Annotated in this window: 29 protein-coding genes; 6 read left to right on the forward strand and 23 right to left on the reverse strand. The window is 44.9% G+C overall.

All coding sequences use genetic code 11. The annotated features are described in order from the left end of the window. Positions 1-30: 30 nt before the first annotated feature. From feoB to HMPREF0373_RS14475, 4 genes are all read right to left on the reverse strand, one after another. Positions 31-2,376: a ferrous iron transport protein B gene (gene feoB / locus HMPREF0373_RS14460; protein WP_021740519.1), complete on the reverse strand. Its 2,346-nt coding sequence runs from the start codon at positions 2,374-2,376 to the stop codon at positions 31-33. A 147-nt stretch (positions 2,377-2,523) separates the two neighbouring features. After that, positions 2,524-3,063, reverse strand: coding sequence for a glycosyl-4,4'-diaponeurosporenoate acyltransferase CrtO family protein (locus HMPREF0373_RS14465; protein ID WP_242831221.1), 540 nt, complete (start codon positions 3,061-3,063; stop codon positions 2,524-2,526). 338 nt (positions 3,064-3,401) lie between these two features. Beyond that, entirely contained in the window at positions 3,402-5,420 is a 2,019-nt protein-coding gene (locus HMPREF0373_RS14470) for an oxidoreductase (protein ID WP_044964749.1), read from the reverse strand. Between the two features lie 31 nt (positions 5,421-5,451). Beyond that, entirely contained in the window at positions 5,452-6,399 is a 948-nt protein-coding gene (locus HMPREF0373_RS14475; RefSeq protein WP_021740523.1) for a flavodoxin family protein, read from the reverse strand. A gap of 223 nt (positions 6,400-6,622) precedes the next feature. On the opposite strand from HMPREF0373_RS14475, the gene HMPREF0373_RS14480 reads away from it, so the two are divergent. The 3 genes from HMPREF0373_RS14480 (at position 6,623) to HMPREF0373_RS14490 (ending at position 9,670) form a co-directional block, all read left to right on the forward strand. Continuing rightward, positions 6,623-7,528: a LysR family transcriptional regulator gene (locus tag HMPREF0373_RS14480; RefSeq protein WP_044964752.1), complete on the forward strand. Its 906-nt coding sequence runs from the start codon at positions 6,623-6,625 to the stop codon at positions 7,526-7,528. 166 nt (positions 7,529-7,694) lie between these two features. Further along, positions 7,695-8,813 carry a Gfo/Idh/MocA family protein gene (locus HMPREF0373_RS16575; RefSeq protein ID WP_021740526.1) on the forward strand — a complete coding sequence of 373 codons (1,119 nt, stop codon included), beginning with the start codon at positions 7,695-7,697 and terminating at the stop codon, positions 8,811-8,813. Next, positions 8,810-9,670: a YitT family protein gene (locus tag HMPREF0373_RS14490; RefSeq protein ID WP_021740527.1), complete on the forward strand. Its 861-nt coding sequence runs from the start codon at positions 8,810-8,812 to the stop codon at positions 9,668-9,670. Before HMPREF0373_RS16575 ends, HMPREF0373_RS14490 begins: the two co-directional genes overlap by 4 nt. Positions 9,671-9,778: 108 nt before the next feature. On the opposite strand, the gene HMPREF0373_RS14495 is transcribed toward HMPREF0373_RS14490, so the two are convergent. The 17 genes from HMPREF0373_RS14495 to HMPREF0373_RS14575 form a co-directional block, all read right to left on the reverse strand. After that, positions 9,779-10,531 carry a Spy0128 family protein gene (locus HMPREF0373_RS14495; RefSeq protein ID WP_167618711.1) on the reverse strand — a complete coding sequence of 251 codons (753 nt, stop codon included), beginning with the start codon at positions 10,529-10,531 and terminating at the stop codon, positions 9,779-9,781. Positions 10,532-10,573: 42 nt separating this feature from the next. Continuing rightward, positions 10,574-11,320, reverse strand: coding sequence for a class B sortase (srtB, locus tag HMPREF0373_RS14500; RefSeq protein WP_021740529.1), 747 nt, complete (start codon positions 11,318-11,320; stop codon positions 10,574-10,576). Between the two features lie 35 nt (positions 11,321-11,355). Next, the gene (locus HMPREF0373_RS14505; RefSeq protein ID WP_021740530.1) at positions 11,356-12,453 is read right to left on the reverse strand and encodes a DUF7601 domain-containing protein; all 1,098 of its coding nucleotides are present in this window, start codon (positions 12,451-12,453) and stop codon (positions 11,356-11,358) included. A 16-nt stretch (positions 12,454-12,469) separates the two neighbouring features. After that, on the reverse strand, positions 12,470-12,994 hold the full coding sequence (lepB, locus tag HMPREF0373_RS14510; RefSeq protein WP_022035475.1) for a signal peptidase I: 525 nt from the start codon (positions 12,992-12,994) through the stop codon (positions 12,470-12,472). A 129-nt stretch (positions 12,995-13,123) separates the two neighbouring features. Then, positions 13,124-14,986, reverse strand: coding sequence for a hypothetical protein (locus HMPREF0373_RS14515; RefSeq protein WP_021740532.1), 1,863 nt, complete (start codon positions 14,984-14,986; stop codon positions 13,124-13,126). Between the two features lie 144 nt (positions 14,987-15,130). Then, a complete protein-coding gene (locus HMPREF0373_RS14520) occupies positions 15,131-16,000 on the reverse strand; it encodes a radical SAM protein (RefSeq protein WP_021740533.1) in 870 nt (289 codons plus the stop codon). Then, complete coding sequence (locus HMPREF0373_RS14525) at positions 15,997-17,316, reverse strand: Na+/H+ antiporter NhaC family protein (RefSeq protein ID WP_021740534.1); 1,320 nt, start codon at positions 17,314-17,316, stop codon at positions 15,997-15,999. The genes HMPREF0373_RS14520 and HMPREF0373_RS14525 overlap by 4 nt, the downstream gene beginning before the upstream one ends. A gap of 197 nt (positions 17,317-17,513) precedes the next feature. Beyond that, on the reverse strand, positions 17,514-19,097 hold the full coding sequence (locus HMPREF0373_RS14530) for a glucose-6-phosphate isomerase (RefSeq protein ID WP_021740535.1): 1,584 nt from the start codon (positions 19,095-19,097) through the stop codon (positions 17,514-17,516). 220 nt (positions 19,098-19,317) lie between these two features. After that, positions 19,318-21,330, reverse strand: a complete 2,013-nt coding sequence (locus HMPREF0373_RS14535; RefSeq protein WP_021740536.1) for an ABC transporter permease — start codon at positions 21,328-21,330, stop codon at positions 19,318-19,320. Beyond that, positions 21,323-22,090, reverse strand: coding sequence for an ABC transporter ATP-binding protein (locus HMPREF0373_RS14540; protein WP_044964755.1), 768 nt, complete (start codon positions 22,088-22,090; stop codon positions 21,323-21,325). The genes HMPREF0373_RS14535 and HMPREF0373_RS14540 overlap by 8 nt, the downstream gene beginning before the upstream one ends. Positions 22,091-22,383: 293 nt before the next feature. Next, complete coding sequence (locus tag HMPREF0373_RS14545) at positions 22,384-23,976, reverse strand: ATP-binding cassette domain-containing protein (RefSeq protein ID WP_021740538.1); 1,593 nt, start codon at positions 23,974-23,976, stop codon at positions 22,384-22,386. Positions 23,977-24,313: 337 nt separating this feature from the next. Next, the gene (locus tag HMPREF0373_RS14550) at positions 24,314-28,183 is read right to left on the reverse strand and encodes an alpha/beta hydrolase-fold protein (protein ID WP_021740539.1); all 3,870 of its coding nucleotides are present in this window, start codon (positions 28,181-28,183) and stop codon (positions 24,314-24,316) included. Between the two features lie 82 nt (positions 28,184-28,265). Beyond that, on the reverse strand, positions 28,266-29,339 hold the full coding sequence (locus tag HMPREF0373_RS14555; protein WP_147597905.1) for an AraC family transcriptional regulator: 1,074 nt from the start codon (positions 29,337-29,339) through the stop codon (positions 28,266-28,268). Positions 29,340-29,439: 100 nt separating this feature from the next. Continuing rightward, a complete protein-coding gene (locus HMPREF0373_RS16170) occupies positions 29,440-30,315 on the reverse strand; it encodes a LysR family transcriptional regulator (protein WP_021740541.1) in 876 nt (291 codons plus the stop codon). 196 nt (positions 30,316-30,511) lie between these two features. Continuing rightward, positions 30,512-33,088, reverse strand: a complete 2,577-nt coding sequence (locus HMPREF0373_RS14565) for an aryl-sulfate sulfotransferase (protein WP_021740542.1) — start codon at positions 33,086-33,088, stop codon at positions 30,512-30,514. A 129-nt stretch (positions 33,089-33,217) separates the two neighbouring features. Further along, on the reverse strand, positions 33,218-34,279 hold the full coding sequence (locus tag HMPREF0373_RS14570; RefSeq protein ID WP_021740543.1) for a sensor histidine kinase: 1,062 nt from the start codon (positions 34,277-34,279) through the stop codon (positions 33,218-33,220). Next, complete coding sequence (locus tag HMPREF0373_RS14575; protein WP_021740544.1) at positions 34,276-34,947, reverse strand: response regulator transcription factor; 672 nt, start codon at positions 34,945-34,947, stop codon at positions 34,276-34,278. Before HMPREF0373_RS14575 ends, HMPREF0373_RS14570 begins: the two co-directional genes overlap by 4 nt. Positions 34,948-35,100: 153 nt before the next feature. Here HMPREF0373_RS14575 and cls point away from each other — a divergent pair, with 153 nt between their 5' ends. Both cls and HMPREF0373_RS14585 read left to right on the forward strand, forming a co-directional pair. Further along, entirely contained in the window at positions 35,101-36,669 is a 1,569-nt protein-coding gene (gene cls / locus HMPREF0373_RS14580; RefSeq protein WP_021740545.1) for a cardiolipin synthase, read from the forward strand. A 131-nt stretch (positions 36,670-36,800) separates the two neighbouring features. Continuing rightward, positions 36,801-37,754 (forward strand): cation diffusion facilitator family transporter, encoded by a 954-nt coding sequence (locus HMPREF0373_RS14585; protein WP_021740546.1) that lies wholly within the window; start codon positions 36,801-36,803, stop codon positions 37,752-37,754. Between the two features lies 1 nt (position 37,755). Here HMPREF0373_RS14585 and HMPREF0373_RS14590 read toward each other — a convergent pair whose 3' ends face one another. Continuing rightward, positions 37,756-40,302, reverse strand: coding sequence for a glycoside hydrolase family 3 protein (locus HMPREF0373_RS14590; protein WP_021740547.1), 2,547 nt, complete (start codon positions 40,300-40,302; stop codon positions 37,756-37,758). Between the two features lie 139 nt (positions 40,303-40,441). Continuing rightward, positions 40,442-41,071, reverse strand: a complete 630-nt coding sequence (gene upp, locus HMPREF0373_RS14595) for a uracil phosphoribosyltransferase (protein WP_044964789.1) — start codon at positions 41,069-41,071, stop codon at positions 40,442-40,444. A 288-nt stretch (positions 41,072-41,359) separates the two neighbouring features. Between upp and HMPREF0373_RS14600 the strand changes: the two genes are divergently transcribed. After that, complete coding sequence (locus tag HMPREF0373_RS14600) at positions 41,360-42,700, forward strand: uracil-xanthine permease family protein (RefSeq protein ID WP_021740549.1); 1,341 nt, start codon at positions 41,360-41,362, stop codon at positions 42,698-42,700. Positions 42,701-42,812 lie beyond the last annotated feature (112 nt).

Here is a 42,812-nt window from a genome sequence, read left to right on the forward strand (position 1 = left end):
ATTCTGGTCAGCGAAAGCTGACATATTCTTCTAAACCAGCCCGATCATCAAACCGATAAGGTGTACCACCAGTGCTGCCAGCCATGCAATCACACACTGCCAGATCACCACACCGATGGCCCATTTTGTTCCAAGTTCCCGCTTGATTGATGCAATGGCTGCCACACATGGTGTATACAAGAGGCTGAATACCAGTATTGAGGCTGCTGTCAGGGATGTGATTACCGTACCAATACTTCCAGCAAACAGCACTTCCAGCGTAGATACCACACTCTCTTTTGCAATAAAACCGCTGATCAGGGAAGTACAGATCCTCCAGTCGCCCATACCGAGCGGGCGGAAAACCGGCACCAGCACACCGGCCACTGCTGCCAGGATACTGTCTGCGGAATCCGTTACCATATTCATATGCAGATCAAAACTCTGCAGGAACCAAACCACGATCGTTGCAATAAAAATAACCGAAAATGCACGCTGCAGGAAGTCTTTTGCTTTTTCCCACAGAAGCTGTGTCACATTTTTTGCCCCCGGCAGGCGGTAATTCGGCAGCTCCATAACAAACGGAACCGGCTCGCCTTTAAATAATGTTCCTTTATAAAGGAATGAGATCAAAATTCCGACACCGATGCCAAGCAAATACAATCCTGCCATGATAAAGCCACCGCGTTTCGGGAAAAATGCACTGACAAAGAACGAGTAAATCGGCAGCTTTGCTGTACAACTCATAAATGGAGTCAACAGAATCGTCATCTTCCGATCCCGCTCACTGGTCAGGGTTCGTGTTGCCATAACCGCTGGAACGGTACAACCAAATCCGATCAGCATTGGTACAATACTTCGACCCGAAAGTCCGATCTTGCGCAGCAATTTGTCCATGACAAAGGCCACTCTGGCAATATAACCACTGTCTTCCATCAGAGACAGGAAGAAAAACAGTGTCACGATGATCGGTAAAAAGCTCAGCACACTTCCAACACCGTTAAAAATACCGTCAATAACAAGACTGTGCATAGCTCCATTTACATGGGTTGCTGTCATCGCCGCATCCACGATATCAGCCAGCTTATCGATTCCCATCTCCAGCAGGGTCTGCAAACCTGCCCCGATCACATTGAAGGTCAGATAAAACACCAGTACCATGATTCCAACAAAACACGGGATCGCCGTGTATTTTCCTGTCAGAATCCGGTCAATCTTCTCACTCCGGATACGTTCCTTACTCTCTTTTGGTTTTACCACAGTCTGTTCACACAGACGTTCAATAAAATCAAACCGCATATCAGCAATCGCTGCACTCCGGTCAACTTCACGTTCTGTCTCCATCTGCTGTACGATATGCTCCAGCATCTCCCGCTCGTTCTGATCCAGCTTTAACTGCTCCAGGATCAGGTGATCTCCCTCAATCGCTTTGGTTGCCGCAAACCGCACCGGAATCTGTGCTGCCTGTGCATGATCTTCAATCAGATGAATCACTGCATGAATGCAACGGTGCACAGATCCGTTATGATCATTTTTATCACAGAAATCCTGACGAAGCGGTCGCTCCTGATATTTTGCAATATGTAATGCATGACGGACAAGCTCGTCCACACCCTGATTTTTAGCTGCCGATATCGGAATCACCGGAACACCAAGCAGTGCTTCCATGCCGTTGACATCTATGGAGCCCTGATTTCCAATCACTTCATCCATCATATTCAGGGCAACTACCATCGGGATATCCATCTCCAGAAGCTGCATCGTCAGATACAGATTTCGCTCAATATTCGTCGCATCCAGAATATTAATGATTGCTTTTGGCTTTTCATCCAGCACAAAATTCCTGGATACGATTTCTTCACTGCTGTACGGAGACATGGAATAAATACCCGGCAGATCCGTCACATCTGTCTCCGGATGTCCTTTGATCGAACCATCCTTTCTGTCAACCGTAACACCTGGAAAATTTCCTACATGCTGATTCGATCCGGTCAGCTGATTAAACAAAGTCGTTTTTCCGCAGTTCTGATTGCCCACCAGCGCATAGGTCAGTTTTGTGCCTTCCGGCAATGGATTTTCATCTTTTTTCGAATGAAACTTTCCGGTCTCACCGATGCCCGGATGCTTTGAGCCAAGTTCCTTCACCGTTCTTTGGTGCTCATTGCTTCGTTTTCCGATCGGATCGATCTCAATCTGATCTGCTTCCTCCAGACGCAGAGTTAGTTCATATCCATGAATCTGAAGTTCCATCGGATCCCCCATTGGGGCAAGCTTTACTACCGTCACTTCTGCTCCCGGAATCATTCCCATATCTAAAAAATGCTGACGCAGGGCACCTTCTCCACCTACGGTTTTAATTACTGCACTTTTTCCAATTTTCAGTTCTCGTAATGTCATAATGTCTTGTACTTCCTCTTATGTATTTTCTATGTGTGTTTTTGAGAAACTTTTTTCATTATAACACTGTTTTTGATATTTTTTCATCAATTATTTGCAAAAAAAGAAGGAGATCCAACAATCCCACTGATACTTTTTCCTATCGTGCTAGTTTTTCTTCCTTCTTTTACATAATTTCATAATTCTCGGTCTGTTATACCGCTGCATGATAGCAAAGGACAAATCTATCATGGCTGACAGCACAGATGTGATCAGAAATACCCAGAAAGCGCCAAATGCAGGAACTGTAAGCAATGGAAGAAAACTGAATATCACAATTACTTCATGGCTTAGTTCCGCCTGACACATCGCTCCTGCAATTTCTTCCGGTGTATGTATCCTCAGATCAAAATTTTCCGGTTCATAAGTTGGCATCTTACTTTTCCACTTCTTTACATGCAGCTTCTTGTACAATTTTTCTTCCCATGTTCTCTGCTGATACCATGTTTTTGACAAATCTGCCCGATTCTGCATCACACTACTGAAAATACCTGCCACCACATAACGTATAACAAAATGATAACTGATGGTTCCCGCTGTAATAGCCAGTGACAGCATCACACTATTTTCTGTTGACCTATATAATATTGTAAATATGATCGTCGCCAGAACGGCAACTACCATCGTGGATTTCATTGCTTTTTTCACAGTGGTAATTCCTTCAAATTTCTAGTATTTTCTGTATTCTCTTTGTAATCATCCTATCACGCTAACCGTTTCCCTGCAAGTTTTACATACCTTCCATCATCTTTTAACTCGCAGAAGTGGCGTTTAGCTGTCACGCAGCGCCGTCGTGGATGAAAAAGCCCTATACTTCACTGTGTAAATGGGGAGGATGCAGGTAAAATGGAGCATATCCTCAGTTGAAAAATCCATATACTTCACCGTATAAATAGAGAAATCCGGCAATTTTTTCTCAGGAAGCGATTGCTAGCGACCGAGACAAAATTGCCGGATTTCTCTTTTTTCAACTACACAGGCAAGATCTACTCCTGGATATAAGCCACAGATTCCTCACTTGCACCAACTTTCAGAGCTGCAATATAGCCGGTTCTCGTACACTGGTCTACTTTTCCCGGATGGATTGCATCACCAATAACAAATACCTCTGCCTCTCCGGCAGCTTCTTTCAAGGCACTGTAATCTACAGATTTCATACCAAGTGCATACAATACAGTATCTGCCGGAAGTTCCTGTACACCATCTGCATTTTCAATCTTTACACTGTTTGGTGTAATCTCCAGACACTTTGTTTTTGGAAGCATGGTCATATCATTTTTCTCCATCTCCCATACCAGAGCCTCGCGGTACATACCAAAAGACTCATTTGCCACACGGTCAAGCATCTCTACTACAGTTACCTCATGTCCTGTTTTCTGCAGATAAAGTCCTGTCTCGCATCCAACCAGACCTCCACCGATCATGACTACTTTTTTGCCCGGTTCACAGGTTCCGTCATATACAGCCATCGCCTGATGTGCATGTTCTATACCCTTGATCGGCGGGCATGCCGGAACAGAACCTGTTGCAAGGATTACTGCATCCGGTGCAAACTCTTTTACAAATTCCGGTGTCACTTCTGTATTCATAAGAATTTCCACATCATGACGTTTTACTTCGCGGATCATCATATCTTTGAAATTGCGAAGATCCGGTTTGTCGATATCCACATCTGTAAAATACAGCAATCCGCCAAGTTTATCAGATTTTTCTGCCAAAGTTACTTTATGTCCGCGTTCTGCCGCGGTGATGGCCGCCTGGATACCTGCAATACCGCCACCTACGATCAGAACCTTCTGAGAACCTTTTTCTGCTGCCGGAAGCTGCTCAATGTCAAATGGCAGATGTGCCATCGGGTTAATGGTACAGTGACCTACATATACAGCCAGCTGTTCACTGGTAAATGGCAGATCATCATAGCCTTCCTCCGGGGAACCCGGGAAACATTTATAACATCTTAAACAACGTCGGATCTGTGCTTCATCACCATTCATGCATTTCTGTGCAAAATCCGGGTCTGCCAGCATCTGACGTCCGAAAATTGCGAAATCAATCTTGCCATCTGCAATCGCCTGATCTACCTGCTCCGGGGAGTTGATACCACCGACTGCTCCTACCGGCAGAGATGTATATTTCTTAATAATAGAAGCCGGTCCGATATTCAGTCCGTGTTCATGGAACATACTGGACTCTGTACCGGATTTTACAGATTCCTCATAAATACCACAGGTAACATGTACAGATGTAATGTACTGTTCTACCATCCGGATGAATTCTCCGGTTTCTTCCGGTGTGATTCCGCCCGGCTGGTGATCGGTTCCGTCGATACGAAGTTCAAACAGGAAATCCGGGCCAACCGCTTCACGGATTGCTTTGCAGATCTGAATTGGGAATTTTGCACGGTTTTCCAGAGATCCACCGTACTCATCGGTACGTGTATTCATTAATGGGGAAAGGTACTGTGTAAAGATAAATCCATGTCCGCCATGAACGAGGATTCCGTCAAATCCGGCTTTCTGCATATAAACAGCTGCCACTGCGAAATCATTTGCAATACGATCCATATCATCCTTCGTCATTGCACGAACCGGAACACCTGCGGAGTTTACACAGTCAACCGGTCCGATCGCTTCCTGCTGATCGTTGAACGGAACTTTTTCTTTTCCACAATGAACCAGCTCAGCCAGTGCAATACAATCATGTTTTTTTATACGGTCAGCATACGTTTTTACCGCTTTGAATGTCGCCATATCTTCTTCCGGTTTTGCAAAATCAAATGGTTTGAAGCCCGGGATACGCACTGCGTCACGGAAGTTGACATCTGTCTCACCAAGAATAACACAGGCATTGCCTCCTTTTGCCGGTCCCTCCAATTTACGATAGGAAACTTCTGCTGCCATTGGATTCTGAGCTACCAGACTGAACGCCATCGGTGCGCTTACGATACGGTTTTTGTATACTTTGTTGCCGACTTTCATCGGGCTTAATAAATGTGTAAATGCCATAATTTCTCCTCTTCTTAAAAATAATATCGAATTAATCCAGTTCCGGGAATTTCAGTTCTTTATATTTTGGTAATTTTGCCGCAACTTCTTCCCGTTTCTTCGGATCCATGAAAAATCCTCCCTGTGTCTCGGCGATTTCATCACAATGGACACCACGGCCTTCCTCTGTGGTACGGTCACGCTCCAGTCCGTTAGCCGCGATGACAAATTTCCATTTACCATCCGGGGTTCGCTCCAGATCTCCGCCTGCGCCACATACGGTACACTCGATCGGATATTGCAGACCTTTCCACTGCGGCTCGCCCAGACACAGTGAATTGCTGTGGCAGTTCGGACACCATCCGTAATCCGGATCTCCCAGCCATTTCCGCTCTTCCGGTTTTGTATTCAGTGCTTCCATAACATTTTTTCCAATTTCTCTTGCGCGTGCAATTTTTTCATCATACAGAAGAACCTGTCCCGGTGCCGGAACCTGCGTAGCCATATACATATCCACGATTTTAAAGCTGTTTGTAAATGTAGTTGCCTGCATGCACTCCAGTGCCATGGACTGCCAGGAACGGGTAGAACCACCCACTGCGATCAGCGCGCCCACACGGTCTCTCGGCTCAATCGCTCCGATTTTTGTTAAAAATGCTGATTCGTATGCCAGATTTCTGTGCATGAATTTCAAAAATAAGGATGACGGCATAAGATCATACGTCGGTGCCGAAAAAATAACTGCGTCCTGATTCAACATCACATCCATAATCTTCTTTTTATCATCTGCATCATCCAGGGAACATCCGGTATATTTTCCCATAGACATTCCCATGGTGCAGGATGTACATCCGTTACAGTCAATGATATTGTAATCCTTTAAATTGATCATTCTGACCTCTGCTCCCATCTCCTGACAGACAAGCAGTGCCTCTTTTAATAAAATTTCTGAATTACTGTTTTTTCTTCCTGCAGTAACTCCCATAACCTGAAACGCCATATTGAATTTACCTCCTCTGCTTTTCTACGAAAACCAATCACTTCGGTGGGGAAACACCTGATATTTTTCGTGCATAATTTTCGTTTACACCTAACCTCTTTTGTGTTACATTGATTGTAACATGAAGATTTTCTTTTGTGAAATTCATATATTTTTGCATTATTGATAAATATTTTTTATAAATATTTTTAAATATAATCACATAACCAGACCGGAGGTACTTATGGATCAGAAACAACTGACCTATTTTATCGCAGTAGCTAAATATCGCAATTTTTCCCGGGCTGCCCAGGATTTTTATCTGACCCAGCCTGCCATCAGCCATCAGATCAAAATGTTGGAAAAGGAATTGGATACAGAACTTTTTGTCCGAAGCACAAAAAAAGTCACTCTGACAGACAGCGGGGAATTATTTCTCGAAGATGCAAAATCCATTCTCGATGCAATGGGACAGGCAAAACAAAAACTGGATCTGGCAAAAGAACAGCCTTCCGTACTGCGTATCAGCCATCTTTCTGCTCCCACCCACCAGTTTCTTCCGGAGGTAGTAAATCAGTTTCACATCCGCTATCCTCATATAAAAATCAAACTGATGCGCCAGGATGCTTTACAGATATCCGAGACAGCTGCCCGACAAGATGCGGATATCTATTATTCCATGATGCCGGATCTGCAGCAGATTTCTACTCTGGATGTCAAAAAAATCCAATCCGACGCTTTTTGTCTGGTTACTCGGAAAGATCATCCTGCGTTACAGAAAATGGTTCTGGATTATGACAAACTCTCCACGGAACCATTCCTCGTTTTTCATCCGGAGCATGCCAGATACATGAATCAGCGCATCATGGAGCTGTGTGCACAGATCGGTTTCCATCCTCGTATCACAGAACAGTTTGATCTGTATGAAAATCTGCTGCAGGCAGTGGAAGCAGGCACCGGCATTTCCATTCTGCCTTATCGCAGCCGCAGCTATATGCATGCGAACAATCTGGCCTTTACTTTGCTGGATAGCAGCAATGATACACTGGATCTGGCCATTGCCTGGGAACACGAAATAAGCAATCCGGCAGTACCGCTGTTTTTAGAAGTTTTTCGGGAATATATGCGGGAGCACCCGGAACATTTTTAAACATTATATTGTGGATTCACTTATACCCACACATAGATTTACAAATGCAACTATTTTCAAGAATGCCCTCGGCATTCTTGCTGTGAGATGCACGTCATGCAATGCATGACATATTCTTCTGTGCATCTCTGCAAGTCTACACACTTTTTACCGGGAGGTTTCTGACATGAATACAACACAGCAAATCTTGAATACAGCTGTTGTCGGCTGTGGAGCCATCAGCGATATTTATCTGGAAAATATGATCCATCATTTTGATAATTTAAATGTAACTGCCTGCTGTGCAAACCACTTAGAACACGCGAAAACAAAGGCAGATGCGTATGGGATCAAAGGCTGCACCTACGAAGAGATTTTAAAAGATCCTTCTATTGATATGGTCGTCATCCTGACTCCGGCACCGACACACGAAATATTGATCCGTCAGGCACTGGAAGCCGGGAAGCATGTGTATACAGAAAAAACTATGACCTTATCCGCACAGAGTGCCATGAATCTGCAATGCCTTGCAAAAAGCAAAGGGCTGTACCTTGGTTCTGCACCGGATACCTTTCTGGGAGCTGCCTTACAGACTGCACGGAAAGCCATTGATGACGGTCTGATCGGTGAAGTCACATCCTTTGACATCTGTGCCAACCGGGATCTTGATTATCTCTCCGGCGTATCACCGTTTCTATGTATGCCCGGCGGCGGTATCTGCTATGATTACAGCGTGTATCATCTGACGGCCCTGGTCAGTCTGCTGGGACCGGTGGAATCAGTATCCGCTCTGGTCCGGAATCTTGCCCCACAGCGCACAAATACCTTTCCGGACAGTCCGACCTTCGGTCAGAAGATTTCCTATCCAAATGAAAGCCAGGTATTTTCGATATTAAAAATGGAACATGAAATCACCGGAACCCTGTCCATTAATGGTGACAGTGTGATTCATGATCTGGCACATTTTATGATCTACGGAAAAAAGGGTATCCTGAAGCTGACCGATCCGAATGCCTTCGGAGGCAATGTGATCTTTCTTCCTGCACAGAAAAATTTTGAAGATCATCCCGCACCTGAGATACTGAATTATGGTTTTTCTTACGAAGAAAACAGCCGTGGACTCGGACCTTCCGAAATGGCAGACGCAATTTTCACCAAACGTGAAAGCCGTACAAACGCTTCCCTGGCTATACATGTGCTGGATGTCATCGACCATATGGTGCAAAGCAGCGAAAAGGGTGCTTTTGTGCAGATTCCAACTACATGCAGGCGGCCGGAACCACTAGTAAGGAGGAATTTATTTTGAAATTTGATTTAAAAAAAGATTTGAAGCGACTGCTGGTCGTATGCCTTGCCTCTGTACTGATGGCGTTAAATATCAAATCCTTTGTACGCACCGGAGGTCTGTATCCGGGCGGTGCCACAGGACTTTCCCTGTTGATCCAGCGCGGGGCACAGATGTATCTGGGACTTGCTCTGCCCTACACGGTGATCAATGTGATCTTGAATGCCATTCCTATCTACATCGGTTTCCGCTTTATCGGGAAAAAATTTACCCTGTACTCCTGTCTGTGTATTGTACTGACCAGTGTACTTACGGACCTGATTCCAGGCATTGCTATTACTTCTGATGTCCTGCTGATCAGTATTTTCGGAGGCATTATCAATGGTTTTGCTATCAGTCTCTGTCTGCTGACGGGTTCTACCACCGGAGGAACGGATTTTATCTCCATCTATCTGTCTGAGAAAAAAGGAATGGATGCCTTTAATATCATTCTCGGATTAAATGCAGTCATTCTGGTTGCCGCAGGATTTATGTTTGGATGGGACAAGGCACTCTACTCCATCCTTTTCCAGTTTGCATCTACACAGGTGCTGCACACTCTGTACAAAAAATACCAGCAGGAGACATTTTTCATTGTCACCAATCATGGAGAACAGGTATATCAGGCTATCTCAAAAGCTACCAATCACGGTGCCACCATTCTGGATGGCGAAGGACCTTATGAGCATACAGAACGACAGGTAGTATACTCTGTCGTCTCCAGTGCAGAGAGTAAAAAAGTCCGGAAAGTAGTGAAAGAAGCTGATCCGAATGCCTTTATCAATGTAGTGAAAACAGAGCGTCTGTTTGGACATTTTTACTATAAACCAAATGATTGAGCATGTGCTCTCTCCATATCCCGGAAAGTTTTGTAAATTGAAAAAGGAAGCACCTGCCCTGTCAGCCAGTAATCGCCTGTCAGGGAAAGTGCTTCCTTTTCTTTGCATTTACAGTTCTTCTTTTTTTCTGTACTTACGGTATAAACTGACACCAATCGCAATCCCGGCTGCGGCAATGATCATCACAACATATACTGCCGGCCGCTGAATGTCATCTGTTTTGGGTGTCCGCATCATTGTCGTCGTTTTAACCCCAGTCTGTGCCGGCTCCGTCACAGTTCCCGGAGTTGTCTCTGTTTTCCATTTATTATGGAAAACAATCCGGCTCTGTTTGTCGGGCTGACCGGATTTTAATGCCCACACTTCAGCTTCCAGCCCACCGCCTTCCACATTCAGGACACGTACTGTCACATCATACTCCGTGACATCATACTCAATATTCTGATCCGTACCGGCAAGCTGGCGGATATGATACTGATAATCTCCCGGTGTTGTATACAGAATGGCATCGAATGTTCCGCTCCCATCCGCTCCCATCTGTATCTGGTTCTGCTCTGGCAACGGAAGCTCGTTCCGCTCGTTTTGAGCTTCCATTACCACGGTAAAAACCGGTGTATTCTCTGTCTGTCCACCGACTGCAGTTCCTGTCAGCTGCACCGACACCGGAACGGATACCAGACAGGTTTTCTCCGCTGCCATGGCTGGCACTACTGCCAGCAGAACAAACCAGAATAGCACAACCAGCAACAGCAACAGGACACCTCGTTTTCTATTTTCACTGATTTTTTCATTCATCCTGGCATCTTTTTTCCCAAAATCACACTGCACAATCTTAGACCGGCTCATCGTCTTCTGTTTCATGTGTTTTTCACGCACCTCCTTTCCGGTCATTCGTCTTTTTGTCTATTCAGAAACCTTCTCCAATTTTCCGAATAACACCACCCTTCCGTTTGTGGCAGACTCCGCACAAGTGGACAGGGCAACAACGGAATCTTCCCCTGTCACCCGGATATCCCGATACTGCACAGCATGTTCCTTCACATAGGACAAAAGTTCCTGCATCTGCCCGGTTGTGTCCGGTTCTGCGATATAGCCATAGATTCGTCTGTCTGTGGCTTCCGCCTCCACGCAGGCAAAGATTGTAATCGACCTGGTTTCCTCCGGCAGATACAATGTGCCGGTCTCATGTGCCGTAAAGTACGCCTCGTCCGTAAATTCCACCACATCGCCAAACATGGCACCATTGCTCATATGATGTCCGTAAATCAGGTTATAAGGATCTGTAAAATCCGGTTGATTGGCACTGCTCAGGAAAATAGATCCTGACAGGGCAAAGTTTCCATAAACATCTTTGTTGATATATTCCATATCATCTTTTCCCCGGACTACCGGATAATCAATGCCAGTATCGTCAATCGTCAGCCAGGCACAGACATCTGCATTGATGTTCTGCAGATCCTGTAAGGACGGATTCGCATCCTCCCCCTTTACCGGCTTCAGTTCCATCAGTTCATCATCCACGAAAGCGCCGTGGTAAATGCGCCAGGTATCCCATAGCGAATAGCCACCATATAGAAACAATACCGCCATAAGACAGCCTGTAAAAATGCTTACTACACCATTCGCTGCCCTTACCGTTTTTTCTGACATTTTCGCCCACCGGCTGCATGATATTGTTTCTTTTTTCAAGATAATTTTTTTCTGCGGAAAAACAGTGCTCCCAGGAGAGAAGCCAGACCTGCCGATAATGCATATGGTGTTATACTCAGCATTACACCGGTCGGAGAGGCAGCCACACGGCGATTGGTTACCGTTACTGCATTATCGGCTTTCGTCATGGTCTGCTGCTGCGCCGTTACTTTTGCGGCATCACTTGCTGCCTCATCTTTTGCCACTGCCTGGGAAGTACCGGTTCCTTTCGATACTGCAAAATCGGTATCATAACCTTCGGAACTGTTCAGATTCTCTGTTACCGTATAAGTAACTGTGGACGGAATACCTGTAATCTCTGCTGCTGCATCTGCATGTGACAACTGAAGGTTCACAGAACCAGATCCATTACTATCCAGCGTAATAAGTTCATTACCAAAGGTGAAGGATGTATTTGCCGGACCACTAAAATTGATCGTAAAATTAAATTTACGGTTCTTGTCACCCATATTACCTTCCACAACCTTATCCAGGCTCAGCTCATAGGTCTGATACGCATCTGTGATCTCACTATTTTTCTCTCCGTACTGTGCCTGCTTATCACCGGAAAAAGTCGGAGACACGGCCGCCTCGGTAAATACAGAAGCATCGATTTTGCAGCCGCCATTCACATTATCATTTACTACATAAACATCCAGATAACGTACATTGCCGTCTACATCCGTGATATCGGTATTTGAATTTGCACTTTCGGTCAGTACATAACGATAAATACCAGGTGCGCGGAAAGTTCCCTCCGGAAATGTAATAGCTGCTGTTTTTACTACTTCCTGCTGTGTGATCGTATCTGTATTTGTGTAAGATACATCCGAAACAATCGGTGTACCGACACCCGGCTTGACCTCCGGCGATGTGGCTGTCGCTCCAATCCCGTTCCCGGGAACAATCGTATAAGTATAGGTCACATCCGGTACACTGGCGCCTGCTGCCTTTTGCATCTCCAGCACCTTCTGGAAGCGGACAACACCATCATTGCCTCCGGTGGCTGCCATTGCCGGAACCTGAAATCCGCCAAACGCCATTACTCCTGCCATTGTCATTGCAGATACACATCCAATCATTTTATTGTTCATATTCTCTTACCTTCCTTTATAACTGATTCCGTCGTATCACGGTAATGATTTTTCCTCTTATCTCCTGTGTATCCACCGCTCCAAAATAGCGGCTGTCCGTTGCTCCTTCCCGGTGATCTCCCAGAACAAAACATTCCCCTTCCTGCAGTTGCAGCGGGTATTTCACCTCACTCTCATACTGCGGTGTTTCATAAAAAATATTTTGCTCCAGCACAATACTTCCATTCACTTTTACCGTTCCTTCCTCTGTAATTTCTACCGAATCGCCTCCTTTCGCAATGACGCGATCTACATACTGCTTCCCATTCTTGTTGCAGATTATGATATCCCCCGCCAACGGTTGTTTATCCAGACGATAATACAATACCAGATCTCCGGCGCTGATCCGCGGCGCCATATCCTCGCTTTTGACTGTGGTAATTCCAAATATACAGCCAAACAACAGATATAAAATACCGATGAGGATCAACAAACGGATCAGAAACCACCGCCACTGCGCACACAGGCTTTCTGAATCCGGGCGCATGGATCGCCTGCCCATTCTGTTTCCCTTCCTTTCATTTCCTCTAATTTTCAAAATCTCTTCCACATCATGATACTTCTTCCATTTTTCAACTTTTCTGTCATTATCCCTACAAAATGCTATCTGTATCCTTGATCCGCATTCTTTTCAGTGCAACGATTTTCTCTGCCTGAAAAAAATCAGATATCCCGTACCTGCTCCACACAGTATCACAAACACAGCAGCCACCGGAGCTGCTGTCCCCTGAATTCCGGTTGGCGGCAGCACAATATCGTAGGTGTATGTGTTTACGATCTCAGCCGTGGCTGTTTTCTGATCCTGCACCGTGACAGTTCCTTTCGTTGCCTCTTCGCCGTTAAACGTGGAATCTACCCGATAATCCGGCAAACCGGAAGGCAGGATTTCTTCAATACGATACGTTCCTGCTGCCACATTTGTCTCTGTGTATGTGCAGGAATAGGAACCATCCTCATTACGGCTGAACTGATTTAATGCTACCAGATTCTCCTTCTGATCCGGTGCAGTGATTTTTAACTGCAGACTGTAATCCGCTGCATTGTCCTCCGGCAGACCACGTATTGTTTTTGTAATCTGCAGATGACCGGTATCCGGATTCGGATCCGGCAGCGTCTCACTGAACGATACATGATCCAGATGATTACCAACCGTTCCTGCTTTTGCATCACTGCGTCCACTTTTGTCATAGGCTGTTTCGCCTGCCACAAAGAAAAACCGGGTCAGATACTGATTTTCGCTGACATCATAGTCCCCGGTGTGACGATACCACTTTACATTATCATCCGTAATTGTTGCTACGGATGCTCCCGGATATTTCCCGGTGTTGCTCCGTACATTTGCTATGACATCCTGTACGGCACTCTGAGTATCCACATGGTACTGTTTTGCCAGTTTTGTAGACATGATCAACACATACATCGTATCTGTCTGACTGCTGTCATAGGCTGTTGTTCCACGCCCCCGATGATGCAGCTGCCAGTACAGCTTCGCCCCCGGTGTGGTCAATACATCCTGATACAGCGCACCTGGTTCGTTTGCATTCAATTCTGCAAACTGTGTTTCACTGGCTGCTGCCTCTACGTTATGCCAATCCAGGGACTGCCGTGCATGTGTCTTTCCTGTATTTTTGTCATACTTATCTGTGGCAGCACTGACATATTCGATCTGCGCATCCGAGGCGGTAGTTTTCCATATCAGCCCCGGAGTTCCATTGGAATAATACGGCTGATAACCGGTGCTTCGTGTCGCAGCCGGTGTCTCGAAATCTCCGTTTTCCAATTGGTTGTAGTAGCTGACCTGAAGTGCCGCAGATTCCGACAGCAACTGACCGGAAGCATCCTTTCCCTGAACCTTATAGTAACAGCGGGCACCTTTATCCAACGCCACATTCAGTGCGGTTCCATCTTCCGATATATTATAGGAATTTCCGGTTACTTTATGGCGCTCCACCCTTGTCCAGGTATTGCTCCCTTCCGCATGTTTGTACCATTCCAGTGTGATACCATTCGATACATTACCGGACAGCTGTGCTGTCAATGTGCCGGTATTCTCAATGTCATCCTGAATGGCGACTGTGATGCTGCCTGCTGCATTCTGTGCATCTTTTTCTTCATCTGAATCATTCACAGTTTCACCTGTTTGATTCTCGGAAGATATTTTTTCCTGCAAAGCATCGTTTCCCTCTGTCTTATCACTCTCTCCTTTCCGGGATTCTTCCTGTTGCAGCTCATTCGAACTTATCTCTGGTATCTCCTGTTGCAGTACCTCCGAACTTATCTCTGGTATCTCCTGTTGCACATTTTCTTCCGTGGATGCAGCCGCTCCCACATCATCTTCTTTCTGCGTACTGTCCTCCTGTATCACAACCGTCTGTGCCTTATCAGAACTACCTGCTTTCGTAGATTCTTCTGCCTGCACAGATGCCCCGGTCAGTGAAAAAAAAAGCAGCAACGCCAGTAAAAATGTGAGAGGTCTTTTGCATTTTTTTCGCATTTCACCATCTCCATTCCCGAAATAAAGCCGGATCCCCTGTAACCCAAAGTTCCACTTTTATTTCTAGGTAATTTATATGCAGAAGGGCAAAAAAATATGACAGGAAATTTGAAAAATTTTCCTGCCATACAATATTTTATTCATTTATAATCTACGCATAGACTCGTTTTTAAATGCATCCCGCTCCCTGCTTTTCTGAATTTTTTCCAGCATCGCCGGAATGTCCCTGTTCAGATTGCCTGCCAGGGAAATATAATTGGAAGCGTGATTGGAACGAAATACAGTTCCTTCCGAATCCACATGTGTTAAAAACAGCTCCATCTCTTCCAGCACCTGTGCCGGTGTCAGAAGCTGCATCATTCCTGCTTTTACTTCCTGCAGCATCGGTGCTCCCGGCTCCAGAAGCAACGTCAGAAATCCCAGATAGTCCGGTTTCATGGCTGTAATTAATTTTGCCGAGGCAACCGCATGTTCTTCCAACATTTTCTGCCCGCCAAGACCGGAGATCAGTGTCACACTGAGGCGGATCCCGGTTCCGCGCAGACGCTCCGCTGCCCGCACATATTCCTCCACTGTCACACCTTTGTGGATATGTTCCAGAATCTCCGGGCTTCCGGATTCTGCCCCCAGATAGATCATATCCAGACCAAGTTCATGTAACTCCTGAAGTTCCTCTTTTGATTTTCGCAAAATATCCTGTGCGGTTCCATAAGAAGTAATGCGCTCTGTCTTCGGAAAATACTGTCTGCACAGACGTAAGATCGTACACAGTTTTTCCTGTGACAGCACAAGTGCATCACCGTCTGCCAAAAAGATCCGCAGACTGCGGTTTCCGTAATAGCTTCGTGCTTCTTTTAAATCCTCTTCCACTTCACGCAAAGGCTTTACATGAAAGCTTTTTTCTTTGTACATTGTACAAAATGTGCAGTGATTATGTGCACATCCCACCGTCACCTGCAAGATCAGGCTGTATGCCTCGCTTGGTGGACGGTAAATCATTCCATCGTAATTCATATGTCTCTTCTTTCCTTCTGCGGCACCAGGAAGATAAATATCAGTGAACTAACCAGCAGCAGAATCGGATAAAACAGCTTCGGCATGATCTGAAATGCCGACAGATCGTATCCCAGTTCATGCGCCGCTGAAATCGCTACCAGCATCTGTGCACCATACGGAATAATCCCCTGGGAAACAGCAGAAAATGTATCCAGGATCGACGCTGTCTTTCGCGGTGTAATCCCATACTCTTCCGCCATCTCTTTTGCAATCGGATTTGCCATAACGATGGCCACGGTATTATTTGCGGTCGCCACATCCATGGCTCCAACCAGCAGTCCCATTCCAAGCTGACCGCCTTTTTTTCCCTTAAACACTTTATGGATGCCCGCCAGTAATGCATCAAATCCGCCATATTCCCGGATCAATGCACAAAGTGCTGCCACAAGAATCGCCACCATACTGGTCTCGAACATCCCGGAAGCACCGTTTCCGACATTTGCCAACAGATCTGCCGGACTGATATGGCCCGCCGCCAGCATAATGATCGCACCAGACACAATTCCGATCAGTAACACGACAAACACATTGACACCGATGATTCCACCCACCAGTACCAGAATATACGGCACGATCTGAAGCAGATGATAACTCTCTGTCACGGCTCCGGAAATGTCCGTCCGGAAAGACAGAATTAAAATCAGAAGTAATGTCGCAACCGCTGCTGGAAGTGCAATCCAGAAATTTTCCCGGAACTTGTCCTTCATCGCACATCCCTGACCGTTACAGGCTGCAATCGTCGTATCCGAAATAAAAGACAGATTATCGCCAAACATGGATCCGCCAATGACCGACGCCACACAAAGTGGAAGTCCAAAGCCGGAAGCAGCTGATACCGCTACCGCAATTGGTGTCAGCAAGGTGATCGTTCCTACGGATGTTCCCATGGCAAGTGAAACAAAACATGCCACTCCAAATAAAACGGCCACAGAAAACCTCGTCGGAATGATCGACAACATAAAATATGCGACACTTTCCGCACTACTGCGACCAACCACACCGACAAACACGCCTGCAGTCAGGAAGATCAGCAGCATCGTAATAATATTTTTGTCTGCCAGTCCCTGTGCCATAATGCCAAGCTTTTCTTCAAAACTGACCTTTTGATTTTGCAGACATGCCACCAGAATTGCCACCAAAAAAGCAAACACAATCGGTACATTATAAAATCCCATTGGAATCTTCATAATATATTCAAATAAAATACCCAGTCCCAAATACAGAACTAAAAACACCGCAATTGGCAATAACGCAATTGCTCTCCCTTTTTTCACTTATATATTCCCTTCCTCTCTTTATTTTTCATGAAAAAACTCAATTTCTTCGCCAACCGGTCCGCAGCAGAACGCAATACGTGCCGGGAACGGAATCTCAGATGCGATTTCGATATCCTTCGGCTTTACAAATAGAATGCTACCGCATAAATTTCATGCGATAGCATTCTTCTCATCTTTTACAAAAATGAATTTTTTTAAATATTCAACAGATCACTGTACACTTTCAGTGCTCCGTCAGTCTCATGTGCAAGTACACGTTTTGCCAGTACTTTACCAAGCTGTACACCTTCCTGATCAAAACTATTTACATTCCATACAAATCCCTGGAACATTACTTTATTCTCGAAGTGCGCCAGTAATGCACCCAGTGTCTTCGGTGTCAGCTGCTCACCGATGATGATGCTGGAAGGACGTCCGCCCTCGAAGTTTTTATTGCGATTTTCATCTTCTTTACCGCAGGCAAATGCAACGATCTGAGCAGCCACATTTGCACACAGTTTCTGCTGGCTTGTGCTGTCCTGAATTACGACATCTGTACCGATCTGGTTGTTTTTGAATCCGATAAACTGAAGCGGTACGATGTCTGTTCCCTGATGCAGTAACTGATAGAAGGAATGCTGTCCGTTTGTACCAGGCTCACCAAAGATCACCGGTCCGGTTACATAATCAACCGGCTCTCCGAAACGGTTGACAGATTTTCCGTTGGACTCCATATCAAGCTGCTGTAAATGTGCCGGGAAACGGCTCAGTGCCTGAGAATACGGAAGAACTGCTGTGGACGGATAACCAAGTACGTTACGCTCGTATACACCGATCAGTGCATCCAGCATTTCCGGGTTCTTTAACAAATCTTTGTTTTTAGCTGCTTTATCTATTTCTGCTGCACCGGCAAGGAACTCTGCAAATACATCCGGTCCGAATGCCAGAGATAATACAGCACCGCCAACTGCGGATGTAGAAGAATAACGACCGCCGATGTAATCATCCATAAAGAATGCTGCCAGATAATCATCGCTCTTAGCCAGCGGAGATGTCTCACTTGTTACAGCGATCATATGCTTGGAAGCATCCAGACCTGCTTTTGCAAGAGCATCTTTTACAAAGGATTCGTTTGTAAGTGTCTCTAAGGTTGTACCTGATTTGGAAACCAGAATGAAGATGGAGTGTGCCACATCAATGGAATTTAATACGGCTGCTGCATCATCCGGATCCACATTGCTGATGAATTTTGCTTCCATTTTGAATTTGTTATTTACTTTTGCCCAGTTCTCTAATGCAAGATACATGGCACGCGGACCTAAATCACTTCCGCCGATACCGATCTGAACAACGGTTGTAAATTTCTCGCCTGCTGCATTTGTGATCTCGCCTGCATGTACTTTGTTTGCAAAATCAGCGATCTTCTGCTGCTGTGCTACATAAAACTCACGTTTGTTTACGCCTTCAGCCACTACGTCATCGCCTAACTGGCCACGGGTAAGCTGGTGAAGTACCAGACGGTTCTCTCCTGTATTGATCACTGCTCCGTTGTACAGAGACTCATATTTTTCAATCAACTGTGCTTCCCCGGCAAGTTTTGCCAGCGCTGCAAGCACTTTATCATCAACTGCTTTTGCAGCATAATTATAAGTAAGACCATCCATCATCGGAATGCTGTAATTTTTTACACGTTCTGCGCCGTTTTCTCCGGACATTGCCTCTGCCACATTGACAGGCTCTACTTTTTTCAGCTCCTCGTAGGAAGCAAGGGTATCTAAATTTTTCCAGTTAAGCATCATAGATTCCTCCTCATATCTGTTTTCCAGTTTCTTTGTTATAATTCTAACAATCTACGGAAATTATACTATTAAATTCGCTGAAATTCAACTAAGCAAAGGTATTTTTTTACGCAAAATCGCCTGAAATTTTATCATTACAGTTCACTCAGCATATTTCTCCATATATCGATCATGCTGACATGCAGTAATACCAAAACTTCAGGCGATAAATTTTCTATTTTTATCTGGATACAATCTTATAATATGCTCTGGATGTAATCCGGAAAACCAGATAGTAAATCGCGGTAAACACCAGAATTGTAACAAGCAGGCAGGTCACAAACAATGGCACATTCGTCAGGTTCAGCATTGCCAGCAGCCGTCGGATCATCGGAAACGCTGCTGCCACATGCACAGCTGCCATCACCAACGGCAGGAAAAATACGATTCGGATCTGTGACTGGATCGATGCCTTTACTTCTGCATTGCTCATACCTACTTTTTCCATAATAATATAACGCTCTCTGTCATCATACCCTTCGGAAATCTGTTTGTAAAAAATGATCATAACCGTAACCATCAGAAACATAATGCCAAGGAACACCCCTAAGAAAAACAGTCCTCCATATAAAACATAAAAACTTTTTTCATTTTCGGTTCTGCTGGACAGATAACCGGAATCATCCAGACCATGAGTGGAAATTGCCTTACTGACTGCATCTTCACACGCCAGTTTTTCTTCTTTTGTTCCATCATATTCAAAATTCATTTCTGTCCGATATAACGAATACATACCGGAACCATCTGCATTTGCTCCTGCCGCTATTTGTAATTCATACATCCGGCTCAGGGTAGCTTCATCCGCAACCACATAAAGACTATCCTTCCCCGAAAGATAAGCATCCGCTTCTGATTCATATCTGAAACTGTGATCTATTGCAAAATCCTGTCCGAGATAGCAAAATACACTTTCATCGTACCCGTTTTTACTGTAAATGTCGATTTTGCCAGCTTCCGGTTCCGGAACATCTGCTGGTTTCAGGGAACTGTCATAGGCAAGCAGATTTTCTCTCGTCAGGAAAGTTACCTCCGATAATTCCGCAAAGTCCGTCTCATGATCAATGAACTCAAACATGGAACCTTCTCTCTTCATAAATAACTGAAAGTAACTGAACATCGAAGAATCCGTGATTTCTCTGCCCTGCTTTGCGATTGTATCAGTAATCGTCTGATAAATCTCCTGACAGTCTGTATTTTCCTCTATTTTATCTGCATCTACGCTATAGGATAACTCATACGGATACCGCTCTTTCAGTTCATCATCCACACCGGCAAACATACTGACCGTCATGGAGATCATCACCAGCACCATGGTAGACAACACACAGATGCTTGCCAGTCCGGCCGCATTCTGTTTCATACGATATAACATACCGGATACCGCTGTAAAATGCTTTTTATTATAGTAAAACTTTTTGTTTTTGCGCAGCATTTTCAAAATAGCAATGCTTCCTGCAGTAAACAGAAAATAAGTTCCAATAATTACAAGAACAACTGCAAGAAAAAATTTCATCAACACTTCCATTGGATTCTCTGTGGTAATTGCAATATAATAAGCCACAGCCAGACATGCGGCTCCTGCAACTGCTATCACACCTTTGGTCTTTGGCTCTTTTTCTCCCACATTTCCTCCGTGCAGTAATTCGATTGGATTTGCCAGACGGATCTGCAGCAGATTGTAAAGCAACGTAAGCACATATAATACACCAAAAACGATGACTGCCCACGCAATTCCTGCTTTGGTAATATAAAATGATACACTCTCCTGAAATCCCAGCATACGGTAAAGCAGCATCAGGATCAATTTGGAAAATATAATACCTGATAAAATACCACCTGCGATGGCAAGCATTGCCACAAACACAGTTTCCAACCCAAGAACTCTCGCAATGTGTCGTTTTTCCATACCTAATATATTGTACACACCGATTTCTTTTTTTCGGCGTTTGATAATAAAACTATTGGTATAAAAAATGAAAATATAAGCAAAAATAGTAATAATACCAACACCAAGCGCCATAATTGTTATCAGGTTTACAGATCCCGGAATACTTTTCAGTCCTGGATTATTGTTGATAAACATCATCAGATAAAACATCATCACCGTAACGATGCCTGAAATAATGTATGGCAGATACAGCTGCCGGTTATTCTGAATATTTGTCTTTGCCAGACGTACATAAATATTATTCATGCTCTTCACCACCTGTCGTCAATACGGTCAACGCATCGGAAATCTTCACATATAACTGCTCATTTGTCGCATTTCCCCGATAAATCTGATGGAACACTTCACCGTCTTTTATAAATAGAATGCGGTTTGCGTGGCTTGCCGCCTTTGTACTGTGCGTTACCATTACAACGGTCTGTCCTTCTGCATTGATCTGTGAAAAAAGCTTCAGCAGTCCGCCCGTTGCCCTGGAATCCAGCGCGCCCGTCGGTTCATCCGCAAGAACCAGTTCCGGGTTGGTGATCAGTGCACGGGCTACTGCTGCACGCTGTTTCTGCCCGCCGGACACTTCATATGGATATTTTTCCAGAAGTTCGGTAATCCCAAGCTTCTGCGCAATCGGACGGATGCGTTTTTCCATCTCCTTGTAATCCACACCGGAAAGTACCAGTGGGAGAAAGATATTATCTTTTAGGGAAAAATTATCCAAAAGATTAAAATCCTGAAATACAAATCCCAGATGATCCCGGCGGAACGCAGAAATCTCTTTTTCCTTTACAGATACCAGATTTTTCCCGTTCAGCAGAACCTCTCCTGAGGTCGGTTTATCCAGCGCTGCCAGAATGTTCAGCAAGGTTGTTTTTCCGGAACCGGATTCACCCATGATCGCCACATACTCTCCTTTTTCTACGGAAAAGTTGATGTTACTCAACGCCTGCACCTGATTGCCGCCAAATCGTGTCGTATATATTTTTTTCACATTATTTACTTCCAAAATTGCCATGATGGTCACTCCTTTGCTGTGTTCTGTCCGACATTTCATAATTTTCATAATTTCATGTTTTGCAGAATGTTTTTCTTTGTTGTTTCAGCATGCTTGTTTCTTTGTTGAGACTATCATAACAAAAGGCAGAAATGCAATCCATTGATTTGGCTTACATTTCTGCCTCTAATCTTACATTTTTGTAAGATACGGATGTGAATCGATAAGATAGGAAAAAATATCACAGAGTATGCAGTTCTTCAACATTATTTATTCTGAATTTATACGTTTCTTCAAAGTTTTTGTCAGATGCCCTACAATACATTCTTCGCTTCTTTCCACTTACCATCTCTGAGCAGTGCATGGATCCGCACTTCCTTTTCCACACGGATGCGCTCTGCCTCAAAAATATCGCTCTCAAAATATTTTTTATAAATACTCTTGCGATATGCTCTGCCACTCTGTTCACGGACCGTGCCATTCTCAAGTAATAAAATGCGGTCTGCACAATTTGCAACGGTATAGAAATCATGTGTTACCATAAGTACCGTTCCCTGATACTCTTTGATCGCTTTTTCAAGGGCAATCTGCGCATAGGTATCCAAATGGCTGGACGGTTCATCCAGGAACAGTATTTCCGCATCTGACTCGCACAATGCTCTGAGCTGTTTGATATTCCGCTCGCCGCCGGAAAGCTGTTCCGGATCATCATCGAAAATCTGAGTGTAATATCCGATGCGGTCAGAATCTGACTTCATGCTCTCATAAATATCTTTCAGCATACTGGATTTTCCGGTTCCGTTTGCACCAACGATGGCCACTTTCTCACCAGCCTTGATATCAAAGGAAACATTTTTCAGTAATTCCCGGTCAAAGGAAAGTGCATAATCTTTCACGGAGATCACAACCGGTGCATGATCCGGCTCAAAATCCTCCGGCAGTTCCACCTCCGGGAAAGTAAAATCATATCCATGATTTTCAATAAACGGATTCTTACACTGTCTTGCCTGAAGCCGCTCCAGATAAGATACTCGGGCTTTGAGCTGTCTTCCTTTCGCCGGATTATCAATATACGTTGCCTCTGAACGAATCTTCTCGATCAGCTTCTCCTGCACGGCGATCCACTCAGCATCTTTTGTAGCCTGCTCTGCCATCTGCACTTTTGTCTCAAGCATCGCCTGATTATATTCTGAAAAAGTGCCCGGGAACTCCTGCAGCTCCTTGTTTTCCAGATGCAGGATCTTATTGAAGCACTGGCTTAACAGCAGTCGGTTATGTGAAATCGCAATGATGGTTCCCTCATAATTGTTGATCAGTTTGGAAAGACCGATGATATTTTCAAAATCAAGAAATACATCCGGCTCATCCATGATCAGAAGCTGCGGTTTCAAAAGCATACTCCGGATGATAGATAAAAGCTTGAACTCTCCACCGGAAATTTTTGTGACAGAAGTGTCTTCTAGTGCTGTCATCCCTGCAATTGCAAGTTCTTTTCGGATATTGGAATCATAATTGTATGCGTCAATGGCATCCATCTCATCCAATACGTTCTGATAACGGCCATAAACTTCGTCCATATCTTCTGAAGTCTCCATCTCCGCACAGATTGCCTCTGATTTTTTCTGCAGTTCCACAAATGGTTTTGCCAGAAAATCAAAAGCGGAAATTTCTTCTGCTTCATGCTTTACAAACTGCGGAATATAACCGATCCGTGCGGCTTCATCCTTCTCAATTTTTCCGTCGTATAAATAGTCATCCGTGTGGATGATCATGTCGATCAGTGTACTCTTGCCGGTGCCGTTGCTGCCGATGAGTGCTGCGTGATCGCCCTCCACGACTTCAAAACAAATCTCATTATATAAATCCTTCTGTGGAAATCCAAAGGAAACATCTGTAAATTTAATCATTCTGTTCTATCCCTCTTATTTTTCTTCAAGTTCTTCTGATTTTTCTATTTCACATTCCTGTCTTTCAAGCAGAAACCATATCCCACTCAAAAAACACTGTTACTCATTATTTCGTTTATTTTATCAGCAAATCTTTTTCGAAACAACTAGAATTTCAAACAAACATAATTTCAAATTTTTTTAATTTTTACAAAATGCAACAGAAAAGCCCCCGGCATTTCTGCCGGAGACTTCCCGTTTTCCTGTTCTATATTACCTTATATCAAATGTAAGATGACTCCCGCCTCAATAAGCAGTGAACAATAAGACCTATCAATGGAGAGTTCCCTTAATCAGATTAAAATTGAACCTGTCCATTTACCACGCGGTAGTTTACTCCACCGTAATTTACATAACCGGTAAATCCAAAGTCTACCTGACCGCCGGTGATCTTCCACCAGCCGTATGCGTTTGGTGCAAGACTGTTGTAGTTGAAGTTGATGGCTCCGTTTTCCACATACCACCAGCCATATGCATTCTGCACCAGTCCGGTTGCCTGGAAATTGATGGCTCCACCTTCCACGTACCACCAGCCGTATGCGTTCTGTACCAGTCCGGTGTAACCGAAGTTGATAGCACTTCTTTCTACATACCACCAGCCGTATTTGCTGTCATATACAAGACCATTTGCTGCAAAGCTTACTGCTCCGTTTTCCACATACCACCAACCATAGGTGTTCGGTGCAAGTCCGGTATAATTGAAGTCTACGATACCATCTTCGTTAATGTACCACCAGCCGTATGCATTACCTGCTACGGTTACCTGTTTCTGAACTACGCCGTTTACCAGGTTGTACCATGCATTACCTACCTGAACCACGCCTGTGATGTACTGACGCTGTCCCTCTACATAATATACATCCTCACCATCCACATTGTAGATACCGGTCTGGTAAGAACTTACAGTTGTGCTTGCGATGCATGCTGTATTTTCCAGTACAGTTGCATATACATCAACGGTATAATCTGCATTCAGATCAAGATCATCTGTCGGAATGGAGATAGTATTGGTCAGTGTTGTTGCTGCTCCTGCGGTCTGATAATCTGTTACATCAGCTACTTTTACGCCATTCTGAGTAACTACGACTTCTACCGGGATGCTCAGATCCGGTGTGGAAACTGTGCCATCCAGAGCCATTACCTGATTGAGGTAATCAGAAACCTTATCTCCTACTGCAACATTGTATGTTACTTCCAGTTTGTCTGTTACATTTACGTCTGCAGTTCCGCTCAGGATTTCTGCAGAATCTTCTGTATGATACATATGACCTGTTACATATGCAAGAGATGGTACAAACTGCGGCAGATAGAAAATATTATCATGTGCGCCCACGTCGATCAGATGGAAATGCTCCACTCCTTTTTCTGTCAGCACGCGGCTTAACAGTTCCTGATCATCATAAAATGCATACATATCCTGATTTCCGCATGCAAGGAATACGGAGAACTGATTCAGATATCCGTCCGGAGTCTGTGCTGCTGCCGTGTATCCATTTTCTACCATACGGATCGCACCATAGAAACTGATGACACCGGAGAACAGATCAGAATTGAACATCCCGATATTTACGGATCCGCCACCGCCCATGGAGCAGCCGGATGTCATGCGATATCTCTCATCATCAATGGTGCGATACCGTTTATCAACGGTCGGAAGCAGATCATCGGTAACCATATCCGCATATTTTCCGCCCCAGAAGCTTGATTTCGTCGGATCATCCGGGATGACTACAATCATCGGCTCGATCTCTCCGGCTGCAATCGCTTCATCCAGCACCTGGTCAATTTTGTCAATGGCATATGTCGTACTCTGGCTGTTGATTCCATGGAGCAGATATAAGGTCGGATAACGCTGTGCATTTCCTTCCTCATAATATCCTTCCGGCAGATATACACGGAATGTCTGTGTTGTTCCGTCCAGTGCCTCGGATACATAATCATCCTGGAAAAATCTGGAATGGCTTCCGTACATGATTGTCTGTCCATCTTCTACTTTGTAATATTCGGATACTTCCGGATTGTTCAGGATTTCAACGGTCTCACCGTCTTTTTCGCCTGTGATCACGCGGGCTGCCTGATAATTATACAAATCTCCATCCACAAATACGCCCACACCGGTATCGGTAACTTTGATATTGTCGTATATATTCATCCAGTCAGATGCCTGTGCCACACGTCTTGCTCTGTCATATCCGGACTCGTAATACTCTACACTGAGTGTATTCTGGTAAGCCTCGATATTCTCTGTTTCCAGAGCATTCTGCTGTGCAGCTGCCGCCTCTTTTACCGCACCGGCGATATCATCAGATGCGTATACGGATGGTTTGCCTGCTGCTTTATTGTAAGCTGCTACGGTATAGATTCCTACCGGTCCCTGATACCAACCGCCGCCACCGCTGCTGTTGCAGGTACGGATTGCAATGGTATTCTTTCCACCGTAATTCAGGACGCTGGAATCCAGTGCATATACATTATTTACATCCCACGGATTGGATCCGTCATAGAAGCCGACACCCTCATCGTTAAAGTTAATACCGTTGGAACCGATGAGTTTTCCATTGATATATACTTCATTTGACTCATCAAAACAGCCGACTGCCACAACCAGTCCCTCTGTCTTGAAATCTTTTTCTTCCGGCAGGTCAAAAGTTCTTACATACCATGCATATCCGGAATAGTTGGCATTTCCGCCCAGAGACTCATCAAAGTCTGCGGTCCACCAGCCCAGGCACGGCTGAACAACTCCCCAGCTTGTATACTCCTGCTCTGTGAGGTTTGCTACTTTATCCAGTTCTACGGTACTAGCATCATTGCGTGAGTATGGTTTGTAAGCCTTAAAATACCAGTCGCCCATCAGGTCAACCTGCTGCTCATCATCTGCTGTACCGGTATCCTGTACTGCCACCATGGACAAACTGCCTGCCTGATGAGACATTCCCATAAAGGATATCTCTGCGGTCAGTGTGGTGTTGATTCCGTCTGCCATTTTTGCGGTATCCAGATCAAAGCCGATCTTTGTACTCTCACCTGCTGCAAGTTCTTTGACATTTTTTGTCTGAGTATCTAAGATCTCTCCGCTGTCCGGATCAGACATCTGAACAGTTACTTCCACTTCCGGCATTTCTTTTGCAAATTTTGCAATATCTTCTTTCATGGTCAGTGTCACTTCTGCTTTTGCGGATTTTACATCAGAGGTAACCGCCTGCGGTGTACAGCTGAGTGATGCGTCATATATATTTTCAGTAAATCTGGTGCTGAAACGGTTCATGGAACGTCCCAGTGCAGCGAGATAATAATCTGCATCCGCATTTCCTGCCAGTACCGCATATTCCACATATTGAAGATCGGATGTGGCTCCACCATAGTTTCTGTAACGCTCTGCAAATGCGCCGTATGCACCGGAATTTACTTCCAGTTTGTAGCCGATGTCTTTTGTTCCTCCGGCCACTGTCGTAGCTGCATCGCCATTCGGAGCGTCAATGTAATAATAGTAGTCACCGCTTCGGATCACAGAACTGTTCGGCAGATTGTCTGTAATGGCACCTTTTTCCAGATATGGATTTGCCTCACTGATAAAATCACCCATATGGGAACCCACACCATAGAACAGATCTGATTTTGCCACCAGTGCATTCTCATATGCCATGTAACCGCCTACGTTCACACCGAGGATCGCACGGTACTGTTTGTCCGGGATTACGGAATATTTTGCTTCCACATCCGCAACTACTTCTCCAAGCAGTGTGTCATAATCTTGTGTCTCGGTAAATTCCGGCATAACTACAACCATCGGAATGGCATCTTCGCCGTTCATAATGCTGTCCAGTGTCTCTGCAATTCCATCGTTGATATAAATGTCAGCACTGTAACCGTCATACGGCATCAGATAAACGGTCGGATAACTCATATCCTCACTGTATCCATCCGGCAGATAGACTTTGTAGGTCACGATACCATCGTCCTTCACTGCGCCGCAAGTCGCAATGCCGTTCTCCTTCGTTCCGGTTGTCTCTGATACAATTTTTCCCGCTGTATCATCTGCTTTTACGACTTCTTTGCCGCCGTCCGTCGGTTTGTTCGCTGCTCCTGCTGCAAATGCAGTTCCCGGCAGACAGGATGTGACCATTGCTGCTGACAACAGACACCCCAATACCTGTTTCGCTTTCATAAAACTCCTCCTTTTTCCCCAAAGCGGTTGATAGTTTTATTGTACAAATACAGATACATTTTTAATACCCGGATTTTCACCCTTAAATTTGATCTTTTTTGACATTATCCCGATGTTCCCTGCGATACTGGGTCGGCGTCCGGTCAAATTCCTTCCGAAACTGCCGGTTGAAGTGTTCCAGGTTGCGGTAACCGATGATCTCGCAGATCTCCCCGACTTTCAGTCTGCTTTCCCGCAGCAGGCGACAGGCAAGCTCCAGACGGTATTTCACCAGAAGTTCCGTAAAGTTACACCCGGTATTGTGCTTTACCATTCTGCTGAAATACGACGTACTGTAATTGAAGTATGCCGCCGCATGTTCCAGCGTGGCATCCGCATAATGCTCCTGCAGATACCGCATAATCTTCAGTTCTTTTTGACTATTTTTGTCCGGAATATAATACTTATTGTAGTTTCTGAGTAAAAGAATAAACAGACATGACACCAGATGTTTTAACATTTTGTCATAATATTTGCGATGTTTATAATAATTCAGGAACATTGCCTTGATACAGTACTCAATCGTATCGTCTTCCTCATTTCCGGTACGGAAGAACAAATAATTGTTCTCCTTGTGCTCCAGCAGTGCATCCTGAAAAAAACGGGACAGCAGATTGTCCGAAGATAAAATATCAAAAAAAGTGTACTGAAAGGTACTTTTCTTGAGCATGACATTGATCACGATGCCATCATCACTTATGACTTCCAGTGAATGGCAGACTCCATCCGGCAGAATACAGATATCACCGGGCTGCAACTCCATGACAGCTTCGCCGCTGACGCGGTGTCGTGCATGTCCGCTCACCACACATACAATCTCAAAATACCGGTGTGCATGCAGATAAGCCGGTGTATAACGGGAATGCTTCCACACCGCAATGTCCGTATTCAGATCAAAGATCGGTGTCGTTTCCCCGTAAATCTCAAAAGTGTCATACAGATCCGGAACCACAAGTCCTTCCTCCCGCAGATCCTCCACATTCAGCTGTGACAGAAATCTGCGGTATTCTGCCGGATTCCCCTTCTTTTTCTCATATAGCTCCTTATAAAAAAGTTCGTGTTTTTCCCACGCCAGTACGATCTCATCAAATCCTTCTATCATCGTTTTCCCAAACACTTTCCAAATCTTCTCCGATTTTTATTTCCACAATAACGCACATCCATCCGGTCAAATAGACCTGCATCTTCTATTCCGCTATGCTTCATCGATATCTCCGCTATATCTGGTTAGGATATGCTTCCAGCAATGTCGTCAATACCTCATTCTCCTCCGGCCAGACTGCCACCACATCAACGCCGCGTCCCTCGGGCAGCGGTATGCTTCGCAGTTCCCCGCTTCCCTGAATCGCCTCTTCCGACAACAAACAGTAGCCCCGTCCCAGTTTCACATAACTGAGTTCTGTTCCGATATTCTCCACGACTTCAATGGTTCCGGTATCCAATCCCAGCATCTCCAGCGTATCCAGCGAATGCTGAAACATCGTCGGACTCTGGCTCTTTTTGATCAGAATACAAGGCTCATCCCGGAAATCTTCCCAGACGGGCTGTTCTTTCTTTCCCGGCAGAGATTTGGCAGAATAGATCAAGGCACCTTTCCGATAAAGCAGCTCTTTCTTTAAAAATCCGTCCGTCTCTTCCCAGGAAGACCCCAAAGTCAGCCACAGGTCAATTTTTCCTTTTCGGAGGTATTCATTTCCTTCTACAAAATCACATTTGTGCAGCACCAGTTTCTGCTCCGGTGCTGCCTCTCGCAGATATTCGTACAGGGCTGGAAGAAAATCATCCGAATAAACACCGTCAAAACAGCCGATATTCAGCAGTGGTTTCTGTGCCCGCCCTGCAAGGACCGCATTCTTCTTGGCATTTTCCAATTCTTTTAATATATTTTTCAGATCCTTCTGAAACTGCATGCCAGCTCTGGTCAGGGTGACCCCTCTGGCCTGGCGTTCAAACAGCGGCAGACCGATCTCCTGTTCCAACAACGTGATCTGTTTGCTCAGTGCAGGCTGAGAAATGTAGAGTGATCTTGCAGCCGCCGTGATATTGCCGTGCTCTGCCACACTCAGAAAATACGATATCTGTTCCAGCCTCATATATCCTTCCTCCCAATACGCAAAACTCCATCATTCTCTCAGGCAGTGCTTGCACTCCTACTTATAAAAGTGAGCATATTCTCGACTGAGATAAAATCAGTTTACACTTTTTTCCCCTCAGACGCAATAAATCCCGGGGATATTTCCCCGGGATTGTATCTTTTCATCTGAAAAGCAACGTATTTATGCTTCTGTTTTAGTATGCGTTTTTGTAAGTTCTGTAAGAGAACAGTGCATCCGGACTGTCTAAGTTCATCTGGTTTCTGACCGGTGTCAGCTCGAAGGAAATGGTTCCTGCTGCCATGTTATAGTCAGTAAATACCGGGCGGCATCCCTGTTTCAGTGCAATATCCGGATAGTTTGCATCCAGATTTTTTCTTGCCTGATCCGGAACAAATGCCGGGATATTATCGATAACACCGTGAAGTCCCCATCCGATGGTTACGGATGTATCACTGTCATACTGTACACTTCCGCAATGACTTGCGATATGGTATTTTCCATTTTTGTCTGTCAGGTCAGTACCTTTGATCGCATTGTATACTTTTGCAGTTCCTTTTTTCTCATTGATGCTTACCTGTAAAGTACGTGTCAGTGTAGCAGGTGCTCCCGGATAAGTCGGAGATGTCAGGAACGGTCCGATACCTGTATGGTTATCGAAAACGCTGATCTGTGTATTGCCTGTGATCATGCCATTCTCATCTTTATTTGTATAGCGTGCAAAATGCTGTCCGAACGTCAATGCCTGGAATGCTACACCATTGTCATCGGTACGTGTAGAAGTATATCCCTCATAACCTTTCAGAGTGGATGCTTTACCGCCAAGAATCCAGTCGATTGCTCCTGTGTTAAAATCAAACTGGTAAACTGCACTCTGATCACGCATGGAAACAAGAATCTTATCTGTGTTTCCGTTTGCATCTAATGTATAATCCACACTGTTTACATGAACGTAATCCTTTACACCAGCTGCAAAGTTCTTCTGAACTGTCTGCTGTCCGATGGAAGTTGGAGCGCCGTCCAGTGTACTTTCGCTGTAATTGATAGACTCTACTGCGGATTCATATAATAATGGATAATCACCTGTGTTGATCTCTTTGATGACTTTTCCATCTTTTACTTCCTGGATGATGCCTACCCATACATACGCAGTGTTTCCACCGTCCAGACCTTTTACTGTCTCCGGAAGGTTGTCTGCCAGTACCGGTGTGTAGCTGAGGTTGATGTAATGATTTTTGCCAAGTACAACAAACTCATGCTGATCCAGATAACCCTGGCCATGGTAATGTTTCTCATCTTCATTTGCTGCTAAAGTAGCTTCATCGATATCTGTATAGTTTTCATCCATTACAAGATAATATCCGCTGGAAAATCCGCCCATAGCGTTTCTGTATGTCGGCTCAAGCTCAATGAATGCTGTATAGTAACGACTTCCGTCAATGGCATCCTGAGCGGCAAAATTCTCTGCCATGTTTTCTGCTTTTACACCAAGTTCATCACGGTCATCTACTTTTACTTCATACTGCGGAATGTAACGGTAGTATACTAACTCACCCTCTGTATTTACACGAAGGAAGAAATGATCCAGTGCAAATGTATAGACACCTGCGTCAGATGCTTTTACACCATTATTTGTGATATCCATGCCCGGAAGCAGTTCATTGACGGTATGTACACGGTACTCTGTGCCGTCTGTCATAGTAACAGTGATCACTTCATCGCTTGGATCATCTGCATTGATGGCTGCCGGTGTGAATGAGACATTTCCGTCTGTTACTTTAATATCACTGTCTGCATTAGAACTTACTGCGGTTGCAACTTTGTTGTCACCGGTTGCATTCAGATTGATCTTGTGTCCTGCTACCAGAGCATTCAGACAGTAATCACCCTGAGATTTTCTGGATGCGGTCAGTACAACACCGGAAGCACCGTTCGCATCTTCTGCTGCGATGTCAATCTTTGCAGCTTCCGGATTTACCGGATATGCTTTCATCTGCTCTGCAATTTTCTCAGAATAGTCAAAATACTGAGCCGTGTTCTGCTTTGCATTAAGGTAATCAATATCTGCTACCAGCCCGTTATTCACTTTGCTGTTCTCCACTACATGGCCTTTGCCCTCTGCGTCCATGTAAGCGCCTGTGTAATTGAATGTTACGGCACCGTTCTCGATCATCCACTCACCGTTCTGGTTGCTTGCCAGACCGTTGTAGCTGAAGTCTACTTTACCGTCTTTTAAGTAGAACCATCCATACTCATTGCTCTCGACGCTGTTACAGCCAAAGTCTACCGCACCGTTTACGATTCTCCACCAGCCATACGGGTTCTGAGCAATTCCTGTATAATCGAAATCTACTTTACCGTTTGCGATCTTCCACCAGCCGTACTCGCTGTTTTCTACACTGTTGCAGCCGAAGTCAACCATACCATTTACGATTCTCCACCAGCCGTATTCATTCTGGGCAAGTCCGGTATAGGAAAAATCAATTTTTCCGTTTCTCACATACCACCAACCATACTCGTTCTGGGCAAGTCCGGTATAAGCAAAATCAATCTGACCGTTTTTCACATACCACCAGCCATATTCATTCTGTACCAGATTTGTACCGCTTGTCACTTTCTGTCCGTTATTGTAATAATACCAGTTTCCGTTTGCCTCCTGTGCAAGTCCGGTATAACCGGCTGCCAGAGCAGTTGCAGATGGTGCAACTACACTTGTAAAAGAGAGACAAGCTGCTGCTGCGATCATTGCAGCACGTACTTTTTTGCTTCTCATAAAACCTTCTCCTCCTTTTTCCTTCGAACCCTATGTCCGTTGCTTATTATTATAAGTTGTTCACAGATTCTTCACAAATACAGAAAAGCTATCCATCCATAACCGCAAGTTATGGATGGATAGCTTTTCTCAGTCTCTAACATCAATCGTATCTTTGTAAAATCCAACCGTTACGACCGTTCCTTCCCCTATTTCCGACTGTATCCGAATCGTATGCCCCAGTTTCTGTAATGCATCCCGGCACAGATACAGACCGATTCCTGTGGAACGTTTATCCTCATGTCCGTTAAACCCGGTGTATCCTTTTTCAAACACCCTTGGGATATCTTCACTGCGAATGCCAATGCCGGTATCCCGGATTTTCAGCCAGATCTGTTGCGGTTCTTCCTGCACCTCAATCGTAAGCTCACCTCCCGGGGTATATTTGACCGCATTTGAAAGTAACTGTTCCAGCACAAAGGCAAGCCACTTTTCATCGGAGATAACGCTCACATTCGTTTTTTCATAATGTAACCGTATTTTCCGGCGGATCATAATCCTGGCATATTTGTGGATTACTTCACGAATCACGGTATCAAGCGATATCTGTTTCAAAATGTAATCATTTGAATTACTGTTAAGGCGTTGATACTGTAACGCCATTCCCACGTATTCTTCAATCCGAAACAGTTCCTCTTCCATATCTGTCAGATTTTGAAGCTGCTTTATATGATATTCTTCTGTCATCCTTTCACCGGACTCTGCGTTCTCCTGTTCGCCACGTTCCATCTGGAGTAAAAGCTGCAGTCCCGCAATCGGTGTCTTGATCTGATGCACCCACTTCGCATAATAATCTTTCATCTCCGACTGCTGTCTGGCCGCGGCACTGACCGCCAGCTGCCGCTCGATATTTGCATTTTCCGCAAGCTGTCCAAGCAGTTCCTCTGTCAAATCCTCCGTCTCCGGCAGCTTCAATTCCCCGGAAAACGGCTGTTGCAGTATACCTTTCAGATACCGCACTTTTCGGTAATAGCGGATATATGCCATGCATACGGCAGCCGTAATGATACACAGATCCAGTATTCCCGCATAGATCAGATCATCCCCTGTTCGGCCGATCAGGAACAGATATAATACATGCAGAAAAAACAACACTGCTGACAGAATCATCCACTCTATATTTCGTTTGACAAAACTTTTCCATGTTTTCATCCGATCCGGTACCCGATTCCTTTCTTCGTCAGAATAAATCCATCCAGTCCGACAGCTGACAGTTTTTTTCTCAGCCGGTTCACATTCACGGACAACGTATTCTCATCCACATAGGCATCGCTCTCCCATAGTTTCTCCATCAGTTCCTCCCTGCTGACAATTTTTTCCTTATGTTCCAGCAACGCATGCAGGATTTTCAATTCATTCTTGGTCAATTCCAGCTGCTGTCCCGCCCAGGTCAAAGTGGCATCCATGAGATTCAGTACTGCGCCTTTGTGCTCCATAATACTGCTGTTTCCCGCAAAATCATAACTTCTTCGCAGCAATGCCTGGATTTTCGCCGTCAATACTTCCAGATCAAAAGGCTTCGGGATAAAATCATCTCCGCCCATGTTCATTGCCATAACGATATTCATATTGTCTGCCACTGAGGACAGAAAAATCACCGGCACATTTGACACTTTGCGTATCTCAGTACACCAGTAATATCCGTTATAAAAAGGAAGCCGGATATCCATCAGCACCAGCTGCGGGTCAAAAGCAGCAAACTCCGTCATAACCTGACTGAGATTTTTTGCCACATGCACGTCATACTCCCATTTTTCCAGATGCCGCTTTATCATTTTTCCGATGGTCTCATCATCTTCCACACAAAAAATCCGATACATAACTGTTTCCTTTCCTTTTTTTCCTATTGTAGCAGATTTTTACTTGCCGTGTAAAAAAAATATGGTATCATAATCTATACTATACCGCTCGTACAGACGTACACGGTACGAAGGAACATTTTTGTACCCGGATGCAGACAGGAGGCATGCAACATGAGAAAAACAGAACATCATACAATAGAAGGTAACCGTAAGACAAAAAACAGTATCAAACGACTTTTCTTCTGTCTGCTGGCAATTTTTCTTCAGATTGCTTTTTTTCTTTCTATTATGAATCATCTGAATACACAGATGCCCTGGATCAATGCACTGACCAAAATTCTTGTTTTAATTCTTGTTTTATACATTTACAGCAAAAATAAAACATCATCCCTGAAAATGCCCTGGATCATACTGATTCTTGTCATGCCGGTGCTCGGTGTTTGTCTGTATCTGATGTTTCAGACAAACAAAGGAACCCGCAATATGCGCAAGCGTTATCAGGAAATAGATGCCATTTTGCTGCCATGCCTGCCGCCCAATCATGAGATTTCCCAGCAGTTAAAAAAGCACTGTGCACCTGCCGGAAGCATTTCCGATTATCTGTACCGCAACGCAGCCTACCCTGTTTATCAGAATACGGATGTCACTTATTATCCGGAAGCAGTACAGGGGCTGGAAGCACAGCTTGCCGATCTGGCGAAAGCAGAAAAATTTATTTTTATGGAATATCATGCTATTGAAAATGCTGACGCATGGCAGAAGATTCAGACTGTACTGGCAGAACGTGTACAGGCAGGTGTCGAAGTCCGCGTTTTTTATGATGACATGGGCTCCATCAGTTTTCTCAATCATGATTTTGCAAAACAACTGGAAGCTCTTGGCATTGCCTGCCGGGTATTTAATCCCTTTGTTCCGGGTGTTAATTTATTTCTGAACAACCGTGATCATCGTAAGATTACTGTTATTGATGGAAAAATAGGATTTACCGGCGGCTATAATCTGGCAAATGAATACTTTGGTTTTTCTCATCCCTATGGAGAATGGAAAGATACCGGCATCCGCCTGGAAGGAGATGCGGTCAGATCTCTCACCATCACATTTCTTGAAATGTGGAATGCAATCAAAAAAAATCTGCCAAGTGACCGTTCCTTTGAACCGTATCTGCCGGATGAACCGTATAAGGCAGTACAACACGGTTACGTCCAGCCTTATGCTGACAGTCCGCTGGATGATGAACAGGTGGGGGAAGAAGTCTATATCAGCATGGCAAATAAAGCAGAACATTACTGCTGGTTTATTACCCCCTATCTGATCATTACAGATGAACTGTCACACGCTTTGTCTCTGGCTGCCAAACGTGGTGTGGATGTCCGTATCATCACACCTGGAATTCCTGACAAAAAAATGGTATACAGTGTTACCCGCTCTTTTTATCATCAGCTGGTTTCTAGCGGTGTGCACATTTTTGAATGGACTCCCGGATTCTGCCATGCAAAAATGAGCATTGCCGATGATCGTATGGCTACCTGCGGTACCATCAATCTGGATTACCGCAGTCTGTATCATCACTTTGAAAATGGTTGTTTTATGGTGGATTGCCCGGCTGTCATGGATATAAAGCATGATTTCAGACATACATTTTCACAATGTCGGGACGTGACAGAAAAGTACAAAACCGGACTCGGTGCACATCTGCGCCTTGGACAGTTAATCTTGCGGCTGTTTGCACAACTGCTGTGAGACGATCAGAAAAAATACACCGCATAAGTAGATTACAGATATCCGCTTGACGAATGTGCACATAATACGGAAGTCCATTTATATTTTAGCAATTTTACAAAATACACAGATAGGATAAAAGAGGTTTTAATATGCATGTAGGAAAGAAAACACTGAAAAGAGAAAAATCTGCAATGAGCCTGTCACTGTATGGCAGCCTGGTCTTTGCCATCGTAGAAATCGGGATGGCTGTTTTTTCCGGTTCTCAGGCAGTTCTTCTGGATGCAGTTTACGACAGCGTCGAATTTTTTATGATGCTTCCATCCATTTTTCTGATTCCGCTGCTCTACCGTCCTTCCAGCGAACAGCATCCCTTTGGATATACCCAGATAGAGACCGGGTTTGTAGTAGTGAAAGGTGCTATTATGGCAGCGGTTACCTTTGGATTGATTTTTAACAATATTCATCTATTACTGCACGGCGGACATAAAGTATCCTTTCACACGATTTCCGCCTTTGAGCTTTTTGCCTGTCTCCTGAGTCTGACCGTGGCTATCTGCCTTTATTTCAAAAACAAACATATGAGTTCACCACTGGTGAATATTGAATTGCAGACCTGGAAAATTGACTGCGTGGTATCCCTGGGAATGGCGGTGGCATTTCTGCTTCCGATCATCGTCCCCTTTGCATGGTTTCAGCGTCTGACACCGTACCTGGATCAGATCATCACCATCATATTGTCAGCCTTTATGCTGCCGACACCGATCAAAACAGTCATCACCGGCCTCCGTGATCTGATGCTGTGGCCACCGGAAGCAGAGACCGTTGATGATATCAAAGCCACTGTGGAACCAATCATTGGCGGCTATGGGCATAAAAACCTGTATTACGACATTGTCCGTACCGGTCGAAGACTCTGGATCAGTGTATACATCACCTTTGATAAAGACATTATCTCACTGTCAAAATTCCAAATCCTGCAAACAAAATGCATTGCTGCCCTGGCAGAAAAATATCAGGACTTTTATTTTGAATTGCTTCCTGACATTCAACTGGACAGCATGGATGAAGAGAAAATCAAAGCGCAAACTGAGGAAAATACCTGATTTATGATTTTACATCTTCATACTGATTGGACTGCAAAATGATTTTTATCGTATGATATACACAGCGTTTCAGTTCCCGGATATCCAGCGTTCCATCCTTCAATGCCTGACGGATGCTCGCATGATCCCGCATATCTCCCGGCATTACCATATCGTTTCCGGCTTTCATACAGCCTGCTGCCGTACACTCACCGGCGGTGGAATCTGTCGTTGTCGTCCAGTCTGTCATGATCGCACCTGCAAATCCCCATTCATCGCGTGCCGCTTTCGTACAGATATCGTAATTGTTTGCCGCATGCACACCGTTAATCAGATTATAGGACGTCATCATCGCCATCGGCTGGGCACTGCGGATCGCTGTTTCAAATCCTTTCAGATAGATTTCGCGCAATGTCCGTTCAGATAAGATCGAATCGGAACCCATACGGTTATCTTCCTGATTATTGCATGCAAAATGCTTAATGGTCGTACCACACCCAGGTATTGACTGTACGCCCTGTGTCATAGCTGCTGCCATACTTCCTGCCAGCAGCGGGTCTTCTGAATAATATTCAAAATTTCTGCCACACAGTGGATTTCTGTGTATATTCATGCCTGGTGCCAGCCAAAGTGTCACTTCAAATTCATTCATTTCTCCGGCAATCATCCTGCCAAGTGTATGCATCAGTTCCAGATTCCAGCTCTGCGCCAGCAGTGTTCCCACCGGAATTGCAGTGCAATACTGATGATATACGATTCCCTTCGATTCCTTCGGCTCCGCAAAATATCCGTTTTCAAATCCATCCAGAAAATCTCCGCCATCGATACTGCCGTCTTCTCTGACCTGATACTCACTACGCAGACGCAATCCCGCCGGGCCGTCTGCCAGCACGATGCTCGCCACATAATACGGAGCTTTTTCAGCCACAGTGACTGTCTCTGCCGCTGCCCCCGGAACCGTCTGTCCCGCAGAGCCGAGTGCACTCGCTCCCTGATCTTTCGCTGGATCTCCGATTGCTAATGCAATCAATTCTTCTGTGGAAAGCTGATCCACGATTTCACCTGCTCTGCCCGGATACTGATCCTGTAATTTTTCATAAACTACCGTCTCTGTCGGCAACTCTTTCGCAGAAATCTGTACTTTCGGCAGTTTCCGTTCTTCTGCCTTCCGCAGCCATGCTGTCTGTTTTTCTTCCAGCTTTGCTTTATCCGGCTGAAGTTCTTCCAATGATTCTTTTAATGGACAGATATGTTCACACTGCACGAGTACTTTTGTCTCATCCAGCACAAAGGTGCCACAAAGGGCCGCGGTAGATAACGCATTTCCCACCCAGATACCGTAAGTACCTGTCTCCAGCAGCCATGCCGCCTGTTCCTCGGAATAGGAGGCCAACTGGTACAGATCCATGCTCAGTGTAAGTGACTGCGTCTCCCCCGGTGCCAGAAGTTTTGTTTTTCCAAAAGCTGCCAGACGACGGAATTCTTTTGGCAGTTTTCCCTGTGGGCAGGATACATACACCTGAACCACTTCTTTTCCGGAATACGCTGCACCAGTATTTATCACATCCACAGAGACTGACAGTGTTGGTTTTCCCTGTGCGGATATCTGCTTGGAAATACCGGTTACTTTTAGGTCAAATTCTGTATAAGACAAACCATATCCAAAACTGTAACGCACCGGAACGTCAAACGTATCAAAATACCGGTAGCCTACATAGATGCCTTCCCGGTATTCTTCCCGGTAAACATCTCCACTCTTGTGACTAAAATATGCAGCATTCGGATAATCCATATAATCCAGAGCCCAGGAATCCACCAGCTTTCCGGAAGGAGTCACTTTTCCGGAGATTACGTCTGCCAGTGCATTACCGCCCTCCTGTCCGGCCTGCACAAACTGCAGGACCGCTGTGATATTCGGAAATTCATCCGTAAATGCAAGGTCAATCAGTCCACCGGTATTTACCACCAGAATGACTTTTTCATAGGCTTCACATAATGCCGCGATCTGCGCCCGTTCTTCCTCTGTAATATAATAATCTCCTGCTTCATCCCGGCGGTCTGCATTTTCTCCTGCGATCCGGGCGAGCACATACATAGCGATTTCCGCCCCATCTTTCTTTGCCGCTGCTTCATCTATTGCTGCTCCTGCCGGCATGGAAAACGGAGTCGTGGAATATGCTTCAAAAAAGTTTCCGTTACATTCCTCTGTCAGTTTTCGAAAAATTTCTGCCTTCCAGCTCTCCCGGGCTGCCAGATACCCTCGGTCATATCCCTCCAGCCATTCCACACTGGTGATCTCATATCCGGCATTTTTCAGACCATCATAAATATTGACATTGTACCGGTTGTTCACATCTCCGGATCCGGTTCCACCCTTGATGGTACGCACCGCTCCCGCTCCATACAGACCAATCTTTGTCCCCGGCTTCAACGGCAATGTCTGCGCTTCATTTTTTAATAACACAAAACCTTCCGCCGCCGCTTCTCTCGCAAGAATAGCATTGTCTTTTTCGCGCTGTGACATTACTGTGGATGTGGTTCCTACATATCCTCTTTTTCGCAGTTTCATGATAACCCTCTCCTCATACGATTTCTGTTTTCCGATTTCTAAATTTTTTCATCTATAAAGAAAGCGCAACTATGCCGAAGCATACTTACGCTCTCTACTGTATGCCATGCACACACTATTTTTCGATTTTTCACCTTTCTTATTTTGTGCCGAAAATACGGTCTCCGGCATCACCAAGTCCCGGGCAGATGTATGCATGATCGTTTAACTCACGGTCAAGCTGTCCGATATAAATCTGTACATCCGGATGCGCCTCATGCAGTCTCTTGACACCTTCCGGTGCAGCGATGACAAACATACACTTGATATTTTTTCCGCCATGCTTTTTGATATAATCTACTGCTGCAACAGCGGATCCACCGGTTGCAAGCATCGGATCTACGACAACGATAAGACGCTGATCGATCGGATCCGGCAATTTACAGTAATATTCATGCGGCTCATGGGTCTCCGGATCGCGGTACAGACCGATGTGTCCGATCTTCGCAGACGGAACCAGTGTAGTCACACCATTTACCATACCAAGCCCTGCACGAAGTACCGGTACGATGGCAAGCTTTTTGCCGGAGATCATCGGGCTCATGCATGTCTCAATCGGTGTCTCAATCTCCACATCCTCGATCGGCAGATCGCGAAGTGCCTCATATCCCATCAGCACTGCGATTTCCTCGATCAGTTTACGAAACTCATTTGTTCCTGTATGTTTGTTCCGGATCATTGAAATTTTGTGCTTAATCAGCGGATGATCCATTACATATACATTTTCCATTTTTTCCATTGAAAAAACCTCCTAATAACACTTCTCATTTCTTCAAGAATAACGGATTCACAGTTATAAGTCAACCGAAATCATTGTAATTCCCTTGCTCTCTCTAAGAATTTCCGTTATACTGATTTGTTAGAGTCTGATATTAAAATTGCTTTGCAGGATTGCAGAGATGCACAGGGGAATATATCATGCATTGCATGACGTGCATCTCGCAGCAAGAATGCCGAGGGCATTCTTGAATGTCAGATTTATAACTATCAAATCATCATAAAATAGGAGAATGTATTTATGAAAACAAACGAAAACGGCATCTATGATGCAAGAACGCTTGGCCTTCCGAAAATGCTGATTCTTGGTCTTCAGCATATGTTTGCCATGTTCGGTGCAACGATTCTCGTTCCGGTACTGGTAAACACGTATTTCCACGGCGAAGGTTTATCCATTCAGGTCACACTGTTCTGTGCCGGAATTGGAACGCTGCTCTTCCACCTGATGACCAGATTCAAAGTACCGGCATTTCTCGGTTCTTCTTTCGCCTTTCTGGGTGGTTTCCAGACAGTCGCAAATCTGGACACGGGCATCTTTGCAGACATGAGCTACGGTGAAAAACTTCCTTACGCATGCGGCGGTGTACTGATTGCCGGACTGCTCTACCTGCTTCTGTCCCTGATCATCAAAGTTATCGGTGTACGACGCGTTATGCGTTTCCTGCCGCCGGTTGTAACCGGACCGATCATCATCTGTATCGGACTGAGCCTTACACCTTCCGCGATCTCCAATGCATCCACCAACTGGCCATTGGCTCTGATCGCACTTGCCACTGTTATTATTTTCAATATCTGGGGCAAAGGTATGTTCAAGATCATCCCGATCCTCATGGGAATCATCGTATCCTATGTGGCAGCACTGATCATGAACGCTGCCGGAATGACATGCGCAGATGGGAGCGCCATCTTAAACTTCAGCGGTGTGGCTAATGCAGCTATCGTTGGTGTACCACAGTTTTTTCTCTGTAAATTCAATATCACAGCTATCCTTGCCATGGCACCGATCGCTATTGCATCCATGATGGAACACGTAGGAGACATTTCTGCTATTTCCGCAACGGTAGGAGAAAACTTTATCGAAGATCCGGGACTTCACCGCACACTGCTCGGAGATGGTCTGGCAACTGCCCTCTCTGCGTTAATCGGTGGACCGGCAAATACAACTTACGGAGAAAATACCAGCGTACTGGCGCTGAGCCGCGTATATGATCCGAGAGTCATCCGTCTGGCAGCCTTCTATGCGGTTATCCTCAGCTTCATACCAAAAATGGCAGAGATTATCAGTTCTCTTCCGGCAGCCATCATTGGCGGAATCAGCTTTATTCTCTATGGAATGATTTCCGCTGTCGGCATTCGAAACGTTGTGGAGAACAAAGTAGACCTGACAAAATCCCGTAATCTTGTCATCGCAGCATGTATCCTGGTCTGCGGTCTCGGTTTTTCAAATGGTCTGACTTTCCATATCGGCAGTACAGCCATCACACTGACCAGCCTTGCTCTGGCAGCTATTGTTGGTATCGTGTTGAATGCGATTCTTCCTGGAAATGAATATCAGTTTGAAAGTTCTTCCAAAAAAAGATAATCTATTAAAATGCACACGAATAATATCTACACGAAGTACTTTTATCTGATAGGAAAATCGATGTAGTTTCCTGTCAAATGCAAGAAAGTGTGCTATCACACACTCTCGCGGA

The organism is Eubacterium ramulus ATCC 29099 (genome assembly GCF_000469345.1).
Lineage (GTDB): Bacteria > Bacillota > Clostridia > Lachnospirales > Lachnospiraceae > Eubacterium_I > Eubacterium_I ramulus.

Coding starts and splice junctions, on each gene's coding strand:
- feoB (WP_021740519.1), bottom strand. CDS start 2,376: ATGACATTACGAGAACTGAAAATTGGAAAAAGTGCAGTAATTAAAACC.
- HMPREF0373_RS14470 (WP_044964749.1), bottom strand. CDS start 5,420: ATGGCATTTACACATTTATTAAGCCCGATGAAAGTCGGCAACAAAGTA.
- HMPREF0373_RS14475 (WP_021740523.1), bottom strand. CDS start 6,399: ATGGCGTTTCAGGTTATGGGAGTTACTGCAGGAAGAAAAAACAGTAAT.
- HMPREF0373_RS14480 (WP_044964752.1), top strand. CDS start 6,623: ATGGATCAGAAACAACTGACCTATTTTATCGCAGTAGCTAAATATCGC.
- HMPREF0373_RS16575 (WP_021740526.1), top strand. CDS start 7,695: ATGAATACAACACAGCAAATCTTGAATACAGCTGTTGTCGGCTGTGGA.
- HMPREF0373_RS14495 (WP_167618711.1), bottom strand. CDS start 10,531: ATGAAACAGAAGACGATGAGCCGGTCTAAGATTGTGCAGTGTGATTTT.
- srtB (WP_021740529.1), bottom strand. CDS start 11,320: ATGTCAGAAAAAACGGTAAGGGCAGCGAATGGTGTAGTAAGCATTTTT.
- HMPREF0373_RS14505 (WP_021740530.1), bottom strand. CDS start 12,453: ATGAACAATAAAATGATTGGATGTGTATCTGCAATGACAATGGCAGGA.
- lepB (WP_022035475.1), bottom strand. CDS start 12,994: ATGGGCAGGCGATCCATGCGCCCGGATTCAGAAAGCCTGTGTGCGCAG.
- HMPREF0373_RS14515 (WP_021740532.1), bottom strand. CDS start 14,986: ATGCGAAAAAAATGCAAAAGACCTCTCACATTTTTACTGGCGTTGCTG.
- HMPREF0373_RS14520 (WP_021740533.1), bottom strand. CDS start 16,000: ATGAATTACGATGGAATGATTTACCGTCCACCAAGCGAGGCATACAGC.
- HMPREF0373_RS14530 (WP_021740535.1), bottom strand. CDS start 19,097: ATGATGCTTAACTGGAAAAATTTAGATACCCTTGCTTCCTACGAGGAG.
- HMPREF0373_RS14535 (WP_021740536.1), bottom strand. CDS start 21,330: ATGAATAATATTTATGTACGTCTGGCAAAGACAAATATTCAGAATAAC.
- HMPREF0373_RS14540 (WP_044964755.1), bottom strand. CDS start 22,090: ATGGCAATTTTGGAAGTAAATAATGTGAAAAAAATATATACGACACGA.
- HMPREF0373_RS14545 (WP_021740538.1), bottom strand. CDS start 23,976: ATGATTAAATTTACAGATGTTTCCTTTGGATTTCCACAGAAGGATTTA.
- HMPREF0373_RS14550 (WP_021740539.1), bottom strand. CDS start 28,183: ATGAAAGCGAAACAGGTATTGGGGTGTCTGTTGTCAGCAGCAATGGTC.
- HMPREF0373_RS16170 (WP_021740541.1), bottom strand. CDS start 30,315: ATGAGGCTGGAACAGATATCGTATTTTCTGAGTGTGGCAGAGCACGGC.
- HMPREF0373_RS14565 (WP_021740542.1), bottom strand. CDS start 33,088: ATGAGAAGCAAAAAAGTACGTGCTGCAATGATCGCAGCAGCAGCTTGT.
- HMPREF0373_RS14570 (WP_021740543.1), bottom strand. CDS start 34,279: ATGAAAACATGGAAAAGTTTTGTCAAACGAAATATAGAGTGGATGATT.
- HMPREF0373_RS14575 (WP_021740544.1), bottom strand. CDS start 34,947: ATGTATCGGATTTTTTGTGTGGAAGATGATGAGACCATCGGAAAAATG.
- cls (WP_021740545.1), top strand. CDS start 35,101: ATGAGAAAAACAGAACATCATACAATAGAAGGTAACCGTAAGACAAAA.
- HMPREF0373_RS14585 (WP_021740546.1), top strand. CDS start 36,801: ATGCATGTAGGAAAGAAAACACTGAAAAGAGAAAAATCTGCAATGAGC.
- HMPREF0373_RS14590 (WP_021740547.1), bottom strand. CDS start 40,302: ATGAAACTGCGAAAAAGAGGATATGTAGGAACCACATCCACAGTAATG.
- upp (WP_044964789.1), bottom strand. CDS start 41,071: ATGGAAAATGTATATGTAATGGATCATCCGCTGATTAAGCACAAAATT.
- HMPREF0373_RS14600 (WP_021740549.1), top strand. CDS start 41,360: ATGAAAACAAACGAAAACGGCATCTATGATGCAAGAACGCTTGGCCTT.